This window comes from Caballeronia catudaia (genome assembly GCF_001544755.2).
Lineage (GTDB): Bacteria > Pseudomonadota > Gammaproteobacteria > Burkholderiales > Burkholderiaceae > Caballeronia > Caballeronia catudaia.
In genome coordinates, this window is the sequence record NZ_FCOF02000005.1 from 170,374 (window position 1) to 226,954 (window position 56,581).

At 64.5% G+C, this 56,581-nt stretch carries 54 protein-coding genes (2 of these 54 running past the window's edge); 29 read left to right on the top strand and 25 right to left on the bottom strand.

The genetic code is table 11. The features are described from left to right. The 3 genes from AWB75_RS07670 to AWB75_RS07680 all read right to left on the bottom strand — a co-directional run. On the bottom strand, positions 1–951 hold the 5' portion of the coding sequence (locus tag AWB75_RS07670) for an efflux RND transporter periplasmic adaptor subunit (protein WP_061123477.1). The gene continues 267 nt to the left of window position 1, outside the view; the window shows 951 of its 1,218 coding nt (coding positions 1–951); it begins with the start codon at positions 949–951; the stop codon falls past the left edge of the window. Positions 952–972: 21 nt separating this feature from the next. Further along, on the bottom strand, positions 973–4,158 hold the full coding sequence (locus AWB75_RS07675) for an efflux RND transporter permease subunit (protein ID WP_061123478.1): 3,186 nt from the start codon (positions 4,156–4,158) through the stop codon (positions 973–975). Between the two features lie 277 nt (positions 4,159–4,435). Next, a complete protein-coding gene (locus tag AWB75_RS07680; RefSeq protein ID WP_061123479.1) occupies positions 4,436–4,705 on the bottom strand; it encodes a DUF4148 domain-containing protein in 270 nt (89 codons plus the stop codon). Between the two features lie 265 nt (positions 4,706–4,970). Between AWB75_RS07680 and AWB75_RS07690 the strand changes: the two genes are divergently transcribed. Continuing rightward, the gene (locus AWB75_RS07690) at positions 4,971–6,302 is read left to right on the top strand and encodes an Nramp family divalent metal transporter (RefSeq protein ID WP_061123481.1); all 1,332 of its coding nucleotides are present in this window, start codon (positions 4,971–4,973) and stop codon (positions 6,300–6,302) included. A 63-nt stretch (positions 6,303–6,365) separates the two neighbouring features. Here AWB75_RS07690 and AWB75_RS07695 read toward each other — a convergent pair whose 3' ends face one another. The 3 genes from AWB75_RS07695 to motA all read right to left on the bottom strand — a co-directional run bounded on the left by AWB75_RS07695 (position 6,366) and on the right by motA (position 9,452). Beyond that, positions 6,366–7,319 carry a GTPase family protein gene (locus AWB75_RS07695; RefSeq protein ID WP_061123482.1) on the bottom strand — a complete coding sequence of 318 codons (954 nt, stop codon included), beginning with the start codon at positions 7,317–7,319 and terminating at the stop codon, positions 6,366–6,368. Between the two features lie 261 nt (positions 7,320–7,580). After that, positions 7,581–8,561: a flagellar motor protein MotB gene (motB, locus tag AWB75_RS07700; RefSeq protein WP_061123483.1), complete on the bottom strand. Its 981-nt coding sequence runs from the start codon at positions 8,559–8,561 to the stop codon at positions 7,581–7,583. A gap of 18 nt (positions 8,562–8,579) precedes the next feature. Beyond that, positions 8,580–9,452 (bottom strand): flagellar motor stator protein MotA, encoded by an 873-nt coding sequence (gene motA, locus AWB75_RS07705; RefSeq protein WP_061123595.1) that lies wholly within the window; start codon positions 9,450–9,452, stop codon positions 8,580–8,582. 239 nt (positions 9,453–9,691) lie between these two features. Between motA and AWB75_RS07710 the strand changes: the two genes are divergently transcribed. Further along, the gene (locus tag AWB75_RS07710) at positions 9,692–10,510 is read left to right on the top strand and encodes a helix-turn-helix domain-containing protein (RefSeq protein ID WP_061123484.1); all 819 of its coding nucleotides are present in this window, start codon (positions 9,692–9,694) and stop codon (positions 10,508–10,510) included. 133 nt (positions 10,511–10,643) lie between these two features. Then, positions 10,644–10,916 (top strand): hypothetical protein, encoded by a 273-nt coding sequence (locus tag AWB75_RS07715; protein WP_061123485.1) that lies wholly within the window; start codon positions 10,644–10,646, stop codon positions 10,914–10,916. Between the two features lie 93 nt (positions 10,917–11,009). Here the strand turns inward: AWB75_RS07715 and AWB75_RS37640 are convergent, their stop codons facing one another. The 3 genes from AWB75_RS37640 to AWB75_RS07725 all read right to left on the bottom strand — a co-directional run bounded on the left by AWB75_RS37640 (position 11,010) and on the right by AWB75_RS07725 (position 14,135). After that, positions 11,010–11,177: a hypothetical protein gene (locus AWB75_RS37640; protein WP_159462771.1), complete on the bottom strand. Its 168-nt coding sequence runs from the start codon at positions 11,175–11,177 to the stop codon at positions 11,010–11,012. 86 nt (positions 11,178–11,263) lie between these two features. Next, positions 11,264–12,736, bottom strand: coding sequence for an MFS transporter (locus AWB75_RS07720; protein ID WP_061123486.1), 1,473 nt, complete (start codon positions 12,734–12,736; stop codon positions 11,264–11,266). 106 nt (positions 12,737–12,842) lie between these two features. Then, entirely contained in the window at positions 12,843–14,135 is a 1,293-nt protein-coding gene (locus AWB75_RS07725) for an MFS transporter (RefSeq protein WP_061123487.1), read from the bottom strand. Between the two features lie 524 nt (positions 14,136–14,659). On the opposite strand from AWB75_RS07725, the gene AWB75_RS07730 reads away from it, so the two are divergent. The 7 genes from AWB75_RS07730 to AWB75_RS07760 all read left to right on the top strand — a co-directional run bounded on the left by AWB75_RS07730 (position 14,660) and on the right by AWB75_RS07760 (position 20,920). Then, complete coding sequence (locus AWB75_RS07730; RefSeq protein WP_061123488.1) at positions 14,660–15,403, top strand: response regulator transcription factor; 744 nt, start codon at positions 14,660–14,662, stop codon at positions 15,401–15,403. Positions 15,404–15,624: 221 nt separating this feature from the next. After that, positions 15,625–16,584: a 4-hydroxyproline epimerase gene (locus AWB75_RS07735; RefSeq protein ID WP_087086528.1), complete on the top strand. Its 960-nt coding sequence runs from the start codon at positions 15,625–15,627 to the stop codon at positions 16,582–16,584. Continuing rightward, the gene (locus tag AWB75_RS07740; RefSeq protein ID WP_061123490.1) at positions 16,581–17,720 is read left to right on the top strand and encodes an NAD(P)/FAD-dependent oxidoreductase; all 1,140 of its coding nucleotides are present in this window, start codon (positions 16,581–16,583) and stop codon (positions 17,718–17,720) included. Before AWB75_RS07735 ends, AWB75_RS07740 begins: the two co-directional genes overlap by 4 nt. Further along, positions 17,713–17,961 (top strand): (2Fe-2S)-binding protein, encoded by a 249-nt coding sequence (locus tag AWB75_RS07745; protein ID WP_061123491.1) that lies wholly within the window; start codon positions 17,713–17,715, stop codon positions 17,959–17,961. Before AWB75_RS07740 ends, AWB75_RS07745 begins: the two co-directional genes overlap by 8 nt. Further along, positions 17,958–19,238: an NAD(P)/FAD-dependent oxidoreductase gene (locus AWB75_RS07750; RefSeq protein ID WP_061123492.1), complete on the top strand. Its 1,281-nt coding sequence runs from the start codon at positions 17,958–17,960 to the stop codon at positions 19,236–19,238. Before AWB75_RS07745 ends, AWB75_RS07750 begins: the two co-directional genes overlap by 4 nt. Positions 19,239–19,353: 115 nt before the next feature. Beyond that, complete coding sequence (locus tag AWB75_RS07755) at positions 19,354–20,157, top strand: AraC family transcriptional regulator (protein WP_061123596.1); 804 nt, start codon at positions 19,354–19,356, stop codon at positions 20,155–20,157. Between the two features lie 352 nt (positions 20,158–20,509). Then, positions 20,510–20,920 (top strand): response regulator, encoded by a 411-nt coding sequence (locus tag AWB75_RS07760; RefSeq protein ID WP_235012016.1) that lies wholly within the window; start codon positions 20,510–20,512, stop codon positions 20,918–20,920. A gap of 54 nt (positions 20,921–20,974) precedes the next feature. On the opposite strand, the gene AWB75_RS38050 is transcribed toward AWB75_RS07760, so the two are convergent. After that, positions 20,975–21,145, bottom strand: coding sequence for a hypothetical protein (locus AWB75_RS38050; protein WP_200822944.1), 171 nt, complete (start codon positions 21,143–21,145; stop codon positions 20,975–20,977). Positions 21,146–21,296: 151 nt separating this feature from the next. On the opposite strand from AWB75_RS38050, the gene AWB75_RS07765 reads away from it, so the two are divergent. The 3 genes from AWB75_RS07765 (at position 21,297) to AWB75_RS07775 (ending at position 25,545) form a co-directional block, all read left to right on the top strand. Then, positions 21,297–21,968, top strand: coding sequence for a glutathione S-transferase family protein (locus AWB75_RS07765; protein WP_061123494.1), 672 nt, complete (start codon positions 21,297–21,299; stop codon positions 21,966–21,968). Positions 21,969–22,058: 90 nt separating this feature from the next. Next, the gene (locus tag AWB75_RS07770; protein ID WP_061123495.1) at positions 22,059–23,696 is read left to right on the top strand and encodes an ATP-binding domain-containing protein; all 1,638 of its coding nucleotides are present in this window, start codon (positions 22,059–22,061) and stop codon (positions 23,694–23,696) included. A gap of 4 nt (positions 23,697–23,700) precedes the next feature. Continuing rightward, a complete protein-coding gene (locus tag AWB75_RS07775) occupies positions 23,701–25,545 on the top strand; it encodes an ATP-binding response regulator (RefSeq protein WP_061123496.1) in 1,845 nt (614 codons plus the stop codon). A 9-nt stretch (positions 25,546–25,554) separates the two neighbouring features. On the opposite strand, the gene AWB75_RS07780 is transcribed toward AWB75_RS07775, so the two are convergent. Beyond that, positions 25,555–26,409, bottom strand: coding sequence for a helix-turn-helix domain-containing protein (locus tag AWB75_RS07780; protein ID WP_061123497.1), 855 nt, complete (start codon positions 26,407–26,409; stop codon positions 25,555–25,557). 929 nt (positions 26,410–27,338) lie between these two features. On the opposite strand from AWB75_RS07780, the gene AWB75_RS07785 reads away from it, so the two are divergent. From AWB75_RS07785 to AWB75_RS07805, 5 genes are all read left to right on the top strand, one after another. Then, positions 27,339–28,100 (top strand): SDR family oxidoreductase, encoded by a 762-nt coding sequence (locus tag AWB75_RS07785; RefSeq protein WP_061123597.1) that lies wholly within the window; start codon positions 27,339–27,341, stop codon positions 28,098–28,100. A 22-nt stretch (positions 28,101–28,122) separates the two neighbouring features. Then, complete coding sequence (locus AWB75_RS07790; RefSeq protein ID WP_061123498.1) at positions 28,123–29,442, top strand: MFS transporter; 1,320 nt, start codon at positions 28,123–28,125, stop codon at positions 29,440–29,442. 16 nt (positions 29,443–29,458) lie between these two features. Beyond that, positions 29,459–30,637 (top strand): L-rhamnonate dehydratase, encoded by a 1,179-nt coding sequence (rhmD, locus tag AWB75_RS07795; protein ID WP_061123499.1) that lies wholly within the window; start codon positions 29,459–29,461, stop codon positions 30,635–30,637. A 138-nt stretch (positions 30,638–30,775) separates the two neighbouring features. Further along, complete coding sequence (locus AWB75_RS07800) at positions 30,776–33,304, top strand: YXWGXW repeat-containing protein (protein WP_061123500.1); 2,529 nt, start codon at positions 30,776–30,778, stop codon at positions 33,302–33,304. A 70-nt stretch (positions 33,305–33,374) separates the two neighbouring features. Then, on the top strand, positions 33,375–34,157 hold the full coding sequence (locus AWB75_RS07805; RefSeq protein ID WP_061123501.1) for an SDR family NAD(P)-dependent oxidoreductase: 783 nt from the start codon (positions 33,375–33,377) through the stop codon (positions 34,155–34,157). Here AWB75_RS07805 and AWB75_RS07810 read toward each other — a convergent pair. Next, positions 34,144–35,112, bottom strand: coding sequence for a LysR family transcriptional regulator (locus AWB75_RS07810; RefSeq protein ID WP_407642135.1), 969 nt, complete (start codon positions 35,110–35,112; stop codon positions 34,144–34,146). The two genes, AWB75_RS07805 and AWB75_RS07810, sit on opposite strands and share 14 nt — an antisense overlap. A 162-nt stretch (positions 35,113–35,274) precedes the next feature. Here AWB75_RS07810 and AWB75_RS07815 point away from each other — a divergent pair, with 162 nt between their 5' ends. From AWB75_RS07815 to rhaS, 6 genes are all read left to right on the top strand, one after another. Beyond that, positions 35,275–35,589: an L-rhamnose mutarotase gene (locus tag AWB75_RS07815; protein ID WP_061123502.1), complete on the top strand. Its 315-nt coding sequence runs from the start codon at positions 35,275–35,277 to the stop codon at positions 35,587–35,589. A gap of 29 nt (positions 35,590–35,618) precedes the next feature. Then, entirely contained in the window at positions 35,619–36,512 is an 894-nt protein-coding gene (locus AWB75_RS07820; RefSeq protein WP_061123503.1) for an amidohydrolase family protein, read from the top strand. Between the two features lie 12 nt (positions 36,513–36,524). Next, positions 36,525–38,036, top strand: coding sequence for a sugar ABC transporter ATP-binding protein (locus tag AWB75_RS07825; protein ID WP_061123504.1), 1,512 nt, complete (start codon positions 36,525–36,527; stop codon positions 38,034–38,036). Beyond that, positions 38,036–39,076: an ABC transporter permease gene (locus AWB75_RS07830; RefSeq protein WP_061123599.1), complete on the top strand. Its 1,041-nt coding sequence runs from the start codon at positions 38,036–38,038 to the stop codon at positions 39,074–39,076. Before AWB75_RS07825 ends, AWB75_RS07830 begins: the two co-directional genes overlap by 1 nt. After that, the gene (locus AWB75_RS07835; RefSeq protein WP_061123505.1) at positions 39,069–40,073 is read left to right on the top strand and encodes an ABC transporter permease; all 1,005 of its coding nucleotides are present in this window, start codon (positions 39,069–39,071) and stop codon (positions 40,071–40,073) included. The genes AWB75_RS07830 and AWB75_RS07835 overlap by 8 nt, the downstream gene beginning before the upstream one ends. A 79-nt stretch (positions 40,074–40,152) precedes the next feature. Continuing rightward, positions 40,153–41,166: a rhamnose ABC transporter substrate-binding protein gene (gene rhaS / locus AWB75_RS07840; protein WP_061123600.1), complete on the top strand. Its 1,014-nt coding sequence runs from the start codon at positions 40,153–40,155 to the stop codon at positions 41,164–41,166. Positions 41,167–41,257: 91 nt separating this feature from the next. On the opposite strand, the gene AWB75_RS07845 is transcribed toward rhaS, so the two are convergent. The 7 genes from AWB75_RS07845 to AWB75_RS07875 all read right to left on the bottom strand — a co-directional run bounded on the left by AWB75_RS07845 (position 41,258) and on the right by AWB75_RS07875 (position 46,913). After that, entirely contained in the window at positions 41,258–41,863 is a 606-nt protein-coding gene (locus AWB75_RS07845; RefSeq protein WP_061123506.1) for a copper-binding protein, read from the bottom strand. A 53-nt stretch (positions 41,864–41,916) separates the two neighbouring features. Continuing rightward, a complete protein-coding gene (locus AWB75_RS07850; protein WP_061123507.1) occupies positions 41,917–42,321 on the bottom strand; it encodes a helix-turn-helix domain-containing protein in 405 nt (134 codons plus the stop codon). 486 nt (positions 42,322–42,807) lie between these two features. Then, positions 42,808–43,137 (bottom strand): H-NS family nucleoid-associated regulatory protein, encoded by a 330-nt coding sequence (locus AWB75_RS07855; RefSeq protein ID WP_061123508.1) that lies wholly within the window; start codon positions 43,135–43,137, stop codon positions 42,808–42,810. Positions 43,138–43,505: 368 nt separating this feature from the next. Beyond that, entirely contained in the window at positions 43,506–43,751 is a 246-nt protein-coding gene (locus AWB75_RS07860; protein ID WP_035969404.1) for a hypothetical protein, read from the bottom strand. Between the two features lie 221 nt (positions 43,752–43,972). Then, positions 43,973–44,968, bottom strand: coding sequence for an LLM class flavin-dependent oxidoreductase (locus AWB75_RS07865; protein ID WP_061123509.1), 996 nt, complete (start codon positions 44,966–44,968; stop codon positions 43,973–43,975). A 102-nt stretch (positions 44,969–45,070) separates the two neighbouring features. Then, complete coding sequence (locus AWB75_RS07870; protein WP_061123510.1) at positions 45,071–45,883, bottom strand: phosphate/phosphite/phosphonate ABC transporter substrate-binding protein; 813 nt, start codon at positions 45,881–45,883, stop codon at positions 45,071–45,073. Between the two features lie 25 nt (positions 45,884–45,908). Continuing rightward, on the bottom strand, positions 45,909–46,913 hold the full coding sequence (locus AWB75_RS07875; RefSeq protein WP_061123511.1) for a fatty acid desaturase: 1,005 nt from the start codon (positions 46,911–46,913) through the stop codon (positions 45,909–45,911). Positions 46,914–47,099: 186 nt separating this feature from the next. Here AWB75_RS07875 and AWB75_RS07880 point away from each other — a divergent pair, with 186 nt between their 5' ends. Continuing rightward, entirely contained in the window at positions 47,100–48,146 is a 1,047-nt protein-coding gene (locus tag AWB75_RS07880) for a HoxN/HupN/NixA family nickel/cobalt transporter (protein WP_061123512.1), read from the top strand. An 81-nt stretch (positions 48,147–48,227) separates the two neighbouring features. Further along, positions 48,228–49,085: a formate/nitrite transporter family protein gene (locus tag AWB75_RS07885; RefSeq protein WP_061123513.1), complete on the top strand. Its 858-nt coding sequence runs from the start codon at positions 48,228–48,230 to the stop codon at positions 49,083–49,085. 12 nt (positions 49,086–49,097) lie between these two features. Here AWB75_RS07885 and AWB75_RS07890 read toward each other — a convergent pair whose 3' ends face one another. The 6 genes from AWB75_RS07890 to AWB75_RS07915 all read right to left on the bottom strand — a co-directional run bounded on the left by AWB75_RS07890 (position 49,098) and on the right by AWB75_RS07915 (position 53,599). Next, positions 49,098–49,421, bottom strand: coding sequence for a hypothetical protein (locus AWB75_RS07890; RefSeq protein ID WP_061123601.1), 324 nt, complete (start codon positions 49,419–49,421; stop codon positions 49,098–49,100). Between the two features lie 189 nt (positions 49,422–49,610). Next, positions 49,611–49,919, bottom strand: a complete 309-nt coding sequence (locus AWB75_RS07895; protein ID WP_061123514.1) for a hypothetical protein — start codon at positions 49,917–49,919, stop codon at positions 49,611–49,613. A 284-nt stretch (positions 49,920–50,203) separates the two neighbouring features. Next, positions 50,204–50,482, bottom strand: a complete 279-nt coding sequence (locus tag AWB75_RS07900; RefSeq protein ID WP_061123515.1) for a hypothetical protein — start codon at positions 50,480–50,482, stop codon at positions 50,204–50,206. A 24-nt stretch (positions 50,483–50,506) separates the two neighbouring features. Further along, positions 50,507–50,872: a hypothetical protein gene (locus tag AWB75_RS07905; protein WP_061123516.1), complete on the bottom strand. Its 366-nt coding sequence runs from the start codon at positions 50,870–50,872 to the stop codon at positions 50,507–50,509. A gap of 140 nt (positions 50,873–51,012) precedes the next feature. Beyond that, positions 51,013–52,716 (bottom strand): peptidoglycan D,D-transpeptidase FtsI family protein, encoded by a 1,704-nt coding sequence (locus AWB75_RS07910; RefSeq protein WP_061123517.1) that lies wholly within the window; start codon positions 52,714–52,716, stop codon positions 51,013–51,015. 46 nt (positions 52,717–52,762) lie between these two features. Then, entirely contained in the window at positions 52,763–53,599 is an 837-nt protein-coding gene (locus AWB75_RS07915) for an arylamine N-acetyltransferase family protein (RefSeq protein WP_061123602.1), read from the bottom strand. Between the two features lie 217 nt (positions 53,600–53,816). Here AWB75_RS07915 and zwf point away from each other — a divergent pair, with 217 nt between their 5' ends. The 3 genes in view from zwf to AWB75_RS07930 are tightly spaced (at most 28 nt apart) and all read left to right on the top strand, a layout consistent with a single transcriptional unit that may run on beyond the window. After that, a complete protein-coding gene (gene zwf / locus AWB75_RS07920) occupies positions 53,817–55,385 on the top strand; it encodes a glucose-6-phosphate dehydrogenase (RefSeq protein ID WP_061123518.1) in 1,569 nt (522 codons plus the stop codon). A gap of 28 nt (positions 55,386–55,413) precedes the next feature. Then, positions 55,414–56,235, top strand: a complete 822-nt coding sequence (locus AWB75_RS07925; RefSeq protein WP_061123519.1) for an ROK family protein — start codon at positions 55,414–55,416, stop codon at positions 56,233–56,235. Continuing rightward, on the top strand, positions 56,235–56,581 hold the 5' end (the start) of the coding sequence (locus tag AWB75_RS07930; RefSeq protein ID WP_061123520.1) for a Cof-type HAD-IIB family hydrolase. 547 nt of this gene lie beyond the right edge of the window; only the first 347 of its 894 coding nucleotides appear in the window; its start codon is at positions 56,235–56,237; the stop codon falls past the right edge of the window. Before AWB75_RS07925 ends, AWB75_RS07930 begins: the two co-directional genes overlap by 1 nt.

Sequence of the window (56,581 nt, forward strand, 5' to 3'; positions counted from 1 at the left end):
CTGCACATACGCGCCGGGACGCAGACGGCCGTCGGCGTTCGGCAACGTGACTTCGATCTGCAAGGAGCGCGTGGGCACGTCGATCGCGCCGGAGATATGCGTGATCTTGCCGTGGAATTGCTCGCCCGGCAGCTCGGCCTGCATGACGGTCACGTCCTGACCGACCTTCGCGTTCTGCGCATACGCCTGCGGCATCTGCACGAACACGCGCAACGGATCGGACTGCGCGAGCGCGAACAGCGCGCGGCTCGTGCCGCTGCCCGCATCGATGAGATCGCCCACATCCACATTGCGTTGCGTGACGACGCCCGCGAACGGCGCGACGATGCGCTTGAACGATTCGAGCTGACGCAGGCGCTTCACGTTGGCATCGGCGGCGGCGAGATTCGCGACATCCTGGTTATACGTGCTCTGACGTTCATCGAGCTCCTGTTGCGAGACCGCGTCGCGCTGACGCAATTGCTGCCAGCGTTGCAGCGAACTCTTGGCGAGGCCTAAGCTCGATGCAGTCTGGTCGCGCTGCGCGACGGCCTGCGCAAGTTCCTGATCGATCTCGGGCGTGTCGAGATCGGCGAGCAACTGGCCTTGCTTCACACGCGCGCCGATATCGACGTACCAGTGCAGCAGATACCCCGTTGCACGCGCATAGATCGGCGATTCGACGAAACCGCGCAACGTGCCTGGCAAGGTCGTTTCACCGCCGCCGTCGGTTTGCGTCGGCGTGACGACATTCACATATTGCTGCGCGTTTTGCTGCGTGCTCGCGGCCATCGAACGGTTGTGCATCATGTCGGTGACGACGGTGCGCGCGGCGCCGATCGCGAGCAGCGCGATCACGATGACGAACGCGATCTTCGCGCGTTTCCATTCGGCATGGCGCGGCGGCAGCGCGGGCCCTTCGTCCGGGTCGCGCGCGGGAATCGCAAGCGATGCATGGTTCTTTTCGGTCATGTTCGTCGAAATGCTGTGAAGTCAGTGTTGGCCGTTGCCGTCTTCGTGCTGCGATGGATGCTTGCGGCCCGCGCGACGTGCGAGCCGTGCATGAATGCCCGCAAAGACGAGCGGCACGAAAAAGAGCGTGGAAGCCGTGGCGAAAAGGAGCCCGCCTATCACCGCGCGGCCGAGCGGCGCGTTCTGCTCCGCGCCTTCGCCGAGGCCGAGCGCCATCGGCACCATGCCGATGATCATCGCGAACGCGGTCATTAAAACCGGACGGATGCGGCTCGCGCCCGCTTCGAGCGCGGCGGTGAGCGGCGGCATGCCGGCGTTCAGGCGCTGGCGCGCGAACGAGACCATCAGAATGCTGTTCGCGGTGGCGACGCCCATCGTCATGATCGCGCCGGTGAGCGCGGGGACGCTCAAATGCGTGCCGGTCAGAAACAGCATCCAGATGATGCCCGCGAGCGCGGCGGGCAATGCGCTCACGATGATGAGCGGATCGACCCACGACTGAAAGTTCACGACGATCAGCAGATACACGAGCACGATCGCCGTCGCGACGCCGAGGCCGAGACCGAAGAACGAGGTGCGCATCGTTTCCACCTGGCCGCGCACGACGATCTGACTGCCGCGCGGAAGCGTCTTGCGCGCTTCGTCGACGAGATGGTTCACCTGCCGCGCGACGCCGCCGAGATCGCGCCCTTCGACGCTCACGAAGAGATCGATCACCGGCCGGATGTTGTAGTGCGTGACCACCGCGAACTGCGTGTGCGGCGAGAGCCGCACGAGATTGCCCAGCAGTTGCGTGGGCCCGTTGAGCGATGCGGACACGGGCGTGCGCAGCAGTTCGTCGATGGATGAAACCTGATATTGCGGCGTCTGCACCGCGAGGTTGTATTCGACGCCATTGCGCGGATTGAACCAGAAACCCGGCGCGGTTTGCGAGCTTCCCGAGAGCGACACGAGCACGTTCTGCGCGACGTTGCTCGCCGAAAGATTCAGTTGTTGCAGGCGCGTGCGGTCCATTTGCAGATCGATGGCCGGTTCGTCGAGTTTTTGCTGAATGTGCGTATCGACATTGCCGGGAATCATGCGGATCTGCTTCATCAGCTTGCTCGCGGCTTCGAAGTTCGCTTGCCCGTTCTGTCCTTGAATCTGCACGTCGATGGCCGCGGGCAGACCGAAGTTCAGGATCTGCGTGACGATATCGGCGGGCTGAAAGAAGAACTCGACGCCGGGAAAGCGGCGCGGCAGGAGCGCGCGCAATTCGTCGATGTACTTCTGCGTCGGCGCGTGATCTTCCTTGAGCGCGACCTGAATCTCGCCATCGAGCGTGCCGATCGTGCCTGCGTTGCTATACGAGAGATTGATGCCGCTATACGGCAAGCCGAGGTTATCGAGGATCGTCGCGAGCTCGTCTTGCGGCACGATCTGGCGCACGACCTTTTCGACTTCATCGGCGAGACGCGCGGTTTCCTCGATGCGCGTGCCGGTCGGCGCACGCATGTGCATGCGGATATTGCCGGCATCGACGCTCGGGAAGAAGTCTTCGCCGAGCACGAACACGAGGCCCGCAGAAAGCAGGCAGAAGCCGAGAAACAGCGACGCGAACCGTCGGCGGCGCACGAGCAGCGTCGACAGAATCACGATATACGCGCCGCGCATGCGCTCGAATCCGCGATCGAAGCGGCGATGCAGTCGCATGAAGAGATTCGGCTTCGCCTTCGCATCCTGCGCGTGCGCGTGGCCCATCAGGAGCATCGCGAGCGTCGGCACGAGCGTGCGCGACAGGATGTACGACGCGAGCATCGCGAACACGACGGCTTCGGCTAGCGGCACGAACAGGAATCTGGCAACGCCGGTGAGAAAGAACATCGGCACGAACACGATGCAGATGCACAGCGTCGAAACGAGCGCGGGCACGGCGATTTCACCCGCGCCTTCGAGAATCGCATCGTGCAGATTCGTGCCCAGGTGCAGATGCCGTTCGATGTTCTCGATCGTCACGGTGGCATCGTCGACGAGAATGCCGACGGCGAGCGCGAGGCCGCCGAGCGTCATGATGTTGATGGTCTGCCCAAGTGCATGCAGCACGATCAGCGACGAGAGTATCGAGAGCGGAATCGAGATCGCGATGATGCACGTGCTGCGCCAGTTGCCGAGAAAGAGCAGGATCATCGCGGCGGTGAGCGCGGCGGCGATGAGCGCTTCGCGCACCACGCCTTGCACCGCGGCTTTCACGAACACGGACTGATCGAAGAGCGCGCTGATCTTCAGATCCGGCGGCAATGACGCACGCGCTTGCGGCAAGAGATCGTGCAAGGTGTTGACGATGGAGAGCGTCGACGCATTGCCGTTCTTCAATACCGAAATCAGCACGCCGCGCCTTCCATCCTGCCGCACGATATTGGTCTGCGGCGAGAAGCCGTCGCGCACGTGCGCGACTTCACGCAGATAGGTGGTCGCGCCGTTGATGGTGCGCACGGGAATGTCGTTCAGGCCCGCGACGGTCGCGGGCGAGCCGTTCATGTTGATCGTGTATTCCTTCGGGCCGATCTTCGCGGTGCCCGTCGGCAGAATCAGGTTCTGTGCGTTGACGGCCTGCACGACATCCGTCGGCGTGAGGCCTTTTGCGAGCAGCGCGCGCGTGTCGAGATCGACGGATATGAGGCGCGTCTTGCCGCCATAGGGATAGGGCACGGCCGCGCCGGGAATGGTCACGAGCTGCGGGCGCAGAAAGTTGAGCGCGGTGTCGTTCAGATCCTGCTCGGACTGCTTCGGGCTCGAGAGGCCGAGCTGGATCACCGGAATGCTCGACGCCGAATAGCTGATGACGAGCGGCGGCGTCGCGCCGGGCGGCATCTGCTTCAACTGCGCCTGCTCGACCGCGACGGTCTGCGCGATTGCGGTCTGAATGTTCGCGGTGGGCTGCAGAAAGAGCTTGATGATCGCGATGCCTTGCAGCGATTGCGACTCGATGTGCTCGATGTTGTTCACCGTCGTCGTCAGGCTGCGCTCGTTGACCGACGTGATGCGGTTGGCCATGTCCTGCGCAGAGAGGCCCGTGTAGTTCCAGATGATGCTGACGACAGGAATATCGATTTCAGGCAGCACGTCCACCGGCGTCGTCACGAGGACGAAGGGCGTTGCCAGCAGAATCATGATGGCCATCACGATGAACGTGTATGGCCGCTTGAGCGCAACGTTGACTATCCACATTGAGTCGTTCGGAGGATGCTGGGGAAGGGCGTCGCGAAAGATGCGGATGCGGCGCGCGAGAATGCAATGACGGCGCGAGCCGGACGGTGCGCTATCGGTGTCGCTATGGTAGTGGCGCGGTGCCAACGACAATGTGGCGCGAATATGGCGCCGTTGTCAGATTAGGCGTTTTGAAAGCAAGATTGCGAAAGGGCGCGGTCAGGGCCGCGCGCGTCTTTCACATGCATAGGGAATAACAAGGTTTCGTTGCAGATAACGTTCTGCAATGCGCGAAGCGTTATTGCGGGTTCTGCTGCGTCGCCGCTTGTCCGGATGCCGAGGTGCCGTCGGACGGCGAGCCGTACGCGGTCGATGATTGCAGCTTCTGCTCCGCTGCCTGGATGTTGTCCGGATAGAAGGCGTCGCGCTCGGACGGGTTATAGCCGGCCTGCTCGACGCGTTGCAGATCCTGCCTGACCTGTGCGCGCGTGAGGCCTTCGCTTTGCGCGAGCGCGGCGAGCGGCGCGGCGGCAAGCGCAATGACGGCGAGGCGTGTGATTAATTTCATGGCGTACTCCTCAATGCGAGTGAAGGATGAGCGCGGCGTGCGGCGTCGCACGGCCACCCTCGAATTCTATTTGTCGTACCGTGACGAGATGCTGGCGATCACATGGCGCATTGGTCAGATGGGAGCGCATGTCGAACGCATTGCGAGGCTATCGAAGGGGCATCTGTCATCGCGCCTGGCCGATGTTAGACTCGCCCGCGTAAGGCGTTTCGTAAGCCGTTTGCTGTTGCGTGTCGTCCCGGATATCGAGTAAGGAACACATCAATTGCCCTTCAATCTGCCGACCACGGCCACCGCGCCGTTTTGTCCATCGGAAGTCAAAGGCTCGGTCGCCGTTTCGCCGGGCGCGCCGCTCTGGAAGAAGCTCTTGCAATTCGCGGGACCGGGCTTGCTCATTTCCATCGGCTATATGGACCCGGGCAACTGGGCGACGGATATTGAAGCCGGCTCGCGTTACGGCTATAACCTGCTGTTCGTCGTCGTGCTGTCGAGTCTCGCGGCGATGGTGCTGCAGTGTCTTTCGATGCGCCTTGGCATCGTCACGGGCAAGGATCTCGCGCAGTTGTCGCGTGAACGCTATTCGAAGCCGGTCGCGAATGTGCAATGGATGCTCGCGGAGTTATCGATTATCGCGTGCGATCTCGCGGAAGTGCTCGGCGGCGCGCTCGCGTTTCATTTGCTTTTCGGCGTTTCGCTGATATGGGGCGTTATTCTGACGGCCTTCGATACGCTCATCGTGCTCGGATTGAAAGGCAAGAACTTCCGCGATCTCGAAGCGATCATGCTCGGTCTCATCGCGACGATCGGCGTCGGTTATATCGTCGAACTCGTGCTCGTGAAGCCGCATTGGCCATCGGTTGCGGCGGGCTTGGTGCCGTCGATTCATGCGTTGAGCGATCGCGAGCCGCTGTATCTCGCGATCGGCATTCTCGGTGCCACCGTGATGCCGCATAACCTGTATCTGCATTCCTCGATCGTGCAGACGCGCGTCGTCGATCGCGACATTAAAAGCCTTGCATCGGCGATCAATCTTTCGCGGCTCGATACGATCGTGTCGCTCATTCTTGCCTTGTTCATCAATGCGGCGATCTTGATTCTTGCTGCATCGGCGTTTCATGCGACGGGGCATACGCAAGTCACCGAGATCGAAGACGCCTATAAGCTGCTTGCGCCGATCGTGGGTACTGGGCTTGCCGCCATTCTTTTCGCGGTGACGCTGTTTGCGTCAGGGCAAAGCTCGACCTTCACCGGAACGATCGCCGGGCAGGTCATCATGGAAGGTTTTCTGCAACTGAAGATTCCGTGCTATCAGCGCAGGTTCATCACGCGCGCGCTTGCCCTCGTGCCGGCCTTGATCGGCGTCTATCTGATGGGCAATGGCGCGGTCGGCAAGCTGCTCGTCGCGAGTCAGGTAGTGTTGAGCCTGCAATTGCCGTTCGCACTTTATCCGCTGATTCGCATGACGAACGATCGCGGGTTGATGGGGCAGTTCGCGAACAGGCCGGTTATGAAATTCGTCGCGTGGGCGCTGTTCGCGGTGATCAGTGCGGCGAATGTTTGGCTCGTGGTGCAGACGGGGATGGAGTGGATGGGGTGAGGAGACAATCGGCGGCGACGCGGTCGAGATGCGCCCGCGCTCTCGGCGAGCGTGGGCGATCGATTATCTGTCAGTGCGTGATATCCAGTTCTTCAGCGATGAAAGTAGCTTTGGGGCAGACGCAATCAGTACATCAACAACAAGCGGCTTAAGTGTGTCCCAAGCTTCCCCCGCGAAGTCTTTTATCGACTCCCAGATGCCCTTCTCAGCGCTTATCCTCGCTTCTTCGCTGACGTTTTCCTCTTTTGCTTCTCTTGTGAATGCATACTTTTTTTCATTCGGCAATGCTTCAACAATTAAATCGACGAGGGATGTCAGGTTGAAGGATCTGCCTTTCTTGGATGCTGCAATGGAAATGATGTTGCGCGCAGATACGTCAAATTTTTTTGAAACTTCGAGTTCTTTTTTCCGTATGTTTGCACGTTGCGTACCGCCGGGAGCGTAGGCTTGATGGTCCCAGTCTTCGATGTCGTTGGTTTTATCGACTTGAGTTATGACAAATATGATTGGAACCGTTGCGCCTGCGCTACGGACTTGCTCATAACCTTCAATCGCTGACGCGTAGTTTCTGTCATCAGCCTTGATTGCCCATAGGATCAAATCAAGATTGGGAGTCAGGCTCTTATAAAGCTCGATATACTCCTTGTGTCGAGTGGGGTCCTCTCCAATGCCAGGGACGTCGATTAGGTCTATACCCCCTTTCCCGTGTTCTGCACCTACGAAAATTGTTTGGGGTTCGCGAGTACACGCTTTGACGTCAGCGACTTTGGCAACCTCCCGTCCAAAGAGAGCATTGCAAAGACTGGACTTGCCTACACCCGAGTTTCCGAAAACCCCGGCCTTAGGCGTGTAAGAGCGGATGCGATTCACTCTGTCCTGAATCTCTTTCGCCAGCTTATCTCGTGTTACTCCAGGTGCACTCAATTTTGGCACAGCAGACATCTTCACCTCAGCGCATCGCAAATTTATGAAAATTTCGCTGACAGTTGTCAAATGCTTTTTAGTAATCCGTAGCATATGATTCCAGTCGCGCCAGAGGATAGCGTAGAAAGTTTCCCGTGTGAAATTTTAGTTGGACGTTTATTGACAGGGCGCTTCTAGCGCACCCTATCAGGGTCTCTCGCTCTGACAGGACGCGGCCTGTGCTGTCTCGGTCGGAATTCCAGCGAATCTCATGCCACCAGATCGTCGGGCTTCCGTGCGCAGCATCAGCGAACAAAAAAAGCGCCATGCACCTTTCGCAGTGCACGGCGCTTCTTCAACCCCCTTAGCGTCGCCTTACTTCGCCATCGCCACCGACACATTCGCTTTCGCCGCCACAGCAACTGGAATCGCGCCATCCACAGGCCGTGCTTCATCCACCGTCGTACGTCCGCCGTCGCGGAAGAACGCCTGCTCGGCCGCCTTGTTCAGCACGAGAATACTGATCCGGCGATTCGTAGGCTCATCGACGACATCTTTATTCAACGGCAATACGTCTGCGAGACCGCGCACTTGCAGCACCTTGCTTTCCTTCATTCCGCCTGCGACCAGCGCACGCCGCGCGGCATTGGCCCGCTCGCCCGACAGTTCCCAGTTCGAATAGCCCGCCTGATTGCCGGAATAGGGCACGGCGTCGGTATGTCCTGCAATCGACACGCGGTTATCGACATCATTCAACGACGCGCCGATGTTCGTCAGAATCGTCGTCACATAACTTTCGAGCCTGAAGCTGCCCGATGCGAACATCGGCCGCTTGAGCGAATCGACGATCTCGATGCGCAAGCCTTCGCTCGTAATCGCAATGCGGATCTGATCCTTGTATGCGCGCAGCGCGGGCACCTGTTCGATCAACGTCACGAGCTTCTGCTTGAGCTGCTGCAGCTTTTGCAGATCTTCCATTGCAACGGCAGCGCGCGCGATGGATTGCGGCACTGGCTGCGTCTGGCTCTTCTTGCCTTCACCGGGACGCGTGCTCGACAAATCCTTGCCGCCACCCGTGATGACGCTCGTATGCGCCGATGCACCGCCATCGTTGCCGAACAACGCGGACAACGGCGTGTTGAAGTACTGCTCGATGCCTTCCTTGTCGTACTTCGACGTCGATCCGAGCAGCCACATCAAAAGGAAGAACGCCATCATCGCGGTGACGAAGTCGGCGTAGGCGATCTTCCATGCGCCGCCATGATGTCCGTGACCGTGCGCCTTCTTCTTGCGCTTCACCACCACGGTGGGCGCAAGCACGGATTGCAGCGGGTCGCGCGAGGGTTTCTCAGCCATGTGCGTGCTCCTCGTGCCTTAGCCAGCGGCCTTCGGCATCTTGGTTGCGCGCACCGCGTCGTCTAGTTCCTTGAAGCTCGGGCGATCGGCGGTGAAGAGCACCTTGCGGCCGAATTCGACGGCGACCGTCGGCGCATAGCCGTTCATCGATGCAAGCAGCACGGACTTCACGCACTGGAACGGCTTCGCTTCAGCCGCGCCCTTCGCGTTCAACAAATCCGCGAGCGGGCCGATGAAGCCATACGCCAGCAAAATGCCCAGGAACGTGCCGACGAGCGCGCCCGCGATCATCTCGCCGAGCACGGCGGGCGCGGCACCCACCGAGCCCATCGTGTGCACGACGCCCATCACCGCCGCGACGATGCCGAACGCAGGCAAGCCATCGGCCATCTTCTGGATCGCGTTCGCGGCGACCGAGCTTTCGGTGTGATGCGTCTCGAGCTCTTCGTCCATCAGATCCTGCATTTCGAGCGCGTTCACATTGCCCGCCGACATCATGCGCAGATAGTCGACGATGAAATCGAGCAGATGATGATCCGCCATCACGTGCTCGTATTTCTGAAAGAGCGGGCTGGACTCGGGCGCGTCGACATCGGCTTCGAGCGCCATCATTCCTTCCTTGCGCGCCTTTTGCAGCAGTTCGTAAAGCAGCGCGATCAGCGCGACATATTTCTCTTTCGTGTACCCGCCGCCCTTGAACGCCTTGGGTATCGATTGCAAGGTTTTCTTGAGCGTGGCCGTCGGATTCGATACGACGAACGCGCCGATCGCCGCGCCGAAGATACATAGCAGCTCGAACGGCTGCACGAGGGCGGCAAGGTGGCCGCCGACGCCGATGAAGCTTCCGATCACCGAGCCGATGACCAAAACCCATCCGATGATGACAAACATGTTTTCTCCGCAAATGTCCGGCGCCGCGGGCAGTGCGCGCTCGGGCTTGATACGCGCACGACTCGCGACGCATTGTTCGCTTGTTGTGGAGCTTATCGGCTCGAAATACACGGAGATTTAGGGTGACGCGCGCAATTTTTTCTGCGCAAATGTTTGCGGAGTAAGTCTTACGTTCGTTCGGTATGCGCTACGTCGAAGGTAATGGATCGTTTATCCGGGCTTCGTCTAACATCGCCTGCATGAACTCGACCCTCGTTGCTCCCGCCGTTCAATCGACCGTCGGCGCGCTATTGCGCGAATGGCGACAGCGCCGCCGCCTGAGCCAGCTCGATCTCGCAGGCGTTGCGGACGTGTCCACGCGCCATCTGAGCTTCGTCGAATCGGGGCGCTCGCTGCCGAGCCGCGACATGCTGATGCGCCTCGCCGAACAGCTCGACGTGCCCTTGCGCGAGCGGAACACCTTGCTCGTGGCGGCGGGTTATGCGCCGCTGTACCGCGAGCGCGCCATGTCCGATCCGCAACTCGCGGCGGCGCGGCGCGCGGTTGATCTCGTGCTGAAAGGGCACGAGCCATATCCCGCGCTCGCAGTCGATCGTCACTGGACGATGGTTGCCGCCAACGCGGCGCTCGCGCCCCTCGTCGCGTCGGCGCACGCGGAACTGCTGACGCCGCCGGTGAACGTGTTGCGCCTGTCGATGCACGCTCGGGGCCTGGCCGACGCCATCGACAACTGGCACGAATGGCGCGCCCATCTGCTTGCGCGCTTGCGGCGGCAGATCGAGGTATCGGGCGACGCGACGCTCGTCGCGCTGCTGGCTGAACTCGACGCGTATCCCACGCCCGCGCACGCGCAGCCCGCATCGCGCGGCGAAACCGATCCGGTCGTTGTGCCGTTGCGCCTGCGCACGCCCCACGGCGTCCTGTCGTTCTTCAGCACGACGACCGTTTTCGGCACGCCCGTTGACATCACGTTGTCGGAGCTCGCGATCGAAGCCTTCTTTCCCGCCGACGACGCCACCGCCGATATCCTGCGCCAACTCGCCGATGCGCGACGCTGAGCTTGCGCCGCTTCGCGCCTGCTTACAGAATTGAACCTGGCGTCAAGGTGTGAATCTATGAAGAGGCAGGCTGCGCGCTGATAGGGCGCGTGGCCTTTGCCAGCTTTTGTCCAACCCAACGCGGAAGACAGCGATGATTCAAACATTCGAGCAAGTGATCGGCGGGCAAAAGATGCAGTTCTGCGCGAGCATCGCGGAAGGCGGCGGGCCGGTGCGCGTCATCATCAGTCGTGCGGATTCGGCGGAGTCGCTCGTGATCGTCGAAGCCGATGGCATCATCGGCGCAATCAAGGCCGAAGTGGAAGCGCCCGATACCCTCGTCGCCGATGCCGTGCGCAAGGCGCAACAGGAAGCGCTGATCGAGCGCGCGCTGGAAACCGGCGCCGTGCAAACGACGAGCCTGTAGCCGTCCATCCATTCGGCAGACACGAAGCAATGCCCGCGCGGCTTACCCCGCCGCGCGGGCATTGCTTTGTGTGCTCCACAGCGTTCCGGCGCGTTACATACGCGGCTCGCCGTTCTTCGGATCGGCGGGCACCATCGGCGTCGCCGAGTCCGGGCCGTCAGGCATGTCCGGGTCGTCGGGATTCGGCGGGGCGTCCGGGTCGAGCAGCTTGTCCGGGTCCGGTTCGCGCGGCTCGTCGGGGGAGCGGGGCATCGTCGACATGGTGTTCTCCTCAGGATGATGGCGCGCTCCGGCTCACCTTCCAGAGCGCTTCGCCCAAGCGATGCAACGGGCGTTCCCGCCGCCGCTCACTTGCCTTCGTCCGGAACCGGGCCGCACGCACGCTTCGCGTCTTTTGTCCGCGCGCGCGCCGGATTGCTTACGTGGCGCGCGGTCAACGCGGCGCATAAAAGCAGCACGACGGAAATCCCCGCCGACCAGCGCACCGCCTCGACGACATGTCCCGCGCCCGCCGCGGCCTCGCCGTGACCCGCGAGCGCGCCGAAGACCGCGACGCCGATCGCGCCCGCCGCCTGCCGCGCGGTGTTCAGCACCGCCGAGGCCGTCCCCGCGCGCTGCTGGCCGACAGTGCCGAGCAGGGCGGTCGTCATCGCGGGAACGGCGAGGCCCATCCCGGACGGAATCAGCAGGAAAGGCACGAGCAGCGCGGCCGTGGGCGTCGTCGCATCGACGAAGGCGAGCGCGGCGAAACCGGCGGCATCGAGCAACGCGCCGAAGACCATCGGGCCGCGCGAGCCGAAGCGCGCCACCACGGGCCCGCTCGCCAGGTTCGAGATCAGGAAGCCGCCGGTCAGCGGCAGGAACGCAAGGCCGGTCTGCAAGGGCGTGTGCCCGAGCACGCGCTGCAGGTACAGGCTCAGAACGAACACCATCCCATAATAGGTGAGATTCACGCCGATGCCGAAGACCACCGACGCGCCGAACGTGCGCTCGGCGAAAAGGGAGAGCGGCAGCATCGGCGCGCGGCTCCTTCGCTCGACAGTGATGAACGCGCCGCCCGCAGCCAGCGCGAGCACGAGTCCGCCGACGACGAGCGGATGCGCGGCCCCGAGCGGGCGCAGTTCGATCACCGCGCCGACGAACGCGGCGAGCGCGACGATCGCGAGCGCCTGGCCTGGCAGATCGACGCCGCGCGCGCGATCCGCGTCCTGCGGGCGCGTCCGGTCGACCCACAGGAGCGTCGCCACGATGCCCGCTGCGCAGATCGGCAGGTTGACCCAGAAGATGCTGCGCCATCCGAAGGCCGCGATCAGCACGCCGCCGACGATAGGCCCCGCCGCGATCGACACCGCGCCCGCCGCCGTCCACAGCCCGACCGCACGCGCGCGCAGACGCCGGTCGTGGCCACAGGCCGCGTTCAGCAGCGCGAGCGAGTTCGGCAGCATCGCCGCCGCGCCGACGCCTTGCAGCGCGCGCGCGGCGATCAGTTGCGGCGCATCACGTGAAAAGGCGCACGCGAGCGACGCCAGCGCGAACAGCGCGAGCCCGCCCGCGAACATGCGCCGCGCGCCGAAGCGATCGCCGAGCGAGCCCGCGGAAAGCATCAGCGCGGAGAACGCGAGCGCGTAGCTATCGACGGTCCATTGCAGGCTCGCGACGTTCGCGCGCAGATCGTGGCCGATGCTCGCGAGCGCGACATTGACGATCGAGACATCGAGTTGAGAGACGACGAAGCCGACGCTGGTCGCCGTGACGATGAGCATCTGCCGCGCGGACAGATGCGTTGCGGAGGGGGAGAGGTTCGAGTTCATGCCGTTCATCGTAAGCACGGCGCGCGTTCGATGTTTCGGCCTGCGGTGAAACGTGAAAGGCAAATGAAAATGGCGCGCCGGAGGAACGGTGCGCCATTTTTTGCCGGCAAAAAAATCAGCGGGACTGTCTGATGAACAGCGTCGTCAGCGCACCGATCACGCAGAGCGCGGCCACGTAGATCGCGGGCGCCATCGGGCTCGATTTCATCATCAGCGAGACGACAATCGGCGTGAGCCCGCCGAACACCGCATACGCGACGTTGTACGAAAACGAGATGCCCGAGAAGCGCACGGCGGGCGGGAAGGACTTCACCATCACGAACGGAATCGCGCCGATCACGCCGACGAAAAAGCCCGCGCACGCGTACCACGGCAACAGCACGGAGACGTCGAGCGCGACCTGCCGGAACATCAGCCAATACGACACGGCGAGCGCCATGCCGCCGATGAAAATCGTCTTGCCCGCGCCGATCCTGCCCGCGATCGCGCCCGCCAGCACGCAGCCGATCGTCAGGCACAGCGTCGCCGCGCAGTTCGCGACGAGCACCGTCGCCGGCGCGATGTGGAACTGCTTCTGCAGGAGCGTCGGCGTCATCAAAATCACGACGACGATCGCCGCCGACAGCATCCACGTGAGCAACATCGACACGATCACCGCGCGGCCGTGATCGCGCAGCACGGCCTTGAGCGGGAGTTCCGCCGCGAGCGACTTGCGCTTCTGCAATTCCGCGAAGACCGGCGTTTCATGCAGCCAGCGGCGCAAATAGACCGAGCAGAGGCCGAAGACACCGCCGAGCAGGAACGGCAGACGCCACGCGAAATCCGCGACTTCGGCCGGCGCGAACGCCTGGTTGATCGCGGTGGCGATCAGCGAGCCGAGCAGGATGCCCGCCGTCAGACCGGCCGTGAGCGTGCCGCACGCATAGCCGATATGCCGCCCCGGCACGTGCTCGGAGACGAACACCCACGCGCCCGGCACTTCGCCGCCGACGGCCGCGCCCTGCATCACGCGGAACAGAAGCAGCAGCACGGGCGCCATCAGCCCGAGCGATGCGTAAGTGGGCAGAAGGCCCATCAGGAGCGTCGGCACGGACATCAGCAGCACGGAGAGCGTGAACATGCGCTTTCGGCCGAGCAGGTCGCCGAAGTGCGCCATGACGATGCCGCCGAGCGGCCGCGCGAGATAACCCGCCGCGAAGATGCCGAAGGTCTGCAATTGGCGCAGCCAGTCGGGAATCGACGGCGGAAAGAACAGTTGGCCGATGACCGGCGCGAAGAACACGAAGATGATGAAGTCGTAGAACTCGAGCGCGCCGCCGAGCGCGGCGAGCGTGAGCGTCTTGTAATCGCCGCGCGTGAGCGCACGGCCGGCCGCGCGGGGAGCGTCGGTCAGAGGTGTTGCCTGCATCGAAAAAAACCCGTGAGTGGAAAAGCCACGCGAGACGCGCGGTAGGACGAGGCTTTGCCCTGCGGGATCGATGGAACGCGCCGGGTGGGCGCGAAGCGAAGGCCGAAGCGTGGCGCGCATGCACCAGACCTGAGACCAGCGGGCGCGGATTCTGAAGCCGCCGCCCGTCTTCCGCGCTGCGCTGTGCGACGGACAGTCGCGGCGCAACTTGCCGCGCGACGTCTCGGTAAAAACGACGGCAGCCGGGAACTTTAGAGCCGAAGGCGGCATGTTACAGGACGAAAGCCGGCACAAAAGCGAAAACCCGTTCTTTTTTGAGATGGTGGCGCGCATCGGACAGCCGTTCCGGGAGGGGTGCGCCGTCACATGCGTTGACAATTCGGACGAGTCCGATGGGAAAGGTTTGCGTCGCTGCCCAGAATGCGCAGCTTGAATCCCCCGTCTCATCCCGCGACGGGACGCCCGGCGGCCCCCGAAAGTGCGGCATCCGCCCAATGTCCCTTGGACTCATCAGGTAAGACACTATGCGCGTCGCCGTTTTGCAAACCGACCCAAGTTACCGAAATCTCATCAGCGATGTCGTCAAACGACTCGGCCACAGTTGCGTGACCTTCGGCGATGGCCTCGTGCTGTCGAAGGCGCTCTCGCGCTCCACCGTCGATCTGCTGATTCTCGACTGGAATACATCGGGCCTGTGCGGCCTCGATCTGCTGAAATCGGTGCGTTCGAGCTTCGGCGAGCGCGTGCCCGTTTTGTTCGCGACGCCGGATGGCGCCGAGCACAACGTAGTGTGCGCGCTGACCGCCGGTGCCGACGATTACGTCGTCTATCCGATCCGCCCGGGCGAGTTCGGCGCGCGGGTCGAAGCGCTCTTGCGCCGCGCCTATCCCGCAACGACCAGCGCGTGCCTCGAAGTCGGCCCGTACCGCTTCGACGCCCGCCAGCAAACCGTCACCGTGCGCGGCAAGCCGGTTCAACTGAGCGGCACGCAATTCCGTCTTGCGCAACTGTTCTTCTCGAACATCGGCCGCGTGCTGTCGCGCGATCACATTTTCGCGATGGTCTGGGGCCGCGAGTTCCGCGAAACCACGCGCACGATCGACAGTCATGTTTCGCGTCTGCGTCTCGCGCTGGAGATCGAGCCGGTCAACAACTTCCGCTTGCAGCCCGTGTACAAGAGCGGCTATCGCCTGCTGCATCTTTACGATGAAGGCGAAGATTCCGGCGACGGCCACGCCGATCCCGAGCGTGCGCAGATCGCCGCCTGAGTTCTGAACGCATATCAACGAAAATGCCGTCGCAATGACGGCATTTTTGTTTGGGACGGCGGTTCTATGCTGAAATCGGCGTTTAACCTGCGCGCCTCATGCCGATCCGGCCGGTTTATCCGTCACGCCCCAAAGCCTTTTCCCGACGATGATCGCCTATGCCGATATCGTCATCAAAACTGTCCAGCCGCTTCAAGACGCTCGCCGCACGCGTTTTTACGATAAGCGGCATGAAAACCATCGACATCATCGACTCGCACACGGGCGGCGAACCGACGCGCCTCGTGACCGCAGGCGGCCCGGATCTCGGGCAAGGCACGCTCGCGCAACGCCTCGAAACGTTCCGCGCGCGTTTCGACGACTGGCGCCGCGCCATTGTCACCGAGCCGCGCGGCTCCGACGTGATGGTCGGCGCGCTGCTCTGCGAACCCGATGATCCCGGCGCGGCGGCGGGCGTCATCTTCTTCAACAACGTCGGCTATCTCGGCATGTGCGGGCACGGCACGATCGGGCTCGTCGCGTCGCTGGCGCATGCGGGCAGGATCGCGCCGGGGCGGCATCGGATCGACACGCCCGTCGGTCCCGTCGATGCCACGCTCAACGCGAACGGCAGCGTCAGCGTGCGCAACGTGCCGGCGTATCGATATAAGCAGGCGGTGACGGTCGATGTGCCCTGTCACGGTCCGCTCACCGGCGACATCGCGTGGGGCGGAAACTGGTTCTTCCTCGTGGCCGATCACGGGCGCGAGCTCGTGCCTGCGCGTATCGCGGAACTGACTGCGTTCACCGAGTCGATCCGCGATGCCTTGCACGCGCAAGGCATCACTGGCAGGGATGGCGCGTACATCGACCATATCGAATTGTTCGCGGATTCGCCGGTCGCGGGCGTCGACAGCCGCAATTTCGTGCTGTGTCCGGGCAGCGCCTACGATCGCTCGCCGTGCGGCACCGGAACGAGCGCGAAGCTCGCGTGCCTCGCCGCGGACGATCTGCTCGCGCCGGGCGATATCTGGCGCCAGGAAAGCATTATCGGCAGTGTGTTCGAAGGCAGTTATGCGGTCGATCGCGGCGTGCTCATCCCGACGATCACGGGCTACGCGCACGTCATGGGCGAAGGCCGCCTGGTTTTCGACGAGCGCGATCCGTTCATGCGAGGCATCGAGCCCGGCGCGCGCGCATGACGGCGGACGTGATCGTCGTCGGCGGCGGCATCGTCGGGGCGGCGTGTGCGGCGGAATTCGCGGCGCGCGGCGCGACGGTCGAGGTGCTGGAAGCGCGCGGTATCGGCGGCGGTGCGACGGCGGCGGGCATGGGCCACATCGTCGTGATGAACGATTCGCCTGCGGAATTCGCATTGGCGCGTGCATCGCGCGAATTGTGGCTTGCGCTCGGCCCGCAACTGCGTAAGCGCGATGCGTTCACGCGCTGCGGCACGGTCTGGATCGCCGAGGACGAGGACGAACTCGACGCCGCCCGTTCGATGCGCGACGCCTTCGCGTCGGCGGGCGTGCGCGCGCACATGCTCGATCTTGCCGCGCTGCGTGAAGCCGAACCGGCGGTCAGCCACGCGATGCAAGGCGGCCTGCTGATCGACGACGACGCCATCGTGTACGCGCCCGCCGCGGCGCACTGGCTCCTGACGTATTCGACGCGCATTCGCCTATCGACGGGCTGCGCGGTGAGCGCCGTCGATGCCGACGACACGCACGCCAGCGTCACGCTCGCGAACGGCGACCGGCGCACGGCCGCGCATGTCGTCGTCGCCAACGGGCTCGCGGTTTCGTCGCTGATCGCGGGCGTGCCGATCGAAGCGAAGAAGGGGCATTTGCTCATCACCGATCGCTATCCGGGCACGATTCGTCATCAGGTGCTGGAGCTCGGCTATATCAAGAGCGCGCATCACGCGCGCGGCACGTCGGTGGCGTTCAATGCGCAGCCGCGTCCAACGGGGCAGGTGCTGATCGGCTCGTCGCGGCAGTTCGGCACGCTCGATCCCGCCGTCGAAATCGACGTGCTCGGCGCGATGCTCGCGCGCGCGACGCGCTATCTGCCGGACATCGGCGCGCTCGATGCGATTCGCGCGTGGACGGGTTTTCGCGCCGCCACGCCCGACGGCCTGCCGCTGATCGGACCGGCGCGCTTTCCCGGCGACCGGTTGTGGCTCGCGGCGGGGCACGAAGGACTCGGCGTGACGACATCGCTCGGCACCGCGAAGCTCATCGCCGCACGGATGTTCGGCGGCCCGATGCCCTTCGACATGCCCGACCCGAACGCCTTCTCCCCGCAACGATTCTCGACCGAGCACGCCGATGGCTGATCTCGTCCATGTGACCGTCGATGGCCAAACGCTCTCCGTGCCCGTCTTCACGACCGTCGCGGCCGCCATCGCCATGCGCGGCATCGGCGGGACGCGGCGCTCCGTCTCCGGCGAGCCGCGCGCCGCGCTGTGCGGCATGGGCGTGTGTCACGAATGCCGCGTGAAAGTCGATGGCCGCGCGCATGTGCTCGGCTGTCAGACGCTGTGCCGCGACGGCCTTTCCATCGAGACGATGCGATGAACGTCGAAGCATGCGATATCGCGATCGTCGGCGCGGGGCCGGCGGGTTTGAGCGCGGCGCGGGTGGCGGCGCGAGCGGGCGTGCGCGTCGCGCTCATCGACGACAATCCGCGCGCGGGCGGCCAGATCTGGCGGCAAGGCCCGGCGCTCGCGCCCGCCGCGCCATTGCGCCAATGGCTCGATGACACGCGCCCGCATACGAACCTCGTCGTCATGAACGCGACGAAGGTCGCCGCCGCGCCCGGCGACAAGCAGCTCTTGCTGGAACGCGACGGCGCGCCGGTCGTGCTCGCGTATTCGAAGCTGATTCTCGCCACCGGCGCGCGGGAGCGGCTCTTGCCGTTCGAAGGCTGGACGCTGCCCGGCGTCACGGGCGCGGGCGGCTTGCAGGCGCTCGTCAAGGGCGGCATGCCGGTGCGCGGCGAGCGTATCGTCGTGGCGGGCAGCGGGCCGCTGCTGCTCGCCGTCGCCGATACCGCCCGCCGTCACGGCGCGCACGTCGTCGCGGTGATAGAACAGGCGCCGTGGGCGCGTGTCGCGCGCTTCGTCGCGTCGCTCGCGCTGACGCCGGGCAAGCTGGCGCAGGCCGTCGCGCTCGGCGCGGTGCGTTATCGGACGGGCAGTGTCGTCGTGAGGGCGCATGGCGATGCGCGCGTGGATGCGGTCACGCTTCGCACGCGCGGACGCGAAGTCACGCTCGCAGCGGACCGCATCGCGTGCGGTTACGGACTCGTGCCGAACGCGACGCTTGCGCTCGCGCTCGGCTGCACGATCGGCGAGATCGACGGCGCGATACACGTCGACGATGCGCAGCGCACTTCGCAAGCCGATGTCTTCGCGGCGGGCGAATGCACGGGCATCGGCGGCATGGAGCTGGCGAGCGTCGAAGGCGCGCTGGCGGCGCACGCGGCGCTCGGCACGACCGCGCACGCGCGTCTTCTGCGTCTCATACGCGAGCGCGATCGCTGGCGCGCGTTCGCGCAACGCGTGGCGCAGGCGTTCGAACTGGGCGCCGACGCGCGCGCGATGCCATCGCCGGACACGTTGCTATGCCGCTGTGAAGATGTGTCGATCGGAGAAGCCTCGATGCACGCGAACTGGCGCGACGCCAGGCTTCAGACGCGCTGCGGCATGGGACGCTGTCAGGGGCGGATCTGCGGCGAGGCGGCATCGGTGTATTTCGGCTGGCCCCGTGCGGCGGCGCGTCCGCCGTTCGCGCCGGTGCGCATCGACACGCTGATCGTCGCGCGCGATCACGCCGGACCGACCGTTCGATAGTGGGGCGAGCGCGAATTCCGACCGCGCGTGCGCGCTCCTATAATCGGTCGTCCGATTCCATCGAGCTCCATCGAGCGATACCGAAACCCCGCGCATGAACAGCACGACCGCCCTCATGAACAGCGCGGCGCCGATCGCGCAAGCCGCAGCGACTTTCTCCGAAATGCTCGCGCATTTCGCGCTGCTCGCGCCGGTCTTCGACGCGATGCCCGACATTGTGTTCTTCGTGAAGGACCGCGACGCGCGCTACGCGATGGTCAATCGCACGCTCGCGCGCCGCTGCGGACACAAGGACGACAAGTCGGCGCTCATCGGCAAGACCGCGGAGGATGTGTTTCCGCGGCGCTTCGGGCGCATCTATACGGTCCAGGATCAGGCGATCATCGCGCAGGGGCATCAGCTCATCGATCAACTCGAACTGCATCTCTATCCGGGACGCGAGCCTGGCTGGTGCATGACATGCAAAGAGCCGCTCCATGACCGGCGCGGGCATATCGTCGGGCTCGCGGGCATATCGCGCGATCTGCAGGCCGCCGAGGGCACGCATCCCGCCTACAGCCGGCTTGCGGCGGTGGTTCAGCACATTCAGGAAAATTACGTGCAGCCGCTCAACATGCGGCAGCTCGCGCAGATGGCGAACATGTCGATCGCGCAACTGGAGCGCTATTTCCACAAGGTCTTCCATCTGACGCCGCGTCAGGTTCTCTTGAAGACGCGGCTCGATGCGGCCACCGCGCTGCTCGTCTCGCAGGCGAAAGTCACCGATGTCGCCGCGCTGTGCGGCTACACCGATCACAGCGCGTTCACGCGCCAGTTCAAGGCGACCGTTGGCATCACGCCGAGCGAATACCGCGCGCTGCTCCAGGCTGGAACGGCGAACGCGTCGCGCCCCGATTACGCGCGGGATTCAAATGTCTGACGGGAAATCGGGACACGGTCGATGCCGGAATTACACGGTCGTGCGCACGGATCGTGAATCCTGCCGGCGCGCTTGAGCGGGAACGCCCGCAGGATGCGGCGCTGGCGGCCATCGATGCGAGTCGGTTCGAATCTTGCTTAATCAGGCACGCAGCGGCCGGGAAGCTTCGCGCACCGGCGCTGCCGAAACCGCGCGGCGTTCCGCACCGGCGCACACGCGGCGTAAATAGCGGTGCGTTCGGAATTCCTGCCGCGTTTTCGTGTCAATCAGTGCGTGCACCCTCGCGCGCGCGGCGGCGACAAGTTGGAGACCTCCGCGAGAATTCCGTTTTTCAGCAGTTGAAAATAACATCATGAGCGAAGTAGCAAGACTGGGGCATATGCGGATCGTACTCATCGAAGACGATCCCGAGAGCAGGGCATCACTGCAGATGTTGCTGGAAGAAGAAGGTGCGGAAGTCGTAGCCGTGCCTGACGCCGAAGACGGCGCGCAGGCGGCGATCGAGCATCTTCCCGATGCGGTGATCTGCGATCTGGACCTACCCGAGATGGACGGTTTTTATCTCATCCAACGTTTGCGCGATCACGAGATACGGGGCAATCTGCCGCCGTCCGTGGCCATTGCGCTGACGGGACACGGCGGCGACGAATACCGATTACGCAGCATCGGCGAGGGTTTCCAGCATTTCATGACAAAGCCGGTGCATCCCGATGAACTCGTCACGCTGATACAGGATGCGGCTGGCGCGCGCGTTGTGATGTAAGCGTGACGTGACGGTAATTCGCGCCGCCCGTGCAAGGCGGCGCGCATGGACGATCTAAGACCGGTCGCGGTTGCGCGCCCGCGTCGCGCCCGTAATCACGGCGATGCCGAGCATGATGACGGCGACGATCATGATCGTGTGCTGCGCGACGTGCATCGCAACGAGCGCCCAACTCACGCCGCCGATAAAAATCAGCCAACCTACGAGATAAATGACTAGCGTCATCGACTTCTCCTTTTTTCATTGTGTGCGGAAATCGTAGTGCGGCCTTCATGAAAGGGCCTTATCCTTTCGACGCCCGGGCGCGCATAAGTTCATCGGATGCAAGGGGCGTACCGCGGTGGCATCGTCGAACTTGAAAACAAGAGCCAAAGCCATGCTGACCGTCTACCATCTCAACAACTCCCGTTCCCAGCGCGTGCTCTGGATGCTCGAGGAACTCGGCGTTGAATACGAGCTGAAGCGCTATCAACGCGATCCGCGCACGATGCTCGCGCCGCCTGAACTCCGCGCCGTGCATCCGCTCGGCAAGTCGCCGGTCGTCACCGATGGCGATCTGACGCTCGCGGAGTCCGGCGCGATCATCGAATATCTCGTCGAGCGTTATGGCGAAGGGCGTTTCTCGCCGCCGCCGGGCACGTCCGCCGAGCGCGTGCGCTACAACTACTGGATGCATTACGCGGAAGGTTCGGCGATGCCGCCGCTCTTGCTCAAGCTCGTCGCGCGCCGGCTGGAAAGCGCCAAGATGCCGTTCTTCGCGAAGCCGATCGCACGGCGTATCGCGCAGACGATGCAAAGCAGTTTCATCGACCCGCAACTGCGGCTGCACTTCGGCTATATCGAAGCGGAGCTCGCCAGATCGACGTGGTTCGCCGGCGAGACCTTCAGCGCCGCCGACGTCCAGATGAGCTTCCCGCTCGAAACCGGCAGCCAGCGCGCGGGTGCGAAGTCGATGCCGCATATCCGCGCATTTCTGGAACGCATCCACGCGCGGCCGGCGTACCAGCGCGCGCTGGAACGCGGCGGGCGCTACGACTACGCCACCTAGCCAATCGGCCGTTCGGCCGACCTGCCGGCGCACGCGGCGCGTTGCGTACAATCAGGTGCACGACGCAACCACTCAGCCCAAAGGCGACGCATGGCCCGAATCGTTCCCGACGACTGGAAGAATCTCGACGCGACCGGCGCGGCGGCGCGCGAACTCGAAACCCTCGCGCTGCTCGAAAAACTGCCCGACGACTACACGGTGTATCACGGCGTCCACTGGACGCGCATCAACGAAGGTTTTTCCGTATTCGGCGAGGCGGACTTCGTCGTGGTCGCGCCTTCGGGCCGCGTGCTGATGATCGAGATGAAGGCGGGTTTCCTGCGCGAAACGAGCTCCGGCCTCGTGAAGGTCTATCTGCAGAAGGAACGCAACGTCGCCATTCAACTCGCGCGCACGCTGGAAAACCTGCATCGGCGCTTCACGGCGGCGTTCGGCGCGGGCACGTATCGCATCGAAGAATTGCTGTATTGCCCCGACTACACGGTGAAGAACGCCGCGATCGCGGGCGTTTCGCCTACGCGCATCGTCGATGCGAGCCGCAAAGCGCAACTCGCGCGCGTCGTGCTGGAGATTTTGCCGCCCGATGAGCCGCGCTTCGAAGCGGCGGCGCGCATCCATCATTTTCTCGCCGATGAACTCTCGCTCACGCCCGACACCAATGCGCTCGTCGGCGCGGCGAACACGCTCGTCACGCGTTTGTCGGGCGGGCTCGCGACCTGGGCGCGCCGGCTCGAGTTCGAGCCGTTTCGTCTGCGCGTGATCGCCACCGCCGGCGCGGGCAAGACGCAACTCGCCGTGCGCGTGATGCGCGACGCGCTCGCGCAAGGCAAGAGCGTGCTCTACGTGTGTTTCAACCGGCCGCTCGCCGACCATATCCGCGCGATCGCGCCGAAAGAGGCGAAGGTCGCGAATTACCATCAACTGAGCGCGGCCGTCGCGCGCGATGCGGGCAGCCCGCCCGATTTCAGCCAGCCCAATGTCTTCGCGACGCTCGAAGAGCGTTTCGCCGCCGTGCCCGTGCCGGAGCATTGGAAGACCGATGTGCTGATCGTCGACGAAGGTCAGGACTTTCACGCGGCATGGGTCGAGGCGCTCGAACGCCTGCTGAATGCGGACGGCGCGTGGTGGTGGCTCGAAGATCCGATGCAGAACCTCTATCTGCGCGAGCCGGTGCCGCTGCCGGGCTGGACCATCCTGCGCGAGAGCACGAACTACCGCAGCCCGCGCGATCTGCTCGGTTTCATCCGCAAGATCGTCGGTCCCGAGGTGCGGCTCGATGCGGGCAGCCCGTTCGACGGCTCGGACGTCAGCATATCGACCTACGATGACGGTCATGCCGAGGAGATCGTCGAGGCGACCAAGCGCGCGATCACCCACGCGCTGTCGCTCGGTTTCCGCAAGCAGGACATCGCGGTGCTGTCGTTCCGGGGCCGCGAGGGCTCGGCGCTCACGGCTGTCGATCAGCTCGGTCCGCACCGGCTGCGCGCCTTCACCGGCACCTACGATCTGTTCGGTAACCCGGAATATCGCGAAGGCGACGTGTTGCTCGAATCGATCTATCGCTTCAAGGGGCAATCTGCGCCGTGCGTGATCCTCACGGAAGTCGATTTCGACGCGCTCGACGATCAGGCCGCGCGCAAGATTTTCGTCGGCGCGACGCGGGCGACGATGAAGCTGATCGTGGTCGCATCCGGGCGCGCGGCCCGGGTCATCGAAGCGTTGCAGTAGCCGGATGGCCGTCACGAGCACCGAACCTTCGCTGCGCGCCCACGCCGCGCGCCCGTGGTTCCGTCGCCTGTGGTATGCGGCGCTGATCGCGTTCGCAGTCGCGCCGCCGATCGGCGCCGTCGGCTACATGCTGTATTCGGGACTCATCGCGCGCGAGACGCACAGGCTCGTCGTGCCCTATGACGTGTACTGGGACGCCGCGCAGTTGCAGATCGCTTACGAGCGCTTCGAGAATCACGTGCTCCTGTTTCGCAATGGCATCGACGAGGACGCCGATGCCGTGCGTGCGAGCTATCGCCTGTTGCGCGCGCGTCTGACGCAGGTGTCGGCGTTGACGGGACTGGCGGACGGACACGAATCGCTCCTCAACCGGCAGCGCGAAATCCTGCGGCAATTGCAGACCGCGCTCGATTCCATTCAGGCCGACGTCGCCGGGCTCAAGGCGGAAGAGCGTCAGCACACCTTGCGCGTGATCGGCGTGCTGCGCCAGAACGCGCCGGCCGTCGCGGAACTGGCGGGTGGGCGGCGTCTCATGGATATCGCCGAGCGCGAGACGATCGTGCACGACTTCGACGCGAAGCGCCGCTATCTGATCTACGGCGGCATTCTGCTCGGGCTGCTTTCGGCGGCGGCGACCGCGCTGCTGCTTCTGAACGGCTACCGCCGCACGCGGCTCATCGAGCAGCAACGGGCGGCGCTGGCGGCCGAACATCAGGCGACGCGCGTCGCGCGCGAGGCCGGCGTCGCGAAGGACACGTTCCTCGGCATGATCAGCCACGAATTGCGCACGCCGCTGCACGCGATCGTTTCGTCGGTGGAACTGCTCGGCCTGAACGCGCGCGGCGACGCGGATCGCAAGATCATGCAGCGCCTGGAAGCGGGCGCGCGCCATCTCGAAGCGCAGATGCGCGATCTCACCGATTACGCGCGTCTCGGCGCGGGCAAGCTCGAACTGCGCATGGCCGTATTCGATCCGGTGGAACTGCTCGAATCCATCGTCGATGCGAACACGCCCGCCGCGAGCGCGAAGGGGCTGACGCTGCGCGGCGACTACGCGGGCAAGCGCGGGCCGATCGAGTCGGACCCGCATCGCGTGCGGCAGATCGTGACCAATCTCGTCACCAACGCCATCAAGTACACCGACGCCGGTTCCATCGACGTGCATTTCGCGCGCACGTACAAGCGTCTCGATATGTCCGTGATCGACACGGGCCCGGGCATCCCGCACGAGCAATTGCCGCTGATCTTTCAGGAATTCACGCAACTCGATTCGTCGAGCACGCGGCGCTTCGACGGCGCGGGCATGGGGCTCGCGGTCGTGCGCGGGCTCGTCGATCTGCTCGGCGGCACGATCGAGGTGTCGAGCGAAGTGGGACAGGGCGCCGCGTTTCGCGTGAGCTTGCCGGCGGTATCGGTCGCGCGCTTGCCCGAGCGCGGCGAGCAGACAGCCGACGCGCCCGAGCTGCGTAGGTCGCGCGTGCTCGTGATCGACGACCACGAGGCGATCCGCGATTCGCTCAGCGAGATGCTCACGCATCTGGGCTATTCGGCCGTCGCCCTGCCGGATGTCGACAGCGCGCTCGCCTGGCTGCGCGCGAACGACGCCGACGTGATCCTCGCGGACCTGCACATGCCCGGTAAGGACGGTTACTCGTTCGCGAACGAATATCGCGCGCGCAGTGCGCCGGGCGCGAGCGTGCCGATCATCGCGGTGAGCGCCTACGCGCCCGAATTGGTGGACCCGAGCGCGGTGGTGCTGTTCTTCGACTATTTGCTGAAGCCGGTGCGCTACGAGGTGCTGAAGGACGCCGTGCACCGCGCGGTGACGGTGCGCCGGCGCGCGGCGTGAGCCGGTGCCCTAGCTGCGCATCAACCGCTTGGAGAGATCCGCGACGAGAATGCCGAGCCGCGCAGGTTTCTCGAAGCACGCCACGTTGTAATCGCGGATGACCTGGCTGATCTCCGATTCGCTCGCCTTGCCCGTGGTGAGCTCGCCCGTCAGCACGAAAACCGGCGCATCCGGATTGTCCGACTCGCGCACCGCGCGGATCGCATCCGCCGACGTATGCACGCCGAACAGCCAGTCGATCACGACGGCATCGAACACTTGCGCCTGCAACGCTTCGAGGAAGGCGTCGAGGCCGTAGAACGCCATCGCCGCGAAGCCGGTGGCTTCGAGATAGTCGTGCAGATTGTCGGCGGAGGCGTGATCGTCGTCGACCACGGCGATCACCTGCTTGTCGGTGTCCGTGCGGCGCGGCTGGATCTCGATCTTGTGGACGTCGCAGGCTTCGTGCAGCAGCACGCCTTCATGCTTCGTCACGATCCAGCGGCCGTTGAGCTTCTGCGCAATGAAATCAGGGCGGCTGCCCGCTTCGAGCGCGTTGCCGACCCACGCCATGCACGCAATTTCGAGCGAACCGAGCTTCAGGACGGCGTCGTGCGCGGTGCCTTCGGTTTCGTCGGGGCGCGTGTTGATCGAATCGAAGAGCTTCAGCGCGGGCTCGTCGAAGGCATCGGCGACGCGGCGAATCTGCGCGAGCGTCCACGGACTGTTGCCGCGCAGTTTTCGATGACCCTGCGAAAAACTCAGGTCGAGAATGCGGCACAGCTCGGCGGTCTGCTGCCGCTTTCCGATGCCATGACGGGCCATGAGTTCGCGCACGCGTTCGGCGACGGCGAGCGATTCGGAGGAAGACGTTTCAGTGACCATACAGCCAGTCGGAGGCGTGAGAGTGAGACCGCTAAATGCCTGATGCGGCGCGGGGCGCGCGCCATGCGCAGTCGATCCGACATTGTAAATGGCGCGGCACACGGTGCTCAAAAATGCATCGACGCAACGCTTTGATCTTACGAGGCAAACGCGCGCGACGGCCGTTCGCTGGCGCGCAGTCCAGCGCCTTCACATCGTGTCGATCACGGCGTCGACCCGTTCGCGCGGCGTGCGGAACGTCCCGGGGGCAGCGGCGAGCGGATAGCTTTTCTGTCTGGATGAATGCGTCAAATCGACGGGGTGAGCTGTCATCAACGTCCGTGCCCACGCGTCGATTTTGCACCTGACGGCGCATCAATCAGCATCGTCCGAAACCAGAGTTCGCTATTGTTGAATGGAGTATTGGCGAATTTCGCGCCAATTAGCGGCTTTTCGCGAGCTACACTGCGAGCATCAATCAGTGGAGGGGTCGCCATGTTGGTCGCTGTTCTCTTTGTTTGCCCGATAGGGGTGGCCGCGCTTTTTGGGTTCGCACTCGTCGCCGACAGGCACTTCAGGGATTCGATTTCCGTCCCCTCGCAGCGGACCCGCCCGACAAAAGTCATCGATCATGCGGCGCCAGGCCGTGTGTGACGAATCGCCCCTCCTGAGGGTGTCTCGACTCGAAATTCTTTAACTTTCATCGAAAAATCTTAATTTTCGGTTCGATTTCGTCACAGGCGCGGCGAATCTGTTCGCCCGTTGGCGTCGAGCGCAGACGCGCGATGAGTTCGCCCGGATCCATGCTTTCGAACGCGGCGTCGACGCCGTCCGATCCGGTTTTGCTATCGAACGATCGCCCTTTCGAATTGTTGCGCTATTGCTGCGGGACTATAGTGCCTCTCACGGCATCGAACCCAAAGCAACGAACAACGAAAGGAGACGAACTCATGAACCGTATCGACCTGGCTGGCCGCGTTGTCATCGTGACGGGCGGCGCACGCGGAATCGGCCTCGCGGTGGCGGAACGCGCGCTGGAATCCGGCGCCGACGTATCGCTATGGGATGTCGACGGCGAGCGCCTCGCGCGAACGAGCGCCGAACTCTCGGCGAAGCATGCAGAGCGCAAGGTCAGCGACGCCGTCGTCGAGCTGACGGACGAATCTTCCGTCGAAGCCGCCACGCAGAAGACGCTCGCCGAGCACGGCCGGATCGACGTGCTCGTCAACAACGCGGGCATCACCGGCGGCAACGGCACGACCTGGGAACTCGCGCCGGACGTCTGGCGCCGCGTCATCGATGTCAATCTGATCGGGCCGTATCTCACGTGCCGCGCCGTCGTGCCGCACATGCTCAAGGGCGGGTACGGGCGCATCGTGAATATCGCGTCGGTCGCGGGCAAGGAAGGCAATCCGAACGCTTCGCACTACAGCGCATCAAAGGCCGGGCTGATCGGTCTCACTAAATCGCTCGGCAAGGAACTCGCGGGCAAGAACATCCTCGTGAACGCCGTCACGCCCGCCGCCGCCAAGACCGAAATCTTCGATTCGATGTCGCAGCAGCACATCGACTACATGCTCTCCAAGATCCCGATGAACCGCTTCCTCATGCCGCAGGAAGCCGCCTCGCTGATCCTGTGGCTGTCGTCCGAAGACTGCGCGTTCAGCACGGGCGCCGTGTTCGATCTGTCGGGCGGTCGCGCGACGTACTGACCCGCGTCATCGGGAGAATCACATGAACCATTCCGCACCGTCGGAAGGCGCTGTCACGTCGCGTGTCATGCGCCGTCTGCTGCCGTTTCTGCTGCTCATGTATGTACTCGCGTTCCTGGACCGCGCGAATATCGGCTTCGCGCAGAAGGCGCTGCAGCAGGACACAGGCCTAAGCAATGCCGCGTTCGCCTTCGGCGCGGGCGTGTTCTTCGTCGGCTACGCGATCTTCGAAGTGCCGAGCAATCTGCTGCTTCACCGCGTCGGCGCGAAGCTGTGGATGTGCCGCATCATGGTGACGTGGGGACTCGTCTCCGCTGCGATGGCCTTCGCGCACTCCGCCACGACGTTCTATGCGCTGCGCTTCCTGCTTGGCGTCGCGGAAGCGGGATTTTTTCCGGGCATCGTCTACTACCTCACGCGCTGGTTTCCGCAGTCGTCGCGTGCGCGGGCGCTGGGCGTGTTCTATTTCGGCGCGCCACTCGCGTTCATTTTCGGTGCGCCGCTGTCCGGTCTGCTGCTCGATCTGCATGGCGCGCTCGGGCTGAAAGGCTGGCAATGGCTCTTTCTCGTCGAAGGGCTGCTGGCGTCGATCGTCGGCGTGTGGGCGTTCTGGTATCTCGACGACGATCCCGCGAAAGCACGCTGGCTCTCGCCTGAACAACGGGCGCTGCTCATCGGCCGCCTCACCGACGACGCCCGCGCCGCGTCATCGCACGGACCGCGCAGCGTGCTCGCCGCGCTCGTCGATGGGCGCGTGCTCGTGTTGTGCTGCGTGTACTTTCTGATCCAGGCGGCGGTGTACGGCGTCGTGTTCTATCTGCCGCAACAGGTGTCCGCGCTGCTCGGCACGAAAGTGGGCTTGCGCGTCGGTCTCGTGACCGCGCTGCCGTGGATCGCGGCGGTGATCGTCACGTGGATCGTGCCGCGCCACGCCGATCGCACGGGCAGGCATCGCCTGTACGCGGCGGCGCTGCTCGCGATGTCGGGCATCGCAATCGCGGTCTCCGGGCTCGCGGGATCGCCGGCCGTGTCGCTCATCGCGCTGTGCTGTGCGGCGAGCGGCTTCATCGCCGCGCAGCCGCTCTTCTGGACCTTTCCGACGCGCTATCTGACGGGCGCGGCGGCCGCAGCCGGCATCGCGCTGATCAATTCGCTCGGCGGACTCGGCGGCTTCTTCGCGCCGATGGCCCGCACCGCCGCCGAAGCCGCGTTCCATTCGACGAGCGCCGGCCTCATCGTGCTCGCCGGCGCGAGCGTGCTGGCGGCGCTCGTCATCGTCCTGCTGGTGCGCACGCCAGAACGCCCGACCATTCCGAGCGGCAACGCCGCCAACGCATCCTGATTCGAAGGAGATAAAAATGTCCATGCCGACCATCAAGCACGTGCGCGCCTTCACGGTCCGCGGCGGCGGCGCCGATTATCACGATCAGGGCGCCGATCACTGGATCGACGATCACATCGCCACCCCGATGGCCCGCTATCCCGAATACCGCAAGAGCCGCCAGTCGTTCGGGCTGAACGTGCTCGGCTCGCTCGTCGTCGAGATCGAGGCGAGCGACGGCACCGTCGGCTTCGCTGTGACGACGGGCGGCGAGATCGGCGCGTTCATCGTCGAGAAGCATCTCGCGCGTTTTCTCGAAGGGCAGCGCGTGACGGACATCGAAAAAATGTGGGATCAGATGTACAACGCGACGCTTTATTACGGACGCAAGGGCATCGTGCTCAATGCGATTTCCGGCGTCGATCTCGCGCTGTGGGATTTGCTCGCGAAGGTGCGCAAGGAGCCGGTGTTCCATCTGCTCGGCGGACCGGTGCGCGACGAGCTGCAGTTCTACGCGACGGGCGCGCGCCCGGATCTCGCCAGGGAGATGGGTTTCATCGGCGGCAAGATGCCGTTGCAGCACGGGCCGGCGGAAGGCGAGGAAGGGCTCGCGAAAAATATCGCGAAACTCGCCGATATGCGCGCGAAAGTCGGCGACGATTTCTGGCTCATGTTCGACTGCTGGATGAGTCTCGACCTCAACTATGCGAAGCGCCTCGCGAGCGCGGCGCGCGAGCATGGCCTGAAGTGGATCGAGGAAGCGCTGCCGCCCGACGACTACTGGGGCTACGCGGAACTGCGCCGTTCCGTGCCGGGCGGGATGATGGTGACGACCGGCGAGCACGAAGCGACGCGCTGGGGCTTTCGCATGCTGTTCGAGATGGGCTGCGCGGATCTCGTGCAGCCGGATGTGGGCTGGTGCGGCGGCATCACGGAGCTCATCAAGATTTCGGCGCTCGCGGACGCGCATAACGTGCTCGTCGTGCCGCACGGATCGTCGGTGTACAGCTATCACTTCGTCGTGACGCGCCACAACTCGCCGTTCGCCGAGTTCCTGATGATGGCGCCCAAAGCCGATCAGGTCGTGCCGATGTTCACGCCCCTGCTGCTCGACGAACCCGTGCCGGTGAACGGCCGCATGAAGGTGCCGGAGACGCCCGGCTTCGGCGTGCGCCTGAATCCGGAGTGCGCGCTGACGCGGCCTTACACGCACTGATATCCGCGAGCGACTTCCCGAAGCTATGACAGTTTGAGACGAAAACGGCAGACCGGACGCAATCGCACGACTTATGATTTGCGAGCAGTTTATCGGGTTTGCTAAGTAACATTCTGTCTTAAAAAGGAAGTCGCTCGAATGGCAGCGTTATCGCATAAATGGTCCGCGCTCGTGACCGCCACCTGTCTTGCTTTCGGATTGTCGTCGGCGTATGCGGCGAATCCGCCCGTGCCGGCCGCGGCGCAGCTTCAATGGCCGCGTGAGCTCGACACATCCACCCAGCGCATCGAAATGTATCAACCTCAGATCGAGCAATGGAACGGCAATCAGATCGCGGGGCGCGCGGCGGTGGCCGTGGGCGCGGCGAACGGAACGGCGTCGCCGACTTACGGCGTTGCGCAGTTTACCGCCGACGCCGATATCGACAAGGCATCGGGTCTCGTGCACCTGAGCAACATCAAGATCGGCGATGTCAGCGTGCCGACCGATCCCAACGTCGCAGGCAGCGTGAAGAGCGCGATCGTCGGACACTTGCCGGCGCAGGGCATGACCGTCTCGCTCGACGAGTTGCAGACGAGCTATGCGGTGTCGAAGCAAGTCGGCGGCATGGAGAAGGTCGCGGTGCAGAACCCGGTGCCGAACATCGTGTTCGCATCGGCGCCGACTATTCTCGTCATGATCGACGGCAATCCGGCGTGGCGCGATGTCGGCGGGACCGGCTATCAGCGCGCCATCAATAGCCGGGCGATGCTGCTGAAGGACGGCAGCGGCCATGTCTATGTGAGCGCGGGCGGGTACTGGTACGCGGCGCAATCGATGAACGGCCCGTGGGCCGTGCTCGCGCAGCAGCCGCAGGCGCTCGTCGCCGCGGCGCAAAAGGCCGACGCCAGCCAGAAGGCGGACGCGATGCTGCCGCAAAGCGGCAAGCGCGCGCCGCAGGCGCCCGCGGTGCTGGTGGCCACGCAGCCGACGGAGCTCGTCGTCACCGATGGTCCGCCCCGGCTCGAACCCGTCGCGGGCACCGGCTTGCTGACCGTGACGAACACGGACCACGCGGCTTTCGTGGAGCCGCAGACCAATCGCTACTATGTGCTGGTATCGGGCCGCTGGTTCGCGGGACCGTCGGACAAGGGACCGTGGCAGTACGTGCCGGGCCAGGATCTGCCGAAGGATTTCGCGAAGATTTCGCCGCAGGACCCGAAGGGCAACGTGCTCGTGTCCGTGCCGGGCACGCCGCAGGCGAAAGAAGCGGCCATCGCCGCGACCATTCCGCAGACCGCGACCGTCTCGCGCACGAAGGCGCAAGTGAGCGTCGCGTATGACGGAACGCCGCACTTCCAGTCGATCGAAGGCACGCCGCTGCAATACGCGGTCAACACGGCGACGCCTGTGATCGAAGTGAGCCGCACGCAGTATTACGCGGTGCAGAACGGCGTCTGGTTCGCGGCTGCCGCGCCGACTGGCCCGTGGGCCGTCGCCACCGAGGTGCCCGGCGTCATCTACTCGATTCCGGTTCAGTCGCCGCTGCATTACGTGACCTACGTGCGCGTCTACTCGGTGACGCCCGACGCGGTCGTCGTCGGTTATTCGCCGGGCTACATGGGCGTCGTCGTGAACGACAGCGGCACGGTGGTCTACGGGACGGGCTATGCGTATCAGCCATACGTCGGCGAGACGGTGTATTACGGCTATCCCGCGACCTACGGTTACAACGCGGGCTTCGCGATGGACGCGGCGGTCGGCTTCGCATTCGGCTTCGCCGCCGGCGCCATCTGGGGCTCATGCGCGCCTTACTGGGGCCCGTATTGGGGCGGTTACCATGGCGGCGGTTGGGGCTACGTCAATATCAATCAGGCGAACTTCTATGGGCGCTGGGGCGCCGGCACCGTGACGCACATGGCGGGCTACAACCCGTGGACCGGCAACGAATGGCGCGGCACGGCGGGCGCGGGCTGGAATCCGGCGACGGGCGCGCACTGGCAAGGCAGCCGGGGCGCGGCGTTCAATCCGTACTCGGGCAACTTCGCGGCGGGACGCCAGGGCTCGTTCGCGAACCCGGTGACGGGCCGCGAAGGCGCGGGCCGCGCCGGTGTCGTCGGGAACGCGTATACCGGCAACTATGCGGCCGGGCGTGCAGGCGCGGTGGCCAATCCGTCGACCGGACGGGCTGCGGCGGGGCGTGCGGGCGTCACGGGCAACGCGTACAACGGCAACTACGCGGCGGGCCGGCAGGTCGGCGGATACAACGCGCAGACGGGCCGCGCGGGCGTCGCGGAGCGGGGCGTCACGGGCAATGTGCAGAACGGCACGGCGCAGGCGGTGAACAGAGGCGTCGTCACGAACGCGTCGCGCGGCAATGCGGTCGCGTGGAATAACGGCGATGTCTACGCCGCGCACGACGGCAATGTCTACCAGCACACGCAGGACAACGGCTGGCAGCAGCACACGTCCAATGGCTGGCAGTCGGTCGATCGAAACGACGCGGCGTTGAACAACAACCTCGATCAGCAGCGGCAAGCGCGCGAGGGCGGACAGGATCGCTTTGAAAATCGCAGCAGCGGCTTCGGTGGCGGTGGTGGCGGTGGCTTCGGCGGCGGCGGAGGCGGAGGCGGAGGCGGCGGTTTCCACGGCGGTGGCGGCGGCTTTCACGGAGGGTTCCGCCGCTAGGCGCCCCGGCGCGTAGGCAAACGCGGATGGCGGCGCAAGCCGTCATCCGCCCGACAAGGAGAAGACATTCATGCTTCTGGAGAACAAAGTCGTCGTGGTGACGGGCGGATCGCGCGGCATCGGCCGTGCGATTGCGCTTGCGAGCGCGCGCGAAGGCGCCGATGTCGCGATCAACTACTGGCGCGACAACGACAGCGCGTACGGGAAGGCATCGGCGGTGGAGTCGATCGTCGGCGAGATCGAAGCGCTGGGGCGCCGCACGATCGCAATCGAAGGCAACGTCGCCGAGCGCGAGACGGGCATCGAACTGATCCAGCGCACCGTCGATGCCTTCGGTCGCGTCGATGTGTTGTCGAGCAATGCGGGCATCTGTCCGTTTCACGCGTTTCTCGACATGCCGGCTTCCGTGTATGAATCGACGGTCGCGGTGAATCTGAACGGCGCGTTCTACGTCACACAGGCTGCCGCGAATCAGATGAAGGCGCAGGGCACGGGCGGCGCGATCGTTGCGACGAGCTCGATCAGCGCGCTCGTCGGCGGCGGCATGCAGACGCATTACACGCCGACCAAAGCGGGCGTCCATTCGCTGATGCAGTCCTGCGCGATCGCGCTCGGGCCTTACGGCATCCGCTGCAATTCGGTGATGCCGGGCACCATCGCCACCGACCTGAATGCCGACGATCTCTCCGACGCCGACAAGCGCGCCTATATGGAAAAGCGCATTCCCTTGGGCCGTCTGGGCGCGCCGGACGACGTCGCGCAATGCGTCGTGTTTCTCGCATCGGATCGCGCGCGCTATGTGACGGGCGCGTCCTTGCTCGTCGACGGCGGCCTGTTCGTCAACTTGCAGTAGCCGCGAGCGACGCCGCCGAGTATTTCCGCAGCAACGCGATAAAGTACTCGGCCGGTTCGCTCAACGTCTCGAACTTGCGGCGCAGCAGCCCGAAGCCCGACAGACTTTTGCCTATTTCGATCGGCAGTTCGATCAGCAGTTGCGCGCGCAGATAATCTCGCACGACGGATTCCGGCAGCATCGCGACGGCCTCGCTGTTCTGCAGCAATTGCAGCGTCGCGAAGATCGACGCGCATTCGACGATATCGGCGGGCGTCGTCAGTCCCGCGCGCGCGAGTTCGTCTTCGAAGAGTCCGCGCGCGGGGCTCGTGATCGGCTGCAAAATCCACGGCCAGCCGACGAGCGTATCCAGCGCAAGCGCCGTCTTGTCCGCAAGCGGATGCCCCGCGCGCACGACGAGCCGCATCGCTTCGCGCGCAAGCGGCTCGAAATCGAAATCGTTGTGCTGTAGAGGCGTCGTCAGCCGGCCGAGCGCGAGATCGACTTCGCGGCGATGCAGCAGTTGCACGACCTGATCGCTCGTTTCGCCGAGGATGCGCACGTTCAGGAGCGGGCGCTCGGATTTCAGTTCGGTGACGGCCATCGCGAGCACATCGGGCGCGGCGCCCATGATCGCGCCGACCGTCAGTTGCCCATGGCCGCCGCGGCGCTTCGCGTCGAGATCGTCGGCGAAGCGCGTGAGGTCGGCGAGCGAACGGCGTGCGTAAGCGAGCGCGGCGGTACCGAGCGGCGTCGGCTGCATGCCACGCGCGTTGCGCTCAAAAAGCAGAAAGCCGAAGGCCTCCTCGATATCCGCGAGCATGCGGCTCGCGCTCGGCTGCGCGACGTTGATCGTCTCGGCCGCCTGATGGAGATTGCGCGCGTCGTCGAGCGCGACCAGAAGCGCCAGATGCTTGAACTTCAGGCGATTGACTAAAGCATTCGGCGACACACTTTGGGACACGTTCTGATTCATTCGACAGTCCGCGTGGAACCGCGCGAAGATACGGCGCAGCGATACGTTTTTGCGATCGGCCAATCCTGCAATCGGATTGTCGTGTTATCGGTCGGCGAATTATAGTCGCAGCACAACGAGTTCCGAACACAGGGATTCACCAATCAAAACAAGGCGGGCCGCATGGAGACAGTGGCATTTCGCATGACCCTGAAACCGGGCATGCGCGGCGAGTACGAGAAGCGCCACCGCGAAATCTGGCCGGAACTGGCCGATGCGTTGCGCGCGGCAGGCATCCGCGATTACTGGATCTTTCTCGACGAATCGACCGGACATCTCTTCGCCAGCTATAAGCGCACCGAATCGCATACGACGGACGCGCTGCCGGCGCTGCCCATCATGCGCAAGTGGTGGGGCTGCATGGCCGAACTGATGGAGACGCATCCCGACAACGCACCCGTCGCGATACCGCTCGCACCGGTTTTTCATCTTCCCTGAAACGTTCGCCTCTTTCGCGAGGAAGCAACATGCAGGTCGTCGATCCGCATATTCATCTGTGGGAGCTGTCCACGCATCATTACCCATGGCTCGCGAATCCGCAGACATCGTTCGTCGGCGATGCGCGTGACCTGAAGCACGACTATCTGCTCGCCGATCTGCTGCGCGATGCAGAGGATGCGGAAGGTATCGAAGTGCTGAAGCTCGTGCATGTCGATGCGAATCACGACCCCGCCGATCCGGTCGAGGAAACGCGCTGGCTGCAATCGATCGCTGACGAAGAAGGCATGCCGAACGGCATCGTCGCGGGCGCGGATCTGTCGGCGGACAACGCGCAGGCCGTGCTCGAAGCGCACGCGGCGTTCGCCAATACGCGCGGCATTCGTCAGATTCTCAACGTGCATGAAAACAGGCTCTACGACTACGTCGGACGCCACTACATGCGCGAGCCGCAATGGCGCAGCAACTTTGCGCTGCTGAAGCGTTTCGACATGTCGTTCGACTTGCAGCTTTATCCCTCGCAGATGGAAGAGGCAGCGCAGCTCGCGCGTGAGCATGCCGATACGCAATTCATCATCAACCATGCGGGGATGTTCGTCGACCGCAATTCGACGCAGGGTTATCGCGCGTGGCGCGAAGGCATGCGCCTCTTGGCCGCCTGCCCGAACGTCGCGGTGAAGCTGAGCGGCTTCGCGATGTTCGATCACGACTGGACCGTCGAGAGCCTGCGCCCTTACGTGCACGAGACCATTGATACCTTCGGCACGGATCGCGCGATGTTCGCATCGAATTTTCCGGTGGATCGCTTGTTCGCCACGTATACGGCGATATGGAACGCGTATGCGCAGATCGTGAGCGATGCCAGCGACAGCGAAAAGAGCAAGCTCTTCGTGCGCAATGCGGAGCGGATCTACCGCATATAAGGAGACACGAGCATGACGCCAAGACTCGAACTCAGGCATGCGAGCAAATCGTTCGGCCGCGTGCGCGCGCTCGGCGACGGCAGTTTGCAGCTCTTTCCCGGTGAAGTGCACGCGTTGCTCGGCGAGAACGGCGCGGGCAAATCGACGCTCGTGAAACTGCTCGCGGGCGTCTATCAGCCCGATGCGGGCGAGCTGCTCGTCGAAGGCGTCGCGCGCCGTTTCGCGAATCCCGCCGACGCGCGCGATGCGGGCATCGCTGTCATCTATCAGGAGCCGACGCTCTTCGCCGATCTCTCCATCGCGGAGAACATCTACATGGGCCGGCAGCCGCGCGATCGCTTCGGCCGCATTCGCTACGACCAGATGCATCGCGAAGTGGATGCGCTGCTTGCGTCGCTCGGCGTGAATCTGCGCGCGCAGCGGCTCGTGCGTGGTTTGTCGATCGCGGATCAGCAAGTGGTCGAGATCGCGAAGGCGCTCTCGCTCGACGCGAACGTGCTCATCATGGACGAGCCGACCGCCGCGCTTTCGCTGCCCGAAGTCGAGCGGCTGTTCGCGATCGTGCGCGCGTTGAAAGAGCGCGATGCGGCGATTCTCTTCATCACGCATCGGCTCGACGAAGTCTTCGCGCTCACGCAACGCATGACGGTCATGCGCGACGGCATGAAGGTCTCCGACGCGCTCACGCGGGACATGAGCATCGACGCGATCGTGAGCAAGATGGTCGGCCGCGATCTCGACACGTTCTATCCGAAAGCCGACGTCACGCCTGGCGATGTGCGTCTCTCGGTGCGCAATCTCACGCGCGAAGGCGTGTTCAAAAACGTTTCGTTCGATGTGCGCGCGGGCGAGATCGTCGCACTGGCGGGACTGGTCGGCGCGGGGCGCAGCGAAGTCGCGCGCGCGATTTTCGGCATCGATCCGGTCGATGGCGGCGAGGTGAAGATCGCGGGCAGGAAACTCACGCTCGGCTCGCCCGCGGCCGCCGTGCGCGCGGGCCTCGCGCTCGTGCCGGAAGACCGTCGCGCGCAAGGGCTTGCGCTCGAACTGAGCATCGCGCGCAATGCGTCGCTGACCGTGCTCGGACGTCTGATGCGCCACGGGCTCATCAGCGCGAAAAGCGAATCGGCGCTCGCGGCGGACTGGGGCAAACGCCTGCGCCTGAAAGCCAGCGATCTCGATGCGCCCGTCGGCACGCTGTCGGGCGGCAATCAGCAGAAAGTCGTGCTCGGCAAATGGCTCGCGACGAACCCGAACGTGCTCATCATCGACGAGCCGACGCGCGGCATCGATGTCGGCGCGAAAGCGGAGGTGTATCGCACGCTCGCAGAGCTCGTGAAGGAAGGCATGGCCGTGCTGATGATTTCGAGCGAATTGCCCGAAGTGCTCGGCATGGCGGACCGCGTGCTCGTGATGCACGAAGGCCGCATCAGCGCGGATATCGCCCGCGCCGATGCGAACGAGGAACGTGTGATGAGCGCGGCGCTGGGCGCCTCGCCGCAAGCTCTGGGACGCGCAGCATGATGACCCGACATTCTCCGACGCTCCCCGCGATGCACGCCGCCGACACGAAACGCGAAAGCCTCGCGGTATCGATCGCGAAGAGCCGCGAGCTGACGCTCTTCATCGTGCTGCTCGTGCTGATCGGCGCAACGGCCGCGGTGAAGCCCGACTTCCTCAATCTGCAGAATCTGCGCGACGTGTTGCTCAACGTGTCGATCATCGGCCTGCTGACGGCGGGCATGACGATCGTGATGCTGATGCGGCATATCGATCTCTCCGTCGCGTCGGTGGTCGGCGTGAGCGCGTATGCGGTCGGCAGCCTCTTCGTGATGTTCCCGCACATGCCGGTTGTCGTCGCGATGCTCGCGGGCATCGGCGTCGGGCTCGTGATCGGCTTTCTCAACGGCGCGCTGGTGACGTTCGGGCGCGTGCCTTCGCTCGTCGCCACGCTCTCGACGCTCTATATCGTGCGCGGCGCGGATTACGCGTGGGTCCACGGCGGCCAGATCAACGCGACGAGCCTGCCCGATGCGTTTGCGGCCATCGCGACGGGCGCGCTCTTCGGCGTGCCGAATCTCGTGCTGATCGCGCTCGTCGTGCTGATCGCGTTGTCGGTGTATCTGAAGCAGTATCGCGGCGGGCGCGAGCATTATGCGATCGGCTCGAATCCGGAAGCCGCGCGGCTCGCGGGCATTCGCGTGGACCGGCGCGTGATGATCGGCTTCCTGCTCTCCGGCGCGATCGCGGGGCTTGCCGGCGTGCTGTGGCTCGCGCGCTTCGGCACCGTCGATGCCAGCACGGCGAAGGGCCTCGAACTGCAAGTGGTCGCGGCGGCCGTGGTCGGCAGCGTGGCGATCACGGGCGGCGTCGGCACCATCGCTGGCGCGACGCTCGGCGCGCTCGTGCTCGGCGTCATCAACATCGCGCTGGTGGTGCTGCGCGTGTCGCCGTTCTGGCAGCAGGCGATTCAAGGCGCGCTGATCGTCGCGGCGATCGCGCTCGATACCTTGCTCGCGCGTTCCGTCGCGCGCCGCATGATGAGGAAACGCGATCATGGCTAAACCCGATTCCGCTCTATCGACGGCCAGACGCCGCCATTTGCAATGGGAAACGATGCTCGTCATCGTGCTCGTCGTGTCGCTGATCGGCGGGCGCGTGTTGTCGCCGATGTTCCTGTCGTCGGCGAACCTCTCCAACATGCTCGCGGACTTCACCGAGATCGCGCTGATCGCGCTGCCGATGACGCGCATCATCGTCGCGGCGGAGATCGATCTGTCGGTGGCGTCGGTGCTCGGCGCGTCGAGCGCGCTGATGGGCGTGCTCTGGCACATGGCCTTGCCGATGCCGCTCGTGATCGTCCTCGTGCTGTTGTTCGGGACGCTCGCGGGCCTGCTCAACGGCCTCGTGATCGTGCGCTTCAACTTGCCGTCGCTTGCCGTCACGATCGGCACGCTCGCGCTGTTTCGCGGCCTCGCCTACGTGCTGCTCGGCGATCAGGCGATCGCGGATTTTCCCGCGGCGTACACGGCCTTCGGCATCGATACGATCGCAGGCAGCTTCCTGCCGATGCCGTTCGTTCTCGTCATCGCGGGCGCAATCGTCTTCACGATTCTTCTGCAGGCGACGCCGTTCGGCCGCAGCCTCTACGCGATCGGCGCGAACCCGACCGCCGCGCAATTCTCAGGCATCGACGTCGCGAAGACGAAGCTGAAGCTCTTCATGATGTCGGGCGCGATGGCCGCCGCTGCGGGAATCGTCTATACGCTGCGCTTCACGAGCGCGCGCGGCGACAACGGCGAAGGCTTCGAGCTTTCCGTGATCGCGGCGGTGCTGTTCGGCGGCGTGAGCATCTTCGGCGGACGCGGCTCGATGATCGGCGTGCTGCTGTCGCTCGTCATCATCGGCGTATTGCGCAATGCGCTGACGCTCGCGGATGTATCGAGCGAAACGCTCACGATCGTGACGGGCGCGCTGTTGCTCTCGTCCGTGCTGATTCCGAATCTCGTCGCACGCTGGCGGGCGGCGCGCGAGAAGCGTCTGATGGCGCGGGCGCTTTGATTCAGTGTGGTGTCCGTTGATGTTGAAAATCCAGCGCAAGGGCTCGGAACCCGCGCGCAATGACAGGAGACTTTACGACATGAAGAAGCCCATTCGATTCATGCGCGGCCCGGCGCTGGCGGCGGCCTTTCTCGCCGCGACCGTCGCGCTGACCGCAAGCGCCGCGGACATCAAGAGCGGCCTGAAGATCGCCTTCCTGCCGAAGCAGATCAACAACCCCTACGAAGTGATCGCCGATGACGGCGGCATGGCCGCGATCAAGGAGATGAAGGGCGATGGCAAGGTCGTGGGGCCATCGGATGCGGGCGCGTCGTCGCAGGTGAGCTATATCAACACGCTGATCACGCAGCGGCAGAACGCCATCGTGATCGCGGCCAACGATGCCAACGCGGTCGTGCCGTATCTGAAGAAAGCAATGTCGCAGGGCATAAAGGTCGTCACCTTCGACTCCGATACGGCGCCTGACGGACGGCAGATCTTCGTCAATCAGGCCGATTCGGAAGCGATCGGGCGCGGGCAGATCCAGTTGCTGTCGAAGCTGATCGGCGGCGAGGGCGAGTTCGCGATTCTTTCCGCTACGCCGAACGCGACGAATCAGAACACGTGGATCAAGTGGATGCAGGAGGAACTCAAGAAGCCCGAGTATTCGAAGATGAAGCTCGTGAAAATCGCCTACGGCAACGACGACGATCAGAAGTCGTTCGTCGAGACGCAGGGCTTGTTGCAGGCGTATCCGAATCTGAAGGGTATCGTCGCGCCGACATCGGTCGGCATCGCGGCGGCGGCGCGCTATATATCGAGTTCGCCGTCGAAGGGCAAGGTCGTGGTAACGGGACTCGGCACGCCGAATCAGATGCGCGCGTTCGTGAAGAACGGCACGGTCAAGGCGTTCCAGCTTTGGGACCCGGGTCAGTTGGGTTATCTGGCGGCGTTCGCGGCGGCGAATCTCGCGTCGGGGACGATCACCGGCAAGGAAGGCGATTCGTTCGATGCGGGCAAGCTCGGCAAGCGCACGGTGGGCAAGAGCGGGGAAGTGATTCTCGGACCGCCGACGACATTCGATTCGGCGAATATCGACAACTTCAATTTTTGACGTGACGGGGTTGCGGGGCACCTGAGAGAAAAGAACGAAACGCCCTGCGGGGCGTTTCGTTCTCGCGGCGTCGCAACCGGAACGCGCCTGCTCACTTCAGCGACTGCCCGCTCCTCACCACCTGCACGGCGGTCGCCGATTCGAACTGCGCGTGCACCGTATCGCCCGCCTTCAATCCGGCAAGCGACACATCCGGCGCCACGTCGAGCGTCACCGTATGACTCGGCCCGCGCAGCGTCACGCGCCGGTTCTTCGTGTCGACGCGCTCGACTGTCGCGATCACCTCGACGATGCGCGCTTGCGCCGTCACGCCGCCCGATGCCGGGATCGCCGCGTCGGTTTCGATGCGCTGGCGTATGCCATCCGACTTCACCTTGGACACGCGCATGAGCAGCGCGGCGCGGTAGTCGATGTTGACGATATCGCCGAGCTGCAACTTCTTGACATCGCCGATTTGCGGATCGACGGCGACTTCGGCGACGCGCCCTTGCGGGCCTTGCAGCGACACGCTGTTGGTCACCGGATCGATGCCGACCACGCGCGCCTGCACCTGCACGACGGCCGCCGCGCCGCGCGCCTGCGGGCCGGATGCCGCGTCCTGAGCCGGCGCGCTGCCTATCGCGCCGAAAGCTAGCGCCGCACACGTCGCCAGGATCCTGATTGCGTGATGCGGCCGTTGAGTTGACGAGCGATTCATGCGTTGCCTCCTTGTCTGGATAGGGCGCTTCGTTGAGCGTGAACGCCGCGCCTTCAGCGGCGTGACTTCGACAGCAAATGACCGAGCCCGAGATTGGTTGCGATCTGCCAGATATAAACGCGCGAGTAACGCACGCCATAGCGCCGCTCGATCAACTCGCGCAGGCGCGCGTTGGTCCAGGTGGCGCTCTCGAATCCATGCTCGCGCGCCGATCCCTGCAACGCGGCAGCGATCCAGTCGAGCGCGTCGCGATCGAGCGCCGACGCGCGTCCGCCGACACCCATCTTCGCGAGCGCGTCGAGGCCGCCGTCGGAGACGATCGCCTTGTAGCGCCGTACCGTCTGCAGCGAGAGATGCAACGCGTCGGCCACCACTTCGACCGATGCGCCATCGAGCAACATGCGCCCAGCCGTCATGCGTCGCACCACGCTCGGCAGTGTTTTCGGTTGGGAGAGCATCGCGCGCGCCGCTCGATGTTCGGATTACGTGCGAACCGCCCGCCACGTCAGGCGCGGCACTGCGAGCCGGAATCGGCATCCGGCGCTCGTCCGTGTGCCGGCCGGTGCGCGCGAGCAGCGGGTGCAACGTTGCGGCGTCCGTATGCGTTCATGCGTGCCCCCTTGTCGAATGGAGACGGCGGGACTTGATCGGGCGTGCTTGAGGTCAGTCGATGCGCGGCGTGTGAAACGAGCCGGCTTACAGGGATGTACCAATAAACGTTTTCGGGCGCGATGGGCAACCATCGGCGAAAATTTTTTGGGCTTGATAAATCGAAGTGAATTGCCTATGAACGCTGATGATAGGCAATCAACGCGCTTCCGGCGACGCGCGGACGATGCGCGGCGCGCAATACCGCACGCGTCCGTTTCGGGCGCGTGTCCGATGCAATGCGCAGCGCTCGCCGACTCATCGTTTGCTGAAGCACGGACGAACTGCAACGGCGCTCAAACGCGATAAAACTCGATGTCCTGACCCGCGTGCACCGCGCGCTTGAGCCACTCGGGCATATCGCCGAGGCCGTCCCATGTGTCGCCACTCGCATTGCGGAAGATCGGCATGGCGCCTCCCGCCGATTTCGGCAGGGATGGCAATTGCGGCATCGGCCGCTTTGTTTTCAACGCGCCATGCGTCCCGTTGGTCTTGGTGAAGGAGGGCGGCGGGGGCGCCGCCGGCGCTTCGGCCAATGCTTCGGCCAACGCTCTTTCCGTAATGCCGAACTCAGCCATTCGGCTGCGCAGATACGCAATGATGCTGTCTCGCTTTCTTTCGTCCACGGCTTTCCTGATTCAGCTTTTTGATTTTCAGAAGACGAACCGATACCCCGCGCGGACCGGGGCGGTTCGATGACTTGAATATATGTGTTTTATGAAGCGTGACGCAGGGCCTGTCTCACGTCAATTAGTGTATTTACCGCACGCCTATTAATTCGACCGGCGACTTTGCCTTTAATGCGGACATTGCCCCGAATGCGAACGTTCGCCCGCCTTGGCGTCGCGGTGACGGACGCGCGAACGCAAACGCGCGGAAAGTCACTATGGGGAGCCACGAAGCGGAGGCGAAGCCAGCGCCGCCGATGCAGCATGGCGGCCGAAAACCTCGCTTAACTCCATTGTATGCTGCCTGCGGCAACTGTTAAAACGTTTTAACGGCTATGTTGTTCCCCTGGTAATTCCGCACCGTGGGCGCGAATGGCGGCAATCAGTTCCGCAGGCGTAATTTCATAACGCACTTCGCGGTGAATGCCGGGTTTGCGCTCGTCGATTTCAATCAGCAGCACGGCTTTGCCGTCCGCCGCCGGTTCGAGGCGCAGCGAACGCACTTCCTGTCCGCTGGCTTCGTCGTATTCCGTCAGGAGCGTCATGGCGCCGGTGGCGGCGCTTCTCGGCATCGACATTCTTCCTCCCGTCTTGCGACGTCGTTGTTGTTGTGTCGCCGCGCCGTCCCCCGGCGTGCACGGAATTCGGGCGCGCTGCGAGAGGTTTCAGCCTGGCGAATGAAGCGACGCGAAGGGCGGCGCGGCCCGCGCCGCCCTCCGGTATCTCATTATTGCCTGTCGAAAGCGCGCGCGTCCAGCGTCGGAATTCGGCGGTCTTTCGGCCCCAAATTTCTTCAGGCGTCGCGGCCGATCGCGTCGCGCGCCTGACTCGTGATCTCGAAAGAACGCAGGCGCGCCCGGTGGTCGAAGATCTGCGCGGTGACGATGAGCTCGTCGGCCTGAGTCTGCGCGATCACCGAGCGCAATCCGGCTTCGACATCGGCCGGATCGCCGACGACGGAGCACGCGAGCGAATGCTCGACGCCCGCGCGTTCGGCATCCGACCAGGCGATGTTTCCGGTCGGCGGCGGCAACTGACCGGGCGTGCCACGACGCAGATTGATGAATTGCTGTTGCAGCGACGTGAACAGAAAGCGCGCTTCGTCGGTGGTATCGGCGGCGAAGACGTTCACGCCGACCATCGCATAGGGCTTTTTCAGTGTCGCGGAGGGCCGGAACTGCGCGCGGTAGACCTCGAGCGCGGTCAGCAGGTAATCGGGCGCGAAATGCGACGCAAACGCGAACGGCAGCCCGAGCGCGGCCGCGAGCTGCGCGGAGAACAGCGACGAGCCGAGCAGCCAGATCGGCACGTTGAGGCCCGCCCCGGGCACTGCGCGCACGCGCTGACCTTCGACGGGATCGGCGAAATAGCGTTGCAACTCGACGACGTCATCGGGAAACGATTCGGCGCTGCCTTGCAGGTCGCGGCGCAGGGCCCGCGCGGTGGTCTGATCGGTGCCCGGCGCGCGGCCGAGCCCGAGGTCGATACGCCCCGGAAACAGCGACGCGAGCGTGCCGAACTGCTCGGCGATCACGAGCGGCGCGTGATTCGGCAGCATGATGCCGCCGGAGCCGACGCGGATCGTCGTCGTGCCCGCCGCGATATGACCGATCACGACGGCGGTCGCCGCGCTTGCGATGCCCGTCATGTTGTGGTGCTCGGCGAGCCAGTAGCGCAGATAGCCCCAGCGCTCGGCGTGGCGGGCGAGATCGAGCGAATGGGCGAAGGCGTCGGCCGGTGTCGCGCCGAGCGGAACCGGAGAAAGGTCGAGTAGCGAGAAGGGGATCATTGCGGCTTTCCGAAAGCGTGGCGATGCGCGATGCCTGTGCGTCGTGCGCCGCGCGCTGAAAAGGCTGATTGTGCCGAAACTCCGGGAAATTTGCCGGATCAGTCAGGCGAGCTGCGGATAACCCAGCGATATCGCTTCGCGCTCCAGGGCGAGGATCGGCGCGTAGTCCGCGAGCGTGCGCTTGACCACGCGCTTGAGCCGGAGCCTGCGGGCGAGAGGCGCGTCGCGATCGAGCGCTCTGGCGAGCGCCTGAAAAAGCGTGTCGACGGCGTCGTGCGGCGCGTGCGCCGACGCGATGAACGGCAGCGCGGCCGCGCTGGCCGTCATGCCGATCACGTGCACGCGGTCCGCCAGTTCCGGCAGATGCGTCTGCGCATATGAAAACGTGACGCAATCGATCGCCGCGACATCCGCCCGCTGTTCCGCCAGCGCGCGCAGCGACGCCAGATGCGCGCCGGTTTTCGTCGCTGACGCGAAAAACCGTCCGTCGCGCGCGAACGGCGCGACCGCGTGGCGGAAAAGGTTCATGCCGCTGTTGGAATCGTCGTCGTTGTAGACGGCGCGAAGGCCGCGGCAGGCTTCTATCGACTGCGCCGCGACCTGCGCGCCCGCGACGATCACGCTGCGATACGCGCCGTTCTCGCAGCCGGGCGCATCGAATTCGGGCGCAGCGACGAGCCGCACGCGGTTAGCAAGCGCATGCACGAGCGGATAGCCGCAGGTCTGCGACAACAGCACGTCGTCGCGCAGCCAGAATGCGGTGAGATCCGGGCCCGGATCGACGATTTCGAGCGTATCGCCGCGCGCGCTCAGCCAGTCCGCGAGCTGCTCACGGACGTGCGCGAGAAGCGCGCGCCAGTCGACGGCGAGCGCGGGCGTGACGTTGTACATCGGCAGGGCGGCGATCCAGTGCATGTGCCGAATCGTACAGGCCGGCGCGTCAGCTCGCGAGGCGGGCGGCGTCGCCGCTCTGCGCGACGCGACGGTCGGCGGGCGAGTCTGGCGCCGCGAACGGATGCACCGGCTCGGCGCCTTGCGCGAACGCATGGCGGCGCGCCCATTCGCCGTATCCGCGCACGACGAAGCCGCCGTTGCCCACGCGATACGCCGCGCGCCGGCGAGCGTAGATATTGCCGAGCGCGAACCACGGCACGCCGGGCAGATCGTGATGCACGGCGTGGTAGTTGTTGTTGAGAAAAAGCAGACGCCACGGCCACGCGGCTTCGTTGACGACCGTGCGTTCGCTCTGGCGCTCCGCCGCGCGATGTTCCTGGAACGAGCGCACCGATGCCAGCGCGAGCGACGCATAACCGACGCCGAACACGAACGCGCGCCACGGAATGCCGCATCGCGATTCGAGCCAGCCCGCCAGCAGCACGAGCGATGCGAGATGCACGGCCCAGCTCGCGACGATCCGCCAGCGTCCTTCGGCGATGGCCTGCGCCGCTTCGAGCCACGACGCCGCGATCGAGAACCACGGCCCGATGAGCATGCGTCCCGCGAACGTATTGCGCGCGGCGAGCGCGGCGCGCAAGACGGGGCCGGCGCTCGCCCATTGCTCGGGCGTCACGTAGTAGCTTTCGGGATCGCGGCCGGGTTCGGTGAGATGCGCGTCGTCGTGATGACGCAGATGCGAATCGCGATAAACCTCGTACGGAAACCACACCGCGAGCGGCGCCGGGCCGAAGAGCATGTTGACGAGCGGCCAGCGCGTCGGATGCGCGTGAATCAGTTCGTGCTGCAGGGACATGTACCAGCACGACAGCACCGCGAGCAACGCGACAGCCGGAACGAGCCCGAGCGTGCGGGCGTTGAGCGCGACGCCGAACCAGCCGCCGTAAATCGCGACGATCACCGCCCACGTCGGCCATTCGCTGCGCCAGCCGAAGGTTTCGCGTCGGCGCTGGAGTTCCTGGCGTTGGTCGTCGTCGAGATAGCGGGGCATGGCGGACACAGGGAAAGGCGAAGGGCCATGCTAGCGGGGCGTCCGCGCCGTCCAAACCAACGATTCCGCCTAAGGTTTTCGCGATTGGCGCGATAAGCATTCGACACGCATTCGCGGAGCAGCCGAATATTGGCCACGCTCTCACGCACGTTATTCTTTGTCCCTTTAAAACCCATCGCGCGCGCCATGTCCGAACCGATCGAGCCGCACCGCAATCTGCCGCGCAAGTCGGCGCGCCTCATCGCCGGACTGATTGCGTTCAACATGCTCGCGTGGGTCTGGGCGCTCGTCGCGTTCCGTCACTATCCGCTCCTGCTCGGGACGTCGCTGCTCGCGTATTCGCTCGGCCTGCGCCACGCGGTCGACGCCGACCATATCGCCGCCATCGACAACGTCACGCGCAAGCTGATGCAGGAAGGCAAGCGCCCGATCTTCATCGGTTTCTTTTTTTCGCTCGGGCATTCGACGATCGTCGTCGCGGCCACCGCGTTGATCGCCGCGACTGCGCTAGCCGTGCAGGACCGCTTCGCCGGGTTTCGCGAGATCGGCGGAATTATCGGCACGTCGGTGTCGTCACTCTTTTTGTTCGCCATCGCGGCGATGAACCTCTTCGTGCTGCGCGGCGTGTGGCGCGCGTTCCGGCGCGTGCGCCGCGGCGAAGCGTGCCGCGACGAGGACATCGACATGCTCGCCGTCGGCGGCGGACCGCTCGCGCGTATCGCGCGTCCGCTGTTCCGTCTGATCGGGAAGAGCTGGCACATGTATCCGCTCGGCTTTCTGTTCGGGCTCGGTTTCGACACGGCGACCGAAATCGGCCTGATGGGGATTGCTGCGGCCGAAGCGGCGCGCGGCATGCCGGTCTGGTCGATTCTCGTGTTTCCCGTGCTGTTCACGGCCGGCATGTCGCTCATCGACACCGCCGACGGCATGCTGATGACGGGCGCTTACGGCTGGGCGTTCGTGAAGCCGATACGCAAGCTCTACTACAACCTCACCGTCACGCTGATGTCGGTGCTGATCGCGGTGCTGGTCGGCGGCATCGAGGCGCTCGGGCTGATCGCGGACCGGCTGCAACTGAAGGGCGGGCTGTGGGATCTGGCGGCGTCGCTATCCGGGCATTTCGGCATGCTCGGCTATGGGATCGTCGGCGTGTTCGCGGCGTGCTGGCTCGTGTCCGCGCTGATCTACAAATGGCGCGGCTACGAATCCCTGGATCGCGGCATCGCCCGATAAGGTTGGGCATTCTTCCTGCTTCGTGGATGCGCCAGCCGCTCATCCACTTCCCGTATCGAGCGGCGTTCAGGGAGAAAGATCATGAACGACCCGCAAGCCGGGGCGAAATCGCCGAATCTCGATAGCGCCGAAAAAGAACAGGCCGCCGAGCATTCCGCGCCGCATCCGCTCGTGATCCATGAGATCGTGCGCGAAGAGGGCGAGGTGGCGATGGAGCGGACCTTCGGCGCGCTGATGTGGTCGGCGCTCGCCGCGGGACTCTCGATGGGCTTTTCCTTCCTCGTCCAGTCGATCCTCGAAAGCGCGCTGCCGGAGTCGAGCGGTCGCGACTTGATTTCGAGCTTCGGCTATACGATCGGCTTCGTGTTCGTGATTCTCGGGCGCCAGCAGCTTTTCACGGAAAGCACGCTCACGGCGGTGCTGCCCGTGCTCACGCGGCGCGATGTCAAGACCTTGCTCAAGGCGCTGCGGCTCTGGGCGATCGTGCTGTTCTTCAATCTCGTCGGCACGGCGATCTTCGCCGGCATCCTGCAGATTCGCGGCGTGTTCTCGCCGGAAGTCAGCGACGCGCTCGCCCACGTTTCGCAGGCGCCGCTATCCGCCGATTTCGGCGTGACGCTGGTGCGCGGCGTGTTCTCGGGCTGGCTCATCGCGCTGATGGTCTGGCTGTTGCCCAGCGCGCGCTCGGGTCGGCTGCTCACGATTCTGCTCGTGACCTACACCGTCGCGGTGAGCAAGCTCACGCATGTGATCGCCGGATCGGTCGAATCCGCTTATGCGGTGATGATCGGCGCGGCCAGCGTCTCCGATTACTTCCTCGTGTTCCTCATCCCGACGTTCATCGGCAACGTGATCGGCGGCGTGTCGCTGGTCGCGATCGTCAATCATGCGGCGATCGCGCCGGAGATCACGAACCTGCCGCAGGAAGATCGCGACTGAACGGCACTCGACTCACTTGTTGTTGCCCGCGCCCGTGCCGTAGAGACCGTTGCCGAAGCCGGTGCTGCCGTCGGACTTCTGGTTTTTGTCGCCGGTCGCGGCGCGCCCTTTCGCGGCATCCTTCGATTGCGGCTTCTGCGATTCGTGCATCGGCGCGCCCGACGGCTCGTTACGCGAGCTCGAATCCGACTGGCGCTGTTCCTGACGCTCGGCGCCGCCGCCGTTCGTGATCTGCGCGACGCCGTACGTGCTGAATGCCGCGATGACGCTGGCGAAGAGCGCGTTCGCGAGCATCGGCCAGCGTCGGCGCGCGCGGTCGTGACGATGAATGGACATGACGACTCCCTGCATGATCGAAAGACTTGCTTTCGAGCAGGAACGATGCCTGGCGAGCCGGTCGGACGCGTTCGAAACGCGCGCGCCATGAATCGTCGGAAGTTCGAGTGGCCGTTGCACGCCCGGCGCGGCCTGCGTGGGCATGCAACGATGGGATCGCGCCGCGGCGCGAGTGGCGAAAGCGGTGGTTCAGGCCGCTTTCGCCCAGAGCCTGTTGGTCGATTTCCTGCGGCTGCCGGAGCCGTCGCGCGGGCCGCTGTCGACCGTGTCGAGCGCAATGCGCAGCGCTTCGATGCGCTGCTTCTGCGCCGGAACGAGTGCATAGCCCTTCATCACGGCCGTGAGCCGCTCGCGCCAGTATTCGACGTTGAGCGTGCCGGAAGATTGCTTGTGCATCGTGCGAAGCTGCGCGAGCGCGCGCTCGATATGTTGCAGTTCGATATCGGCCAATGCCGAGGGCAAAAGGCTGCCCTGGGCCTCGCTTTTCTTCTTCTTCATGTGGTCTTCCTCTCGGCCATGCGGCGCGCAGTCCCGACTTCGGACACGCGCGCCGTACAGGCACCCCGTTCACCCGCGCTATTTTTTGAACCCGTCGCGGGTGGCCCTTGCTCTTTTATTCGGATGACCGATCGTCGCCCTTCTCAATGGGCTCGATCGTTAGCAAAAATGTACGCAAGGCGAGGCTGCCGGCTCCGTCTGTCATCGCACATTGGTGCGAGCTGACAACAGGATTTCGATGTTGCGCCGCGAGAGGGGGCGGCGCGGGGAAGGGGATGAAGCGCTTACTCGTCGCGTTTGGCAGTGTGCTTGCCGCTGCGGCCGATCTGCTCTTCCATCGCGATGTCGAGCTTGCTGACCTTGCGCGGTTTCGCCGGCTCGCGTGCGTTGACGAACGCGACGAAGTCGTCCAACGGCATCGGCTCGGAGAGTTTTTTCGAGCCTTCGGCTGAACGCTCGGCGAGATAGAAGAAGCCGCCGGGCATCGCGATGGCGGCATAGTTCGCGTTGCCGGTGCGGGTTTTGAGCCGTTCGACGGCGCTGATGGCTTTGGTCGAGCGCATGTTGGTCGTGCAGTTTTCCGTGAGTTATTTGTCCGTCGAGTCCTGGCTCGGTGTATCCGATGGCGCGCACTTCTTGCCCGCGCCCTCGATCCACAGGTTCGACGGATGACGCTTGCCCGGATAGAAGCGGTACGTGGTTTCGCCGTTGTCGTAACGCACCTTGATCACGTTCGAATCGCCGAACTCGAGCATCACGCCTTGCGGAATGGCGGTCTGCTGATATTTCGCGTCGTGCTTCTTCGCTTCGTCGGCGATGCATTGCACGATGCCGTTGACCTTGTTCTGCGTCGACGACTTCTCGACTTCGGGTTGTCCGGCGTCTTCGTTGTGAAACTGGGCGCAGGCGGCGAAAAGCACAGGCAGCGCGAGCGCCGCGGCGAGTTTTTTCATGGTGTTTCCCGTGTTGTCTCTGTGTGCCGAACACGACATTAGAGCACAAGCCCTTTACAGTCCGGTCAGGTTCGCGGGGATGTTTCCGAGCGATGCAGAAGGCGGCGCAGCAAGGGCCGCGCCCGCTTGCGTGTGACCCGTCATGCGTCCGGCGGCACGCCGAGCAGCGGCAGCGCCGCGCCGACAATGCCCGAGAACACCGGCCCGGCGACCGTGCCGCCGTAATAGGTGCCGCCCGTGGGCTCGTCGATCATCACGGCGACGATCACGCGCGGATCGCTCATCGGTGCGATGCCGACGAAGGACGCGCGATACTTGTTCGCCGCGTACGAGCGTCCGACCTGCTTGCGCGCGGTGCCCGTCTTGCCGCCGACGCGATAGCCGTCGACCGCCGCGGCGCGGCCGGTGCCGTGATCGCCGATCGCCATTTCGAGCATGTTGCGCACGGCTTTCGCCGTCGCCGGCTTGGTCACCTGAGGAGACGCGCGGCGCGTTTCGCCCTGGATCAGCGTGGCCGCGTGAAAGCGGCCGTCGCCGGCGTATGCGGTATAGATCTGCGCGATCTGCACGAGCGACAGCGAGAGGCCGTAGCCATAGGCCATCGTCGCCTGCTCGATCGGCTTCCAGCGCTCGGGCGCCCGCAGACGCCCGGTCGCCGCGCCGGGGAAGGTCAGTTCCGGCGCGCGGCCGATGCCGTAATCGCGATACTTGTCCCAGATGGTTTGCGCGGGAATCTGCAGCGCGAGCTTCGTGAGCGCGACGTTGCTCGACATCTGCACCGCCTCGGCCACGGTGATGACGCCGTGGTTCGACGTGTCGTGAATCACGTTCGGGCCGAGCTTGAACGTGCCCGGCGCCGTGTCGATGCGCGTGTCGGGCCGCACCTTGCCGAGATCAATCGACAGCGCGGCGACGAGCGGCTTGATCGTCGAGCCGGGCTCGAAGGTATCGGTGAGCGCGCGATTGCGCAACTGCTCGCCGGTGAGCCGCGCGCGATCGTTCGGATCGAAGCTCGGATAGTTTGCGAGCGCGAGCACTTCGCCGTTTTTGGCATCGAGCACGACGACGCTGCCCGCGCGCGCCTTGTGCTTCGCGATCGCCGCCTTCAGTTGCGAATGCGCGAGCTGCTGGATGCGCCGGTCGATCGTCAACTGGATGGTCTCGCCGTTTTGCGGAAGCGCCGGCTCGCCGATCTGCGACACCACGCGCCCGAGCCGGTCGCGGATCACTTCGCGCTGGCCGGCTTCGCCCGTGAGCCGCTTGTCGGCGGCGAGTTCGACACCTTCCTGCCCGTGATCTTCGCTATTGGTGAAACCGACCACGTGCGCCGCCGATTCGCCTTCGGGATAGAAGCGTTTCGTATCCGGCGCGAGCGTGATGCCCGCGCGCCCGATCTGCGCGATGCGCTCGGCGGTTTCCGCTTCCACCTGACGTTTGAGCAGCACGAACGCGCGGCTGCCGTCGATGCGCCGTTGCAAATCTTTCGGCGGCATGTCGAGCAGGCGCGCGATTTCGTTGCCGTGATCGCCGTCGAAGAGCTTGGGCGTCGCCCACACTTCGTACGTGGCGAGGCTCACGGCGAGCATCGCGCCGTTGCGGTCGACGATGCGTCCGCGCGTCGCCGAGAGCGCCAGCGTGCGCTGATAGCGCTTCTGCCCTTCGCCGAGATAGAACTTGTGGTCGATCACCTGCACCCACAGCGCGCGCCCGGCGAGCGCCATGAACGCCGCCGTCACGCCGATGAGCACGAGGCGCGAGCGCCACGCCGGCAATGGATGCACGAGCACCGTGCTGCGATGATGCGTCTGGAAATCGCTGCCGCCGCGCGTCTTCTTCTTGAACATCGTGGTCTTGTGATTAAGCTTGGTTGTGCCAGCCGGAGCGCGCGCCTTAGGGCAGGCGTGCGAGCGCGGCGTCGAGATCGGCGCTATCCGGCAGACGAATGCCGAGCTCGTTCTCGAGGATGCGGCGCAGTTCCGCCACGTCGCCGAGTTCGCGATGCGTGCTGCCTTCGTGTTCGTCGTGTGCTGAGAAGCGCCGGTTGAAGAGGCCGAAGCGCTTGCCTGGCGCAAGGCGCGCGGCAAGCAGGTTGTGCACGAAAATCGACTGCGACCAGGTGGACACGAAATGGTTGGCCATTTCGTAGTCGGCGTCATACTGCGGGTCGAGGTCGAAGCGATAGACACTCGTCCACGCGCCGTTCACGAGCGCCTTCAGGATGTAGCCGTGCGGTTCGCCGGAGGCGTCGTCGAGGCGAAACGCGCCGTGAGGCGTAATTTGTTCGAGGCCGGTCTGAAGCGCGAGCGGTGCAGAGAGCGTCATGCCGCCGAAGCCGACATCGGTGAGGAAGGTGCCTTCGTCGACGTCGACGAGCAGCAGCATGTGCATGCGCGCCGGCACCTCGGGCGCTTCGCGGCCCCACAGGACGCGGCCCGCGAAGCTGCGCACGCGAAAACCCAGCGTCTCGAGTACGCTGCGAAACAGCAGATTGTGTTCGTAGCAGTAGCCGCCGCGCCCGCTCGTGACGAGCTTGCTCTGGATGGATTGCCGGTCGAGGCTGACCGGGCGGCCGAGCAGAACGTCGAGATTTTCGAAGGGAATGGCCTGCGGATGCAGTAGATGCAGCGCGCGCAGCGTGTCGAGCGTCGGCGCTGGACGCGCGGGTCCGCCGAAACCGATGCGCTCGAAGTAGGCGATAAGGTCGATGGAAGTATCGTGTGCGTTCATGAGGTGTCCCGGCCCAGGGTTGTCGACGCCGTCGTCGATGTCGCAGTGTCCGCGCGCTTGGTCGCAAGCGGGCATATTTTACGACACGAAAGGTTAAAAATTACAAAAAACATACATATTTGACTCGAATGCCTGCGGCAGGTCGTCCGAATGAACTGTGCCGCATCGATGCAGGTCTTTCCAAGGTTCAAGCGCAACCGAGAAGGGGCGACACGCCATGCAGAACGAAGCCAACGAAGCGAATCAGTCGAACCAGGCCAGTCGAGCCAACCCCGCCGCGAGCGCGACTTGCGCCGGCAAGCATCCCGCGCCGCCGTGCACGCTCGTGATCTTCGGCGCGGGCGGCGACCTCACCAAGCGCCTCCTGATGCCGTCGCTCTACAACCTGTCCGCCGACAAGCTGCTCGACGACGACATGGAAATCATCGGCGTGAACCACGGCGAGCGCGAGACGTCCGAATGGCGCGACGAGCTCACGCAGTCGCTGCGCAAGTTCGCGGCGGACAAGGCCGCGACCTTCCACACGACGCAATTGAACGAGGACGCGTGGAACTGGGTCGTCGGACGGCTCGAATACTTTCCCGGCGAGTTCGAGGAAGACGAAACTTTCGCTCGGCTCAAGGCGCGGCTGCAAAAGGCGAAATCGGGCAACGTCGTGTTCTATCTCGCGGTGGGTGCGCACTTTTTCGAACCGATCATCAAGCATCTCGGTGCAGCGGGGCTGCTCGAAGAAAAGGACGGCAACTTCAGGCGCATCGTGATCGAGAAGCCCTTCGGCAGCGATCTCGCCTCTGCGCAGGAACTGAATCGCTGTTTGCTCGAATTCGCGGGCGAGTCGCAGGTGTATCGCATCGATCATTTTCTCGGCAAGGACACGGTGCAGAGCATTCTCGCCGTGCGCTTCGCCAACGCGATGTTCGAGCCGGTCTGGCGGCGCGAGTACATCGACAACGTGCAGATCACGGCGGCGGAAACCATCGGCGTGGAAGGGCGCGGCAGGTTCTACGAGCAGACCGGCGCGTTTCGCGACATGCTGCCGAACCATCTGTTCCAACTGCTCGGCATGGTGGCGATGGAGCCGCCCAATTCATTCGACGCCGAATCCGTGCGCGACCGCAAAGCCGAAGTCTTCGACGCGATCCGCCCGCTCACGGCGAACGATGTCGTGCTCGGTCAGTACGAAGCGGGACCGGCCGGTCCGGGCTATAAGGAAGAGCCGGGCGTCGCGAAGGACAGCCGCACCGAGACGTATGCGGCGGCGCGCGTGTATGTCGAGAACTGGCGCTGGGCGGGCGTGCCGTTTTACCTGCGCACCGGCAAGCGGCTGACGGAGCGGCGCACGGAAATCTCAGTGCAACTGAAGGCCGTGCCGTTTCTGCTGTTCCGCGACACACCCGTCGATGCGCTCACGCCGAATGTTTTCACGCTGCGCATCGATCCGTCGCACGGCACGAGCTTCGACTTCAATGTGAAGGTGCCCGGGCCGGTCATGCAGATCGGCAAGGTGCGCTCGAGATTCAACTACGCGGATTTCTTCGCGGAGCGCGCGAACGTCGGCTACGAGACGCTGCTCTACGACTGCATGCTCGGCGACGCGACGCTCTTTCAGCGCGCGGACAGCATCGAGACGGCGTGGGCGGCGGTGGATGGCGTGCTGCACCCGGATAGTCCGCTCGCCGTGCACGGCTATGCGGCGGGCAGCGCGGGACCGGCTCAGGCGGACCAACTGCTGGCGCAGGACGGCCGCACGTGGCGCTCGCTCACCGATACGCAAAAGAAGGACTGATCTCATCCCAACCAAAAGGATAACGAGCGTGAGCACAGAATCCAAAGCCAAACAGAAGACGCATGTCTCTGCCGACAAACTCGCGATCAAGGCCGAGCGCATTCTCGCGATCGATATCGGCGGGACCGGGCTGAAAGCGGCCGTCATCTCCGAGGACGGCCAAATGAAGAGCGAACGCGTGCGCGTGGCGACGCCGCATCCGGCCAAGCCCGACGTGGTCGTCGAGACGTTACTGGAGTTGGTGAAGCCGATCGTTGCCGAGCCGCCGACGCATATTTCCATCGGCTTTCCGGGCGTCGTGCGCGACAACCTCGTGCTGACCGCGCCGAATCTCGGCACTCCGGCGTGGCGTGGCGTGCCGCTCGCGCAGTTGCTTTCCGAGCGCCTCGGCAACGTGCCCGCGCGCATGATCAACGACGCCGAAATGCAGGGGCTCGCGGCGATCGAAGGGCGCGGCATCGAGATGGTATTGACGCTCGGCACGGGTGCGGGCACCGCGCTCTTTCGCGACGGCGAGCTGATGCCGCATCTGGAGCTCGCGCATCATCCGGTCGCGAAGGACAAGACCTACGACGAATACATCGGCAATGCGGCGCGCGAGAAGGCGGGCAAGAAGCGCTGGAGCCGGCGCGTGGAGAAGATCATCGGCATTCTCGCGACGCTCGTGAACTACGACAAGCTGTATATCGGCGGCGGCAATTCGGCGAACATCAAGTTCAAGCTGCCGGATAACGTCGTGATCGTGTCGAATGCGGCGGGCATCGAAGGCGGCGCGCGGCTGTGGCATCCGCGCTCGGTGCGCGAGACGCGCCAGTTGCCGCACTTCAATCAGCGGGAAGGGGCGCATTGATGAACGCCAACGGTAAATCCGGGCTCTTCAGCGCGGCCGGCGACAGCGCCGCGGCCTTCGAGGCGCTCGCCCAGGCGGAACTAGTCGTGACAGATTGCGACGGCACGCTGCTCTATACCGACAAGACGCTCGGCCAGCCCGCCATCGACGCGGTGCGCCGCCTGCGCGAAGCCGGCGTGCGCTTCACGGTGGCGAGCAGCCGGCCGGGCAAGGGCATGCGGCATATCGTCGAGCCGCTCGGCATCGACATGCCGTACGCGTCGTATAACGGCGGCAGCCTGGTGAGGCCGAAGACGTGGGAGGTGTTGTCGTCGCACAAGCTGCCGCGCGATGTCGTGCAGACGTC

Bases quoted from the DNA above. Each gene is read 5' to 3' on its own strand.
- AWB75_RS07710 (WP_061123484.1), top strand. From the start codon at position 9,692: ATGAACTCGACCCTCGTTGCTCCCGCCGTTCAATCGACCGTCGGCGCG.
- AWB75_RS07790 (WP_061123498.1), top strand. From the start codon at position 28,123: ATGAACCATTCCGCACCGTCGGAAGGCGCTGTCACGTCGCGTGTCATG.
- AWB75_RS07815 (WP_061123502.1), top strand. From the start codon at position 35,275: ATGGAGACAGTGGCATTTCGCATGACCCTGAAACCGGGCATGCGCGGC.
- AWB75_RS07770 (WP_061123495.1), top strand. From the start codon at position 22,059: ATGGCCCGAATCGTTCCCGACGACTGGAAGAATCTCGACGCGACCGGC.
- AWB75_RS07910 (WP_061123517.1), bottom strand. From the start codon at position 52,716: ATGTTCAAGAAGAAGACGCGCGGCGGCAGCGATTTCCAGACGCATCAT.
- AWB75_RS07865 (WP_061123509.1), bottom strand. From the start codon at position 44,968: ATGATCCCCTTCTCGCTACTCGACCTTTCTCCGGTTCCGCTCGGCGCG.
- AWB75_RS07890 (WP_061123601.1), bottom strand. From the start codon at position 49,421: ATGTCCATTCATCGTCACGACCGCGCGCGCCGACGCTGGCCGATGCTC.
- AWB75_RS07680 (WP_061123479.1), bottom strand. From the start codon at position 4,705: ATGAAATTAATCACACGCCTCGCCGTCATTGCGCTTGCCGCCGCGCCG.
- AWB75_RS07830 (WP_061123599.1), top strand. From the start codon at position 38,036: ATGACCCGACATTCTCCGACGCTCCCCGCGATGCACGCCGCCGACACG.
- AWB75_RS07860 (WP_035969404.1), bottom strand. From the start codon at position 43,751: ATGCCGAGAAGCGCCGCCACCGGCGCCATGACGCTCCTGACGGAATAC.
- AWB75_RS38050 (WP_200822944.1), bottom strand. From the start codon at position 21,145: ATGACGCTAGTCATTTATCTCGTAGGTTGGCTGATTTTTATCGGCGGC.
- AWB75_RS07780 (WP_061123497.1), bottom strand. From the start codon at position 26,409: ATGGTCACTGAAACGTCTTCCTCCGAATCGCTCGCCGTCGCCGAACGC.
- AWB75_RS07785 (WP_061123597.1), top strand. From the start codon at position 27,339: ATGAACCGTATCGACCTGGCTGGCCGCGTTGTCATCGTGACGGGCGGC.
- rhmD (WP_061123499.1), top strand. From the start codon at position 29,459: ATGTCCATGCCGACCATCAAGCACGTGCGCGCCTTCACGGTCCGCGGC.
- AWB75_RS07745 (WP_061123491.1), top strand. From the start codon at position 17,713: ATGGCTGATCTCGTCCATGTGACCGTCGATGGCCAAACGCTCTCCGTG.
- AWB75_RS07755 (WP_061123596.1), top strand. From the start codon at position 19,354: ATGAACAGCGCGGCGCCGATCGCGCAAGCCGCAGCGACTTTCTCCGAA.
- AWB75_RS07715 (WP_061123485.1), top strand. From the start codon at position 10,644: ATGATTCAAACATTCGAGCAAGTGATCGGCGGGCAAAAGATGCAGTTC.
- AWB75_RS07845 (WP_061123506.1), bottom strand. From the start codon at position 41,863: ATGAATCGCTCGTCAACTCAACGGCCGCATCACGCAATCAGGATCCTG.
- AWB75_RS37640 (WP_159462771.1), bottom strand. From the start codon at position 11,177: ATGTCGACGATGCCCCGCTCCCCCGACGAGCCGCGCGAACCGGACCCG.
- AWB75_RS07750 (WP_061123492.1), top strand. From the start codon at position 17,958: ATGAACGTCGAAGCATGCGATATCGCGATCGTCGGCGCGGGGCCGGCG.
- AWB75_RS07850 (WP_061123507.1), bottom strand. From the start codon at position 42,321: ATGCTCTCCCAACCGAAAACACTGCCGAGCGTGGTGCGACGCATGACG.
- AWB75_RS07905 (WP_061123516.1), bottom strand. From the start codon at position 50,872: ATGAAAAAACTCGCCGCGGCGCTCGCGCTGCCTGTGCTTTTCGCCGCC.
- AWB75_RS07810 (WP_407642135.1), bottom strand. From the start codon at position 35,112: ATGAATCAGAACGTGTCCCAAAGTGTGTCGCCGAATGCTTTAGTCAAT.
- AWB75_RS07870 (WP_061123510.1), bottom strand. From the start codon at position 45,883: ATGCACTGGATCGCCGCCCTGCCGATGTACAACGTCACGCCCGCGCTC.
- AWB75_RS07825 (WP_061123504.1), top strand. From the start codon at position 36,525: ATGACGCCAAGACTCGAACTCAGGCATGCGAGCAAATCGTTCGGCCGC.
- AWB75_RS07835 (WP_061123505.1), top strand. From the start codon at position 39,069: ATGGCTAAACCCGATTCCGCTCTATCGACGGCCAGACGCCGCCATTTG.
- AWB75_RS07805 (WP_061123501.1), top strand. From the start codon at position 33,375: ATGCTTCTGGAGAACAAAGTCGTCGTGGTGACGGGCGGATCGCGCGGC.
- AWB75_RS07730 (WP_061123488.1), top strand. From the start codon at position 14,660: ATGCGCGTCGCCGTTTTGCAAACCGACCCAAGTTACCGAAATCTCATC.
- rhaS (WP_061123600.1), top strand. From the start codon at position 40,153: ATGAAGAAGCCCATTCGATTCATGCGCGGCCCGGCGCTGGCGGCGGCC.
- AWB75_RS07885 (WP_061123513.1), top strand. From the start codon at position 48,228: ATGAACGACCCGCAAGCCGGGGCGAAATCGCCGAATCTCGATAGCGCC.
- AWB75_RS07740 (WP_061123490.1), top strand. From the start codon at position 16,581: ATGACGGCGGACGTGATCGTCGTCGGCGGCGGCATCGTCGGGGCGGCG.
- motA (WP_061123595.1), bottom strand. From the start codon at position 9,452: ATGTTTGTCATCATCGGATGGGTTTTGGTCATCGGCTCGGTGATCGGA.
- AWB75_RS07915 (WP_061123602.1), bottom strand. From the start codon at position 53,599: ATGAACGCACACGATACTTCCATCGACCTTATCGCCTACTTCGAGCGC.
- motB (WP_061123483.1), bottom strand. From the start codon at position 8,561: ATGGCTGAGAAACCCTCGCGCGACCCGCTGCAATCCGTGCTTGCGCCC.
- AWB75_RS07800 (WP_061123500.1), top strand. From the start codon at position 30,776: ATGGCAGCGTTATCGCATAAATGGTCCGCGCTCGTGACCGCCACCTGT.
- AWB75_RS07900 (WP_061123515.1), bottom strand. From the start codon at position 50,482: ATGCGCTCGACCAAAGCCATCAGCGCCGTCGAACGGCTCAAAACCCGC.
- AWB75_RS07720 (WP_061123486.1), bottom strand. From the start codon at position 12,736: ATGAACGGCATGAACTCGAACCTCTCCCCCTCCGCAACGCATCTGTCC.
- AWB75_RS07820 (WP_061123503.1), top strand. From the start codon at position 35,619: ATGCAGGTCGTCGATCCGCATATTCATCTGTGGGAGCTGTCCACGCAT.
- AWB75_RS07725 (WP_061123487.1), bottom strand. From the start codon at position 14,135: ATGCAGGCAACACCTCTGACCGACGCTCCCCGCGCGGCCGGCCGTGCG.
- AWB75_RS07675 (WP_061123478.1), bottom strand. From the start codon at position 4,158: ATGTGGATAGTCAACGTTGCGCTCAAGCGGCCATACACGTTCATCGTG.
- AWB75_RS07880 (WP_061123512.1), top strand. From the start codon at position 47,100: ATGTCCGAACCGATCGAGCCGCACCGCAATCTGCCGCGCAAGTCGGCG.
- AWB75_RS07695 (WP_061123482.1), bottom strand. From the start codon at position 7,319: ATGCTACGGATTACTAAAAAGCATTTGACAACTGTCAGCGAAATTTTC.
- zwf (WP_061123518.1), top strand. From the start codon at position 53,817: ATGCAGAACGAAGCCAACGAAGCGAATCAGTCGAACCAGGCCAGTCGA.
- AWB75_RS07775 (WP_061123496.1), top strand. From the start codon at position 23,701: ATGGCCGTCACGAGCACCGAACCTTCGCTGCGCGCCCACGCCGCGCGC.
- AWB75_RS07895 (WP_061123514.1), bottom strand. From the start codon at position 49,919: ATGAAGAAGAAGAAAAGCGAGGCCCAGGGCAGCCTTTTGCCCTCGGCA.
- AWB75_RS07760 (WP_235012016.1), top strand. From the start codon at position 20,510: ATGAGCGAAGTAGCAAGACTGGGGCATATGCGGATCGTACTCATCGAA.
- AWB75_RS07875 (WP_061123511.1), bottom strand. From the start codon at position 46,913: ATGCCCCGCTATCTCGACGACGACCAACGCCAGGAACTCCAGCGCCGA.
- AWB75_RS07765 (WP_061123494.1), top strand. From the start codon at position 21,297: ATGCTGACCGTCTACCATCTCAACAACTCCCGTTCCCAGCGCGTGCTC.